Source organism: Kitasatospora sp. NPDC001159 (assembly GCF_053598235.1).
On the sequence record NZ_JBSFJV010000030.1, the window covers coordinates 1 to 55,235 of the forward strand.

The 55,235-nt window shown below is 72.4% G+C and carries 50 protein-coding genes, 1 tRNA gene and 4 pseudogenes; 33 read left to right on the forward strand and 22 right to left on the reverse strand.

Features of this window, described 5'->3' with window-relative positions:
* Positions 1–85: 85 nt before the first annotated feature.
* The 3 genes and pseudogenes from ACWC9T_RS17525 to ACWC9T_RS17535 all read left to right on the forward strand — a co-directional run.
* Positions 86–349 (forward strand): annotated as a pseudogene (locus ACWC9T_RS17525) (amine oxidase); the annotation flags it as partial.
* A 97-nt stretch (positions 350–446) separates the two neighbouring features.
* Positions 447–1,025, forward strand: coding sequence for a TerD family protein (locus ACWC9T_RS17530; RefSeq protein WP_380610697.1), 579 nt, complete (start codon positions 447–449; stop codon positions 1,023–1,025).
* 149 nt (positions 1,026–1,174) lie between these two features.
* Entirely contained in the window at positions 1,175–2,269 is a 1,095-nt protein-coding gene (locus ACWC9T_RS17535; RefSeq protein ID WP_449821933.1) for a DUF475 domain-containing protein, read from the forward strand.
* Positions 2,270–2,405: 136 nt separating this feature from the next.
* On the opposite strand, the gene ACWC9T_RS17540 is transcribed toward ACWC9T_RS17535, so the two are convergent.
* Positions 2,406–3,557, reverse strand: coding sequence for a DUF2637 domain-containing protein (locus tag ACWC9T_RS17540; protein ID WP_449821934.1), 1,152 nt, complete (start codon positions 3,555–3,557; stop codon positions 2,406–2,408).
* A 404-nt stretch (positions 3,558–3,961) separates the two neighbouring features.
* Here ACWC9T_RS17540 and ACWC9T_RS17545 point away from each other — a divergent pair, with 404 nt between their 5' ends.
* Positions 3,962–4,714, forward strand: coding sequence for a Tellurium resistance (locus tag ACWC9T_RS17545; RefSeq protein WP_449821935.1), 753 nt, complete (start codon positions 3,962–3,964; stop codon positions 4,712–4,714).
* 110 nt (positions 4,715–4,824) lie between these two features.
* Here the strand turns inward: ACWC9T_RS17545 and ACWC9T_RS17550 are convergent, their stop codons facing one another.
* Positions 4,825–5,976, reverse strand: coding sequence for a TerD family protein (locus ACWC9T_RS17550; RefSeq protein WP_449821936.1), 1,152 nt, complete (start codon positions 5,974–5,976; stop codon positions 4,825–4,827).
* Positions 5,977–6,325: 349 nt separating this feature from the next.
* On the opposite strand from ACWC9T_RS17550, the gene ACWC9T_RS17555 reads away from it, so the two are divergent.
* Genes ACWC9T_RS17555 through ACWC9T_RS17565 form a run of 3 tightly spaced genes read left to right on the forward strand, consistent with a single transcriptional unit; the run spans position 6,326 to position 10,899 of the window.
* Entirely contained in the window at positions 6,326–7,519 is a 1,194-nt protein-coding gene (locus ACWC9T_RS17555) for an HpcH/HpaI aldolase/citrate lyase family protein (protein ID WP_449821937.1), read from the forward strand.
* A gap of 36 nt (positions 7,520–7,555) precedes the next feature.
* Positions 7,556–10,069, forward strand: a complete 2,514-nt coding sequence (locus tag ACWC9T_RS17560; protein ID WP_449822005.1) for a phosphoribosyltransferase — start codon at positions 7,556–7,558, stop codon at positions 10,067–10,069.
* Complete coding sequence (locus ACWC9T_RS17565) at positions 10,069–10,899, forward strand: HAD family hydrolase (RefSeq protein ID WP_449821938.1); 831 nt, start codon at positions 10,069–10,071, stop codon at positions 10,897–10,899. Before ACWC9T_RS17560 ends, ACWC9T_RS17565 begins: the two co-directional genes overlap by 1 nt.
* On the opposite strand, the gene ACWC9T_RS17570 is transcribed toward ACWC9T_RS17565, so the two are convergent.
* Positions 10,896–11,114: an FmdB family zinc ribbon protein gene (locus ACWC9T_RS17570; protein ID WP_449821939.1), complete on the reverse strand. Its 219-nt coding sequence runs from the start codon at positions 11,112–11,114 to the stop codon at positions 10,896–10,898. The genes ACWC9T_RS17565 and ACWC9T_RS17570 overlap by 4 nt on opposite strands.
* Positions 11,115–11,164: 50 nt before the next feature.
* A complete protein-coding gene (locus tag ACWC9T_RS17575) occupies positions 11,165–12,490 on the reverse strand; it encodes a hypothetical protein (RefSeq protein ID WP_449821940.1) in 1,326 nt (441 codons plus the stop codon).
* A 309-nt stretch (positions 12,491–12,799) separates the two neighbouring features.
* Here ACWC9T_RS17575 and ACWC9T_RS17580 point away from each other — a divergent pair.
* From ACWC9T_RS17580 to ACWC9T_RS17595, 4 genes and pseudogenes are all read left to right on the forward strand, one after another.
* Positions 12,800–12,871: transfer RNA gene (locus tag ACWC9T_RS17580), tRNA-Val, on the forward strand.
* A 243-nt stretch (positions 12,872–13,114) separates the two neighbouring features.
* A pseudogene (locus ACWC9T_RS17585) lies at positions 13,115–13,730 on the forward strand (HAD family hydrolase).
* Positions 13,731–13,738: 8 nt separating this feature from the next.
* Positions 13,739–13,861 (forward strand): hypothetical protein, encoded by a 123-nt coding sequence (locus ACWC9T_RS17590; protein WP_449821941.1) that lies wholly within the window; start codon positions 13,739–13,741, stop codon positions 13,859–13,861.
* 71 nt (positions 13,862–13,932) lie between these two features.
* Complete coding sequence (locus tag ACWC9T_RS17595; protein WP_449821942.1) at positions 13,933–16,479, forward strand: ATP-dependent Clp protease ATP-binding subunit; 2,547 nt, start codon at positions 13,933–13,935, stop codon at positions 16,477–16,479.
* 359 nt (positions 16,480–16,838) lie between these two features.
* Here the strand turns inward: ACWC9T_RS17595 and ACWC9T_RS17600 are convergent, their stop codons facing one another.
* The 3 genes from ACWC9T_RS17600 to ACWC9T_RS17610 form a co-directional block, all read right to left on the reverse strand.
* Positions 16,839–17,723 (reverse strand): metallophosphoesterase family protein, encoded by an 885-nt coding sequence (locus tag ACWC9T_RS17600; RefSeq protein ID WP_449821943.1) that lies wholly within the window; start codon positions 17,721–17,723, stop codon positions 16,839–16,841.
* Positions 17,724–17,892: 169 nt separating this feature from the next.
* Positions 17,893–18,225, reverse strand: coding sequence for a DUF4190 domain-containing protein (locus ACWC9T_RS17605; protein ID WP_449821944.1), 333 nt, complete (start codon positions 18,223–18,225; stop codon positions 17,893–17,895).
* Positions 18,226–18,286: 61 nt separating this feature from the next.
* Positions 18,287–18,442: a hypothetical protein gene (locus ACWC9T_RS17610; protein WP_355673998.1), complete on the reverse strand. Its 156-nt coding sequence runs from the start codon at positions 18,440–18,442 to the stop codon at positions 18,287–18,289.
* A gap of 145 nt (positions 18,443–18,587) precedes the next feature.
* On the opposite strand from ACWC9T_RS17610, the gene ACWC9T_RS17615 reads away from it, so the two are divergent.
* The 6 genes from ACWC9T_RS17615 to ACWC9T_RS17640 all read left to right on the forward strand — a co-directional run bounded on the left by ACWC9T_RS17615 (position 18,588) and on the right by ACWC9T_RS17640 (position 25,306).
* Positions 18,588–19,217 carry a TetR family transcriptional regulator gene (locus tag ACWC9T_RS17615; RefSeq protein ID WP_449821945.1) on the forward strand — a complete coding sequence of 210 codons (630 nt, stop codon included), beginning with the start codon at positions 18,588–18,590 and terminating at the stop codon, positions 19,215–19,217.
* Between the two features lie 141 nt (positions 19,218–19,358).
* Entirely contained in the window at positions 19,359–20,213 is an 855-nt protein-coding gene (locus tag ACWC9T_RS17620) for a trypsin-like serine peptidase (protein ID WP_449821946.1), read from the forward strand.
* 258 nt (positions 20,214–20,471) lie between these two features.
* Positions 20,472–21,974 (forward strand): S28 family serine protease, encoded by a 1,503-nt coding sequence (locus ACWC9T_RS17625; RefSeq protein WP_449821947.1) that lies wholly within the window; start codon positions 20,472–20,474, stop codon positions 21,972–21,974.
* A gap of 182 nt (positions 21,975–22,156) precedes the next feature.
* Entirely contained in the window at positions 22,157–22,810 is a 654-nt protein-coding gene (locus ACWC9T_RS17630; protein ID WP_449821948.1) for a TetR/AcrR family transcriptional regulator, read from the forward strand.
* Positions 22,794–24,428, forward strand: coding sequence for an acyl-CoA dehydrogenase family protein (locus tag ACWC9T_RS17635; RefSeq protein WP_449821949.1), 1,635 nt, complete (start codon positions 22,794–22,796; stop codon positions 24,426–24,428). The genes ACWC9T_RS17630 and ACWC9T_RS17635 overlap by 17 nt, the downstream gene beginning before the upstream one ends.
* Positions 24,425–25,306, forward strand: coding sequence for an amidohydrolase family protein (locus tag ACWC9T_RS17640; protein ID WP_449821950.1), 882 nt, complete (start codon positions 24,425–24,427; stop codon positions 25,304–25,306). Before ACWC9T_RS17635 ends, ACWC9T_RS17640 begins: the two co-directional genes overlap by 4 nt.
* Here ACWC9T_RS17640 and ACWC9T_RS17645 read toward each other — a convergent pair.
* Positions 25,299–26,105: an inositol monophosphatase family protein gene (locus tag ACWC9T_RS17645; RefSeq protein ID WP_449821951.1), complete on the reverse strand. Its 807-nt coding sequence runs from the start codon at positions 26,103–26,105 to the stop codon at positions 25,299–25,301. The two genes, ACWC9T_RS17640 and ACWC9T_RS17645, sit on opposite strands and share 8 nt — an antisense overlap.
* Positions 26,106–26,217: 112 nt before the next feature.
* Between ACWC9T_RS17645 and ACWC9T_RS17650 the strand changes: the two genes are divergently transcribed.
* Both ACWC9T_RS17650 and ACWC9T_RS17655 read left to right on the forward strand, forming a co-directional pair.
* Positions 26,218–27,201 (forward strand): Lrp/AsnC family transcriptional regulator, encoded by a 984-nt coding sequence (locus tag ACWC9T_RS17650; RefSeq protein ID WP_449821952.1) that lies wholly within the window; start codon positions 26,218–26,220, stop codon positions 27,199–27,201.
* 182 nt (positions 27,202–27,383) lie between these two features.
* Positions 27,384–27,818 (forward strand): hypothetical protein, encoded by a 435-nt coding sequence (locus ACWC9T_RS17655; RefSeq protein ID WP_449821953.1) that lies wholly within the window; start codon positions 27,384–27,386, stop codon positions 27,816–27,818.
* Between the two features lie 4 nt (positions 27,819–27,822).
* Here ACWC9T_RS17655 and ACWC9T_RS17660 read toward each other — a convergent pair whose 3' ends face one another.
* From ACWC9T_RS17660 to ACWC9T_RS17680, 5 genes are all read right to left on the reverse strand, one after another.
* Complete coding sequence (locus ACWC9T_RS17660) at positions 27,823–28,647, reverse strand: helix-turn-helix domain-containing protein (protein WP_449821954.1); 825 nt, start codon at positions 28,645–28,647, stop codon at positions 27,823–27,825.
* A 71-nt stretch (positions 28,648–28,718) separates the two neighbouring features.
* Entirely contained in the window at positions 28,719–29,201 is a 483-nt protein-coding gene (locus tag ACWC9T_RS17665) for a DUF2269 family protein (RefSeq protein ID WP_396247997.1), read from the reverse strand.
* A 121-nt stretch (positions 29,202–29,322) separates the two neighbouring features.
* Complete coding sequence (locus ACWC9T_RS17670) at positions 29,323–30,030, reverse strand: 4'-phosphopantetheinyl transferase family protein (protein WP_449821955.1); 708 nt, start codon at positions 30,028–30,030, stop codon at positions 29,323–29,325.
* Entirely contained in the window at positions 30,027–30,236 is a 210-nt protein-coding gene (locus ACWC9T_RS17675; RefSeq protein WP_449821956.1) for a hypothetical protein, read from the reverse strand. Before ACWC9T_RS17675 ends, ACWC9T_RS17670 begins: the two co-directional genes overlap by 4 nt.
* A 46-nt stretch (positions 30,237–30,282) precedes the next feature.
* On the reverse strand, positions 30,283–30,972 hold the full coding sequence (locus tag ACWC9T_RS17680; RefSeq protein ID WP_449821957.1) for a TetR/AcrR family transcriptional regulator: 690 nt from the start codon (positions 30,970–30,972) through the stop codon (positions 30,283–30,285).
* A 76-nt stretch (positions 30,973–31,048) separates the two neighbouring features.
* Here ACWC9T_RS17680 and ACWC9T_RS17685 point away from each other — a divergent pair, with 76 nt between their 5' ends.
* Complete coding sequence (locus ACWC9T_RS17685) at positions 31,049–31,999, forward strand: hypothetical protein (RefSeq protein WP_449821958.1); 951 nt, start codon at positions 31,049–31,051, stop codon at positions 31,997–31,999.
* Between the two features lies 1 nt (position 32,000).
* Here the strand turns inward: ACWC9T_RS17685 and ACWC9T_RS17690 are convergent, their stop codons facing one another.
* The 3 genes from ACWC9T_RS17690 to ACWC9T_RS17700 form a co-directional block, all read right to left on the reverse strand.
* On the reverse strand, positions 32,001–32,498 hold the full coding sequence (locus ACWC9T_RS17690) for a F0F1 ATP synthase subunit B family protein (protein WP_449821959.1): 498 nt from the start codon (positions 32,496–32,498) through the stop codon (positions 32,001–32,003).
* Positions 32,499–32,636: 138 nt separating this feature from the next.
* Positions 32,637–33,863, reverse strand: a complete 1,227-nt coding sequence (gene kynU / locus ACWC9T_RS17695; RefSeq protein ID WP_449821960.1) for a kynureninase — start codon at positions 33,861–33,863, stop codon at positions 32,637–32,639.
* A gap of 56 nt (positions 33,864–33,919) precedes the next feature.
* Positions 33,920–34,750 (reverse strand): tryptophan 2,3-dioxygenase, encoded by an 831-nt coding sequence (locus ACWC9T_RS17700; RefSeq protein WP_449821961.1) that lies wholly within the window; start codon positions 34,748–34,750, stop codon positions 33,920–33,922.
* Positions 34,751–34,970: 220 nt separating this feature from the next.
* On the opposite strand from ACWC9T_RS17700, the gene ACWC9T_RS17705 reads away from it, so the two are divergent.
* The 5 genes from ACWC9T_RS17705 (at position 34,971) to ACWC9T_RS17725 (ending at position 39,824) form a co-directional block, all read left to right on the forward strand.
* On the forward strand, positions 34,971–35,405 hold the full coding sequence (locus tag ACWC9T_RS17705) for an Lrp/AsnC family transcriptional regulator (RefSeq protein WP_380610665.1): 435 nt from the start codon (positions 34,971–34,973) through the stop codon (positions 35,403–35,405).
* 112 nt (positions 35,406–35,517) lie between these two features.
* The gene (locus ACWC9T_RS17710; protein WP_449821962.1) at positions 35,518–36,057 is read left to right on the forward strand and encodes an NADPH-dependent FMN reductase; all 540 of its coding nucleotides are present in this window, start codon (positions 35,518–35,520) and stop codon (positions 36,055–36,057) included.
* A gap of 212 nt (positions 36,058–36,269) precedes the next feature.
* Complete coding sequence (locus ACWC9T_RS17715; RefSeq protein WP_449821963.1) at positions 36,270–36,830, forward strand: DoxX family protein; 561 nt, start codon at positions 36,270–36,272, stop codon at positions 36,828–36,830.
* Between the two features lie 285 nt (positions 36,831–37,115).
* Entirely contained in the window at positions 37,116–37,715 is a 600-nt protein-coding gene (locus ACWC9T_RS17720) for an FxLYD domain-containing protein (protein ID WP_449821964.1), read from the forward strand.
* Between the two features lie 291 nt (positions 37,716–38,006).
* On the forward strand, positions 38,007–39,824 hold the full coding sequence (locus ACWC9T_RS17725; RefSeq protein ID WP_449821965.1) for a glycosyl hydrolase family 18 protein: 1,818 nt from the start codon (positions 38,007–38,009) through the stop codon (positions 39,822–39,824).
* Positions 39,825–39,931: 107 nt separating this feature from the next.
* Here ACWC9T_RS17725 and ACWC9T_RS17730 read toward each other — a convergent pair whose 3' ends face one another.
* On the reverse strand, positions 39,932–40,513 hold the full coding sequence (locus tag ACWC9T_RS17730; protein WP_449821966.1) for a MarR family winged helix-turn-helix transcriptional regulator: 582 nt from the start codon (positions 40,511–40,513) through the stop codon (positions 39,932–39,934).
* A gap of 155 nt (positions 40,514–40,668) precedes the next feature.
* Between ACWC9T_RS17730 and ACWC9T_RS17735 the strand changes: the two genes are divergently transcribed.
* The 4 genes from ACWC9T_RS17735 to ACWC9T_RS17750 all read left to right on the forward strand — a co-directional run bounded on the left by ACWC9T_RS17735 (position 40,669) and on the right by ACWC9T_RS17750 (position 45,397).
* Complete coding sequence (locus ACWC9T_RS17735) at positions 40,669–41,976, forward strand: MFS transporter (RefSeq protein ID WP_449821967.1); 1,308 nt, start codon at positions 40,669–40,671, stop codon at positions 41,974–41,976.
* A gap of 201 nt (positions 41,977–42,177) precedes the next feature.
* The gene (locus ACWC9T_RS17740) at positions 42,178–43,788 is read left to right on the forward strand and encodes a dolichyl-phosphate-mannose--protein mannosyltransferase (RefSeq protein WP_449821968.1); all 1,611 of its coding nucleotides are present in this window, start codon (positions 42,178–42,180) and stop codon (positions 43,786–43,788) included.
* On the forward strand, positions 43,788–44,564 hold the full coding sequence (locus ACWC9T_RS17745; RefSeq protein ID WP_449821969.1) for an ABC transporter permease: 777 nt from the start codon (positions 43,788–43,790) through the stop codon (positions 44,562–44,564). The genes ACWC9T_RS17740 and ACWC9T_RS17745 overlap by 1 nt, the downstream gene beginning before the upstream one ends.
* Before the next feature lie 248 nt (positions 44,565–44,812).
* Positions 44,813–45,397, forward strand: coding sequence for a TMEM165/GDT1 family protein (locus tag ACWC9T_RS17750; protein WP_449821970.1), 585 nt, complete (start codon positions 44,813–44,815; stop codon positions 45,395–45,397).
* 55 nt (positions 45,398–45,452) lie between these two features.
* Here ACWC9T_RS17750 and ACWC9T_RS17755 read toward each other — a convergent pair whose 3' ends face one another.
* Complete coding sequence (locus ACWC9T_RS17755) at positions 45,453–46,520, reverse strand: peptidoglycan-binding protein (protein WP_449821971.1); 1,068 nt, start codon at positions 46,518–46,520, stop codon at positions 45,453–45,455.
* Between the two features lie 298 nt (positions 46,521–46,818).
* Between ACWC9T_RS17755 and ACWC9T_RS17760 the strand changes: the two genes are divergently transcribed.
* Positions 46,819–48,891 (forward strand): DHA2 family efflux MFS transporter permease subunit, encoded by a 2,073-nt coding sequence (locus tag ACWC9T_RS17760; RefSeq protein WP_449821972.1) that lies wholly within the window; start codon positions 46,819–46,821, stop codon positions 48,889–48,891.
* Between the two features lie 249 nt (positions 48,892–49,140).
* On the opposite strand, the pseudogene ACWC9T_RS17765 reads toward ACWC9T_RS17760, so the two are convergent.
* Positions 49,141–49,323 (reverse strand): annotated as a pseudogene (locus ACWC9T_RS17765) (MarR family transcriptional regulator); the annotation flags it as partial.
* Positions 49,324–49,438: 115 nt separating this feature from the next.
* Positions 49,439–49,930 (reverse strand): hypothetical protein, encoded by a 492-nt coding sequence (locus ACWC9T_RS17770; protein ID WP_449821973.1) that lies wholly within the window; start codon positions 49,928–49,930, stop codon positions 49,439–49,441.
* 546 nt (positions 49,931–50,476) lie between these two features.
* Here ACWC9T_RS17770 and ACWC9T_RS17775 point away from each other — a divergent pair.
* Both ACWC9T_RS17775 and ACWC9T_RS17780 read left to right on the forward strand, forming a co-directional pair.
* The gene (locus tag ACWC9T_RS17775; RefSeq protein ID WP_449821974.1) at positions 50,477–50,800 is read left to right on the forward strand and encodes an antibiotic biosynthesis monooxygenase family protein; all 324 of its coding nucleotides are present in this window, start codon (positions 50,477–50,479) and stop codon (positions 50,798–50,800) included.
* A gap of 283 nt (positions 50,801–51,083) precedes the next feature.
* Positions 51,084–51,374, forward strand: coding sequence for a hypothetical protein (locus ACWC9T_RS17780; RefSeq protein ID WP_449821975.1), 291 nt, complete (start codon positions 51,084–51,086; stop codon positions 51,372–51,374).
* 50 nt (positions 51,375–51,424) lie between these two features.
* On the opposite strand, the gene ACWC9T_RS17785 is transcribed toward ACWC9T_RS17780, so the two are convergent.
* On the reverse strand, positions 51,425–54,316 hold the full coding sequence (locus ACWC9T_RS17785) for a glycoside hydrolase family 3 C-terminal domain-containing protein (RefSeq protein ID WP_449821976.1): 2,892 nt from the start codon (positions 54,314–54,316) through the stop codon (positions 51,425–51,427).
* Between the two features lie 249 nt (positions 54,317–54,565).
* Positions 54,566–54,700, reverse strand: a pseudogene (locus ACWC9T_RS17790) (NUDIX hydrolase); the annotation flags it as partial.
* Positions 54,701–54,825: 125 nt separating this feature from the next.
* On the opposite strand from ACWC9T_RS17790, the gene ACWC9T_RS17795 reads away from it, so the two are divergent.
* Positions 54,826–55,161, forward strand: a complete 336-nt coding sequence (locus tag ACWC9T_RS17795) for a putative quinol monooxygenase (RefSeq protein WP_449821977.1) — start codon at positions 54,826–54,828, stop codon at positions 55,159–55,161.
* Positions 55,162–55,235 lie beyond the last annotated feature (74 nt).

Here is a 55,235-nt window from a genome sequence, read left to right on the forward strand (position 1 = left end):
GACCGGACAGGCCTGACGGACCCGGCCGCGGAGCTCCCTCCGACGGCCCACCCGGCGGGCGTCCGGTCGGCCCCGGACCGAGGCTGAGGACCGGATCATGGGGGCGTTCAAGGCCAACCTGCCCGGCCACTACCGGTACCAGCGACGCCTGTTCACCCACTTCATGCAGGATCGGCTGCCCGCGGACAAGCGGGGCATCTTCCTCGCCGGCGACGACATCTCCTGGACGGCCGGCTGGGCCGAGGGCGCCGTCCAGACCGCGCTGAACGCGGTCTGGGGCGTCATGCACCACCTCGGCGGAGCGACCGACCCGGCCAACCCCGGCCCGGGCTGCGCTGCGAGGATGTGAGTTCAGGAAGTTCAGCCGGCCAAAGCGGGCCGGCCGGGGCCGCGGGGGATTACACCTGTAGGGCGCGCCCCGGAAGAAGCAAGGGAGGAAGAACAGCATGGTGGTCACGCTCGCCAAGGGCGGGAACGTCTCGCTCACCAAGGCTGCGCCGAACCTGACGCAGGTCCAGATCGGCCTCGGCTGGTCCGCCCGTTCGACCACGGGCGCACCGTTCGACCTCGACGCGAGCGCCCTGATCTGCGGTGGCGGGCGAGTGCTCGGTGACGAGTACTTCGTCTTCTACAACAACCTGAAGAGCCCCGAGGGCTCCGTGGAGCACCAGGGCGACAACCTCGTGGGCGGCGACGACGCGGGTGACGACGAGCTGATCCTGGTCAACCTGGAGCTGGTCCCGGCGCAGGCCGACAAGGTGGTCTTCGCGGTGTCGATCTACGAGGCCGAGGCCCGGCTGCAGAACTTCGGCCAGGTCCGCAACGCCTACATCCGGGTCGTCAACTCCCTCGACGGCCAGGAGATCGCGCGCTACGACCTGTCCGAGGACGCGTCCAGCGAGACCGCGATGATCTTCGGCGAGCTGTACCGGTACGCGGGCGAGTGGAAGTTCCGCGCGGTGGGCCAGGGCTACGCCTCCGGCCTGCGCGGCATCGCGCTCGACTTCGGCGTCAACGTACAGTAAAGGTGCAAATCGGACTTATCGCACCCCATCAACGATCATGAGAACAGAGGGCAGTGCGGGGGTGGCCTGACCGGGTCCCGGCCCGGTCAGGCGTCTCGGGACGAGGTCGACCCCGGCACGGCCAGAATCCCGAAAGGTAGCCAACTCCCGTGTTCCTCCGCACATTCGGCTGGTCGTTCGCGATCACCGCCATCGGCCTGATCGCGGCCGGACTGCTCTGGGGAGCCCAAGGCTTCGGCATCGTGCTGATCCTCTCCATCCTGGAGATCTCCCTCTCCTTCGACAACGCGGTGGTCAACGCCACGGTGTTGAAGCGGATGAACCCGTACTGGCAGAAGATCTTCCTGACGGTCGGTGTCCTCATCGCCGTCTTCGGCATGCGGCTGGTTTTCCCGCTGCTGGTCGTCGGCCTCACCGCGAAGCTCAACCCGGCGACGGTGATCGACCTCGCGCTGCACTCCGACAAGGCCCACAACGGCCTCACCTACGGCCAGTACCTGGAGGCGGCCAACCCGGCCATCGCGGCCTTCGGCGGCGTCTTCCTGCTGATGATCTTCCTCGACTTCGTGTTCGAGGAGAAGGAGCACAACTGGCTGAGCTGGCTGGAGCGGCCGCTGGAGAAGGTCGGCAAGCTGGACGCCCTGTCCACTGTCGTCGCCCTGGTCGCGCTGGTGCTGGCCTCCCGCTTCTTCGCCGCGGAGCACGCCGAAACCGTTCTGCTGGCCGGTGTGCTCGGCCTGATCACCTACCTCGCGGTCGGCGGCCTCTCCTCGATCTTCGAATCGGGCCTGGAGGAGGAGGCCGAGCGCGAGGAGGAGGCCGAGAAGGCCGGCAAGTCGGTCGTCCAGGTGGCCGGCAAGGCCGCGTTCTTCCTGTTCCTCTACCTGGAGGTGCTGGACGCCTCGTTCTCCTTCGACGGCGTGGTCGGCGCGTTCGCCATCTCCAGCGACATTTTCCAGATCACCCTGGGCCTCGGCATCGGCGCGATGTACATCCGCTCGCTCACCGTCTTCCTGGTCCGCAAGGGCACCCTGGACGACTACGTCTACCTGGAGCACGGCGCGCACTACGCGATCGGCGCGCTGGCGGTGATCCTGCTGGTCGGGATCAAGTACCACATCCCGGAGATCGTCACCGGGCTGATCGGCGTCGCCTTCATCGGGCTGGCGCTGGGCTCGTCCGTCCTGCGCAACCGGCGCGAGGGCGCGGCGGAGGAGAAGGAACTGGTCGCCAGCGACCAGTAGTCGCCGGGCTGATCTCCTGCGGGCCGGGCGCCCGCCGGGCAAGCGCAACGGCCGCCTCCGGGGTTCCGGGGGCGGCCGTTCGCGTTGTCGTCCGGGCGTTGTCGCCGGGCCCTTCGTCGCTACCGGGGCGCCGGGGTCAGCCGAGCTGCTGCTCGATCGCGCGCAGCTTGCGCTCCAGCGAGTCCAGCTTCGGCATCGACAGGGTGTCGTCGTCGGCCGTCAGGTCGACGGTCGAGCCACGACGGGTCGAGGCGGAGTCGCTCGTCGACGAGGAGTACGTCGAGGAGGAGTAGGAGGAGTAGGAGGAGCTGACCGCGGCCCGCGGGCGGCGGCCGGCGTCCAGGGCGGTCGGCTCGAACGAGTCGAGGGCGAACCGGTCGGTGGAACTGTTCGTGGTGGAGGTGGCGCTGTCGTCCCTGGCGGCTAGGGCAGGCTCCGTAGCGCTCGGGCCGTCTCCGGCTGCCGTGAGTGCGGGAACCTGACGCCCGCCGCGGGCCCGGGCGAGCATGCCGCCCTGGCGGGAGATGGCCTTCAGCTCGGCCCGCTCACGGCGGTCGGCGGTACGGGCGCGGGCCTTGGCGTCCAGCTTCGCCTGGCGCTCCTCGCGCACCTCGTCGACCGCCTCGTCCAGGCTGCGGACGTTCTCCAGCAGCATCAGCGACCAGGCCGCGTAGGTCTCGCGCGGGGCGCGCAGCCAGCGGACGATGCGGATCTGCGGCAGCGGGCGCGGGACGAGGCCCTGCTCGCGCAGGGCGGCCTTGCGGGTCTGCTTCAGCGCGCGGTCGAACAGGATCGCCGCCGAGATCGACATGCCGGAGAAGAACTGCGGGGCGCCGGCGTGGCCGAAGCCGCGCGGGGCGTGCACCCAGTTGAACCAGGCCGAGGCGATCGCGAACACCCAGACCAGCAGCCGGGAGCCGAGCGCGGCGTCACCGTGGCTGGCCTCACGCACGGCGAGCACCGAGCAGAACATCGCGGCGCCGTCCAGGCCGAACGGGACGAGGTACTCCCAGCCGTTGGCCAGGCCCAGGTTCTCCTTGCCGAAGCCGACCAGGCCGTGGAAGGAGAGCGCGGCCGCGACACCGGCGCAGCAGAACAGCAGGGTGTACGAGGAGATTCCGTAGATCATCTCCTTGCGGCGGCGGCGCTCCTCGCTGCGCTCCCAGGAGTCACCCGCCTCGTCCTTCTTCGAGTTCTTGAAGCGCAGCGTCGCCATCAGGACGGCGACGAACAGCAGGGCTGCGCCGCCGACGACAGTCCAGACCAACTGTATGGAGGTCAGGTTCATTGCGGGTCGGGCCTCGGGTTTCCGCAGGGGACAGGTTCACAGTGCGACACAGGCGGTCAGGTCCGCCGCTCGGACACTGCCTGACGGTTCGTCCGTCTAAGCACGGCGTGCCCACCGCGCCCGCGCCGGGGCGGAGGGGACACCTGTGCGGCTAGACGATATCGCGTCCGAAGGGGCGGCATGTTACGGGAGAGCGGCTTCCTCGGGCCAATCGACCCACCGGTTGGCATCGAGGGTGGGCGCGAACGGCCCTGCGGGGTAGGGGAGTGGGGAGTTCGGGTATCGGCCGGCCGGGTCGATGCCCGATCATGGACCGGTCGATCGTCGATCGTCGATCGTCGACCGGCGGATCGTGGACGGGCGGATCGTCAGATCGCCGCACGGAGGCAGGGGGAGAGGACGGGATGGTCTCGATCTGGGAGTACCTGCGCGGGGACAAGAGCTACACCTTCGACAGCCCGGGCGCGCAGCACAAGGTCACACTCACCAAGTCGGCGCCGCAGCACGCGATCACCGGCTCGGCCGCCACCACCGGCTACCTCTACGTCAACCTGCACTGGACCATGCGCTCGGGCGCCGTCCGGCCGAGCACCCGGGAGACGGTCAAGCGCTTCTTCAGCCCCCGGATCCTGAGCCCGCTGGAGCCGGACTCGCCCGGGAGCAACGAGCAGCTGAACGTCGACCTAGACCTGGCCTGCATGTACGAGCTCACCGACGGCACCCGGGGCGTGGTGCAGCCGCTCGGCGGCTTCTTCGGCGACCTGCGGGAGCCGCCGTACATCAAGCTCAGCGGCGACGACCAGTACGGGGCGCCGTCCGGCGAGACGATGTACGTCAACCTGGAGAAGAAGGACAAGTTCAAGCGGCTGCTGATCTTCGTCTACATCTACGACGGCACCCCGGCCTTCGAGCAGACCCGCGCGGTGATAACGATCGTGCCGCAGACCGGGCCGCGGATCGAGATCAAGCTGGACGAGCGGGCCCGGGCGGCGCGCTCCTGCGCCGTGGTGCTGATCGAGAACGCGGGGGACAACCAGCTGACGGTGCGCCGCGAGGTGCGGTACGTCAACGGGTTCCAGGCGGACATCGACCGGTTGTACGGGTTCGGGATGCAGTGGCAGCGGGGGTACAAGGGCCAGCCGGGGGGCGGGGACTGAATCCTCTCCCCCTCGGCGGGGCCGTGCCGAGGGGGCCCCGCCGGCCAGCGGGCGGCCGGACGGCGGGGCGCTGCGGCTGGCGGGGTCCTGAGACTGGTGGTGTCCTGCGGCTAGCGGGGCTGGAACTGCGGGCCCTGCGGGGGGAGGGCGAACTCCTCGAGGCCCTGTGCCGGGGGCTGCGGCGGTACCGGCGGCTGCTGGCCGGTGCCGGGCTGGTAGTTGGCGCCGGGGTGCTGCTGCTGCGGCGGGGCGGGCGGCTGCTGTTGCTGGGGGTAGCCGTAACCGGTGCCCGGCCCCTGGGGCGGCGGCGCGTACGGCTGGGTGGGCTGCGGGTAGCCGTAGCCGGTCGCGGGCTGGTGCTGGGGGTAGCCGTACCCGGTGCCGGGCTGTGGCTGGGGGTAGCCGTACCCGGTGCCCGGCTGGGTCGGCGGCGCGGGCGGGGCCGGCGGGACGTTCGGGGGCACGGTCGGCGGGGCCGTGGGCGGCGGCGGGGTCGCGGGGCCGCTCGCGGCCGCTGCCGGGGCGGTCGTCGGGTGCTGCGGCTGCGCCGGGGGCTGGGGTGTCGGGACGGCCGGGGACAGCGTGAAGGTGCCCGGCTCGGGTCGGGGCGCCGGGCGCTGCTCCGGCAGCGGGGTGGCGCGCGGGTCGACCGCGCCCGTGGGGCTGGCGGTGGAGGCGGGGGCCGGGGCCGGCTGGGGCGCGGCGTTCTCCGCCTCGTCGTCCACGGTGATGCCGAAATCGGTGGCCAGGCCGATCAGCCCGGAGGTGTAGCCCTGGCCGATCGCCCGGAACTTCCAGGCCCCGTTGCGCCGGTAGAGCTCGGCCGCGACCAGCGCGGTGACGTTCTCGGCGTCGGCGATCGCGAACTCGGCGATCGGGGGCGCGCCTTCACCGGTCGCGGCGTCGAACAGCAGCAGCCGCAGTCCGGGGACGGCCCGGAACGGTCCGCCCTCGGAGGAGCCGGCCAGCACCACCCGGTCCACGTCGGCGGGCAGCTTGGCGAGTTCGACCTCGACCGTGTCGATGATCTCGGCGCCGCCGGAGGTGTGCTGCTTGGGCAGGTGGCGGACGAGTCCGGAGGGGTGGCGCGGCTGGTTGTAGAAGACGAAGTCGGCGTCCGAACGGACCTTGCCGTTGGCACCGAGCAGCAGCGCGGACGCGTCCACGTCCGGCGCACCGGGCGTGGCGCTCCAGCGCAGCACGGCGCGGACCGCCGCCGCCGGCAGTGCGATGTTGGCGCCCTTGGCCATCACGTGCGTCATAGCGGACCATCCTGCCTGTTCGCCACCCCTTCGGACAACGTGACCGGACCGCCCTGGCGGGGGCGGACTTTGCCAAGACTTGCGCCGATCGAAGTTTGCTGCCGCCTTCCACTCGCCCCTCACCGCGATCGAGAGTGATCATCCGGTGATCGTTCAAGCGGACCTCAGGGTTTCGGGATGTTCCGGGAGTTCAGTGCCCGGGAACCGGGAACGGCCGGAAACCGTCCGTACGATGGGCGTTCGAAAGGCCCCCGGGGGTCGGCGGAGGGGAGTCCGCCGGCGGTGCCTCCAGGTGAAACGCCCAGGTAGAACCGCTGGTCGGAGGCCGTCCACCCCCGAGGAGAGCACCTTGCACCATTTCGGCCACCTCGCCGACGACGTCCGCGCCCGGCTGTTTCTGGAGCAGCCGCGGACGTTCACCGCGGACAGCGAGCCCGCAGTGCTCGCCACCGCCCTCGGTGGCACCCTCTACAGCCCCGCCACCAGGCCCGTTCTGGCCGCCGACATCCGCAAACAGGCCGCTCGGGGTGTGGTTTCGATGGTGTTGTGCCTGGAGGACGCGATAGCCGACCACGAGGTGGACGCGGGGGAGCGGAACCTGGTCGAGCAGCTGACGGACCTGGTTCAGGATTTCACCGACTGCGCACAGGATCGCCCGCTGCTCTTCATCAGGGTTCGTGCCGCCTCCCAGATCCTCGACCTGGCCGAGCGGCTCGGCCCGGCCGTCTCGCTGCTCAGCGGCTTCGTGCTGCCCAAGTTCACCCCCGAGAGCGGCGGCGCCTACCTGGCCGCGCTCACCGCCGCCGAGGCTGCGACCGGGCGACGGCTGTTCGCCATGCCCGTCCTGGAATCGCCCGAACTCGCTCATCTGGAGAGCCGACGCGAGCAGCTCTTCGGCATCGCCGAGTTGCTTGCCGGGCACCGCGAGCGGGTGCTCGCCGTCCGGCTCGGCGTCACCGACCTCTGCTCCGCCTACGGGCTGCGCCGCTCGCCCGACCTCACCGCGTACGACGTGGCGCTGGTCGCCTCGGTGATCGGCGACGTGGTCAACGTGCTCGGCCGGGCGGACGGCACCGGCTACACCGTGACCGGGCCGGTCTGGGAGTACTTCCCGGTGCAGGAGCGGATGTTCAAGCCGCAGCTGCGCCGCACCCCGTTCGCCGCCTCCGGCGGTACGGCCCGGGCCTCCGGGGAGGAGGTCCGGCGCCGGATCATCGAGCACGACCTGGACGGGCTGATCCGCGAGCTCGAACTCGACCGGGCCAACGGTTTGCTGGGCAAGACCTGCATCCACCCCAGCCACGTACCCGCGGTGCACGCGCTCTCCGTGGTCACGCACGAGGAGTACTGCGACGCCCGCGACATCCTCCGCCAGGAGCAGGGCGGCGGCGGGGTACTGCGCTCGGCGTACACCAACAAGATGAACGAGGCCCGGCCGCACCGCGCCTGGGCGGAGCGGGTGCTGCTGCGGGCGGAGGTGTTCGGCGTGGCCCGGGAGGACGTGAGCTTCGCGGAGCTGCTGTCGGCCTGCCTGTGCGGCTGACCTCCACCGGAGCGCGTGATGAGACCTGAGCACGTGATGAGACGAGCACCCTCGAAGGCGGGACCGGCAGTGACGACAGCAGAGCAGACGTGGACCGGGCGCTGGGTCGCCGACCGGGCTGGGATAGCGCTGACCGGATCGGAGCGCCTTCCCGAACTCGTCGGCCTGGCCCTGCGGTCCGGCAACCCTCGGCGCGCGCACCTGCTGGTCTCCAGCGTGCTCGGCAAGCACGTCCCGCAGCGGCCCGAGGTGGTGCACGGCACCGGGCTGGAACTCGGCCGCCGGGTCCGGGAGCTGCTCGGCGCTGAGGCGGCAGCCCGGGCCGTCGTGCTCGGCTACGCGGAGACCGCCACCGGTCTCGGCCACAGCGTCGCCGACGGCCTGGACGCCCCGTACCTGCACTCCACCCGCCGGCCCGTCCCCGGGATCGCCCCGCTCGGCGGCTTCGAGGAGGAGCACTCGCACGCCACCGCCCACCTGCTGCTCCCCGCCGACCCCGCGCTCCTCGGCGGGGACGGTCCGCTGGTGCTGGTGGACGACGAACTCTCGACCGGTCGGACGGTCCTCAACACCATCCGCGAACTGCACGCCCGCCACCCGCGCGGCCACTACGTGGTCGTCGCCCTGGTCGACCTGCGCTCGGCCGAGGACCGGGCCCGGCTCGCCGGGGCCGCCGCCGAACTCGGTGTCCGGCTGGACGTGGTGGCCACCGCCAGCGGAGCCGTCGAGCTGCCCGGGGACATCGTCGAGCGGGCCGAGCGGCTGATCGCCGCGGCGCCCCCGGCAGTCGTACCGCCGACGGTCGCCCCCGCCCCGCTGGTCCGGGTCGCGCTGGACTGGCCCGCCGGGCTCCCCGACGGCGGCCGGCACGGTTTCAGCGTCGCCGACCGCGCCCGGCTCGACGCCGTACTGCCCTCGCTGGCCGGGCAGTTGGCGGAGGCGCTGCCCGAGGCGGCGGAGCGGGTGTTGGTGCTCGGCTGCGAGGAGCTGATGTACGCGCCGCTGCGGCTGGCCGACGCGCTCGCCGCGCGGCTCGGCGGCGACCGCGTCCGATACTCCACCACCACCCGCTCGCCCGTCCTCGCCGTGGACGACCCCGGCTACGCCATCCGCACCCGGCTGGCCTTCCCCGCCCACGACGACCCGCAGGACGACGCCTCCCGCGAGCGCTACGCCTACAACGTCGCCCCAGGCGCCGACCCGGCCCGTCGCTTCGACGCCGTGGTGCTGGTGGTGGACGACGTCGCCGACACCCCCGCGCTGCACCGGGGCGAGCGCGCGCTGCTGGGCCAACTGCGGCAGGTCGCCGACGGGGTGGTGCTCGCGGTGCTGCCCTCGCACCGGCCGGTGCCGTCATCCTCGTTGCTGCCGTCGCTTCCCGTGCCGTCACTTCCCCTGCCTTCGCCGCTGTACGGGCCGGAGTTCTCCTCGTACCGTCCCGAGGAGGTGGCCTGGCTGCTCAAGGACCTCTCCGACGTCCGGCTCGAAGCCCCCACCGAGGAACGCGAGGAGGCCGTCCAGAACGGCGGCGCGCACTACGCCGAGTCGCTGCCGGTCGAGTACCGGCCCAGCCCCGAGTACCAGGAGCTCTTCCACCAGGCGCTGCGCGGCTCCGCCGAGCGGATCGCGCTCGCCGTCGGCACCGTCGCCGAGACGCTGCTGCGCGAGCGCGGGCCCGGACTGGTGCTCGCCTCGCTGGCCCGGGCCGGGACGCCGGTCGGCATCCTGATCCGCCGCTGGTTGGCCTTCGCCCACGACCTCGACGTCCCGCACTACGCGGTGTCGATCGTCCGCGGCCGGGGCATCGACCCGGTCGCCCTGCGCTACCTGGCGGCCCACCACCGGGCGGCGAACGTGGTGTTCGTGGACGGCTGGACCGGGAAGGGGGCCATCACCCGCGAACTCGCCGACGCGCTGGCCGGCACCGGCTTCGACCCGGACCTCGCGGTGCTCGCCGACCCGGGTCGCTGCGTGCGGACCTACGGCACCCGGGACGACTTCCTGGTCCCGTCGGCCTGCCTCAACTCCACGGTGTCCGGGCTGGTCTCACGCACCGTGCTGCGGGCCGGGCTGATCGGCCCCCAGGACTTCCACGGGGCCAAGTACTACGCCGAGCTGGCCGGCGGCGATGTGTCGGCGGCCTTCCTGGACACGGTGGCCGCCTGTTTCGCTTCGGTCCGCAGCTCCGCCGTCGAGGGGGCCGAGCGACTGGCCGCCGAACCGGACCGGGCGCCCGACTGGGCCGGCTGGGCCGCCGTGGAGCGGATCAGCGCCGAGTACGGGATCGACAACGTCAACCTGGTGAAGCCAGGCGTCGGCGAGACCACCCGGGTGCTGCTGCGCCGCGTCCCCTGGCGGGTGCTGGCCCGGCGCGGCGCCGGCGCCGATCTCGACCACGTACGGCTGCTCGCGGCCCAACGCGGCGTCGTGGTCGAGGAGGTGGACGGACTGCCGTACACCTGCGTCGGCCTGATCCACCCCCGCTACAGCCGGGGCGCGACCGGGGCGAGTGGTCGGGCCGTGACGGGGAAGACGGGGAGGGAGTCCTGATGGGCGGCGTGGCTGACGTGCTGGTGGCCAGTGACCTGGACCGTACGCTCATCTACTCCGACCGGGCCCTGGCCCTGGACGTCCCCGACCGGCCGGCGCCGCGACTGCTCTGCGTCGAGGTGCTGGACGGGCGGCCGCTTTCCTTCCTGACCGAGCGGGCGGCATCGCTGCTGGCCGAGCTGGGCCGGGCGGCCGCCTTCGTGCCCGCCACCACGCGGACCGTCGAACAGTACCGGCGAGTCAACCTGCCCGGCCCGACGCCGACTTACGCGATCTGCGCGAACGGTGGCCAGCTGCTGGTGGACGGCGAGCCGGACCAGGACTGGCGCCGCGAGATCACTGCGCGGATCGCGGCCGGCTCGGCGCCGCTGGAAGAGGTGGTCCGCCACCTGGCGCTGTGTGCCGACCCCGAGTGGACGCGTAAACGGCGGGTGGCCGACGAGCTGTTCACCTACCTGGTGATCGAGCGCGACCGGCTGCCGGACGGCTGGCTGGCGGAGCTGGCCGGCTGGTGCGCCGAACGCGGCTGGCGGGTCTCGCTGCAGGGACGGAAGGTGTACGCCGTGCCGGAGCCGCTCGGCAAGAGCGCCGCGCTCGCCGAGGCCGTCCGGCGCAGCGGGGCCACCACCGTGCTGGCCGCCGGGGACTCGCTGCTGGACGCCGACCTGCTGCTCGCCGCGCACGCCGCCTGGCGGCCGGGGCACGGAGAGCTGGCCGACAGCGGGTGGACCGCCCCCGGCGTCACCGCCCTCGCTGAGGTGGGGGTGGCGGCGGGGGAGGAGATCGTCCGTCGGTTCCTGACCGCTGTCGTCCGACCGCCTACGGACTAACCGCAGCAGCCGCCGCCGCAGCAGCCGCCCCCCGCGGGCTGTTGCGGTGCGCCGCCGGCCGCACCGGCGGCACCGGTCACGGCGACAGTGGACAGCAGCTTCACCGTGTCCTGGTGGCCCTCAGGGCAGACGGCGGGGTCGTTGGCCTGCGCCATCGGGCGGCTGAGCTCGAAGGTGGCGCCGCAGGAGCGGCAGCGGAAGTCATAGCGTGGCATACCGGCAGGGTACCGATGGGCGCTGTGGTCGGTGGCCTGGTTGCCGGTGTTCACCGCTGGCCGAGGTCGCCGCGGATCATGCCGATCACCTGCGTCGCCGTCTCCCGGACCGCCTCCAGCTCGGTCAGGAAGTGCCAGTAGTCGGGGTGCCGGCCGGCCGCCTGCAGGGTCGCCACCGCCTGGTCCAGCCGGGTCACCGCCTGGTCCAGCGGGGCCGCGTGCCGCGGATCCGGCGCGCTGCGGCCCGCCATCGCCAGGCGCTGGGCGTCCCGGACGGCGAAGCGGGCGCGCTCGATCTCCCGGTTGGGGTCGTGCTGCACCTCGTTCAGCTGGCGCAGCCGCTCGTTCACGGCGAGCACCGAGCCGTCCGCGGTCTCCAGCAGCGCGCGGACCGTGCCGATCGCGGCCGTGGCGTCCGCCCAGCGCTGCTCGTCCCGGGCCCGGGCGGCCTCGGCGAGCTTGCGCTCGGCGGCCCGGCCGGTCTCCGCGACCTGCTCGGGCACCCGCTGGAGGTCCTGCCAGCAGGCCGTGCTGAACCGGCGGCGCAGCTCGCTCAGCGCGGGCTCCACCGTCGCCGCCTTGGTCTCCAGCGCCTGGAGCCGGGTCCGCAGGCTGGACACCCGCCGGTCGAGCTCACGGGCCCGCTCCGGCAGCTGCGCGGCGTCGGCGGTGACCGCCTCGGCGCGCTGCCTCACCTCGTCGGCCCGGCGCAGGGTGGCGGCCACACCGTGCCGGGCCGGGCCCTCGTTCAGCCGCCCCAGCTCCGGGGCCAGCTCGGCCAGCCGGGCCGCCAGGTCGTCCGCCCGCAGGCCGGCGCCGCGTACCTCGTCCAGTGTGGTGGTGGCCTGCAGCAGTGCGCGCTTGGCCTGCTCGACGGCCGGGGTGACCCGCATCAGCTGCTGCTCGGCGTGCTGGAGGGTCGGCTGCAGGCGGCGCAGGAAGTCGTTCAGCTCGGCGCGGGCGGAGCCCAGCTGGCCCTTCACGTCCTCCAGCAGGCGCCGGGCCTGGGCGGCGGAGCCCGCGTCCAGCGCCTCGTTGTCGAGGTCGTGGGAGTCCAGGGCGGCCAGGTAGTTCACGGTGACCTGCTCGACCCGGCCGGAGATCGCCGGCAGCTCGGCCAGCGCGCGCTGTGCCGTCGCGTCGTCCTCGGCGGCGCGCACGGTCTCCACCGCGAGCTTCACCTCGCGCTGCGTCTCGTCCAGCTCGTAGAACGCCTCCTGCGCCGCGGCCCGGGACTCCTTGGCCTCCGCCCGCACACCCTCCCCGCCACGCCGGCCCCACCAGCCGCCGCTGCCGGCCGAGGCCAGCACGACCGCCCCCAACGCGCCCGCCAGCACCACCGGCAACACCAGCGCATCCCCGACGGCCCCCGCCACCCGACGCCGCCCCCGCCGCCCGCTCCCGCCGGCCACCGCCACTGCGCGCTCCCTGCTCCGACTACCCGCTGATCCGCGCCCATTCTTCCCGATGCGGTCCTCGCGAGGGCACCCCGGGCCTGTGCCCTCCTCCGGCCCGCCCACCGCCTGCGCGGCGGGCCCCACCCCGGCGCCTCCCGACCGTCCCTACGGGTGCCGCCCGCGCTCTCCACGGACCCCACCCGGCCCCCGCCCGTCCGCCCGTGCCACGACCACCCCCGGGACCAGGTACCCTAGGCACTCGTCGTGCGCCCGTCGGGCCACGAACGGGGGCGCGTAGCTCAGTGGTAGAGCGCTGCTCTTACAAAGCAGATGTCGGCGGTTCGAAACCGTCCGCGCCCACCCCGTGAACAGCTGAAACGCAGGCTGCGGCCCAGGTCAGGAGCATGATCCCGACCTGGGCCGCAGTCGTTCTCGCATTCTCGGTACACCCCTGAGCAGTCTCGCTGCAGTCTCGCTACACGGGGCCGTCCCCCAAATGTCCCCCAAATGATCATGCAGGACCTGCCGGTCGACGCTGCGCGGGCGTGCGCTGGCCGTACCCCTGCCCGCCGGGCGTGGCGATCTTGGTGGTAGGGAGGTGGGGTGACTCCCAGGGCGTTTGATGCGGTGTTGTGCGATGTGGACGGTGTGATCCGGTTCTTCGACGGGGCCGGGGTGGCCGCGTTGGAACGGGCGGCGGGGGTGGGGGTGGGGAGTACGGCGGCGGTCGGGTTCGCGCCGGAGAACGACCGGCCGTTGTTGCTGGGGCGGATCAGCAAGGCGGAGTGGGTGGAGTCGATCGTCCGCGGGTTGACGGGGCGCGTGTCGGAGGGCGCGGCACGCGGGTTGGCGGAGGCGTTCGCGAACTCGCCGTTCTGGGCGGACGAGGTGGTGGTGGGAGCTGCTGCGGCGGGTGCGGGAGCACTGCCGGGTGGTGCTGGTGACCAATGCGACGGTGTGGCTGGACGAGGACCTGGCGCGGATGGGGCTGACGGATCTGGCGGACGAGGTGGTCAACAGCTCGCGAGTGGGCAGTGCCAAGCCGGAGCGGCGGATCTACGAGATCGCCGCGGAGCGGGCCGGCGCCGCGCCGGATCGGTGCCTGTTCGTGGATGACCGGCAGGAGAACGTGGACGCGGCGGTGGCCTTGGGGATGGCCGGGGTGCTGTACCGGGGGCCGGAGGATCTGCGGCGGGCCTTGGCGCCGGTATTGAACTAGCGGGTGGTGTGGGCGCCGCCGTTGAGGTGGAGGGTCTGGCCGGTGAGGTGGCGGGCGCCGGGGGAGGCGAGGAAGTGGGCGGTGCGGGCGACGTCGGCGGGGGCGTGCTGCTGGACCGCATCACCGGCTGATGCGCCCGACAGGCGGGTGGACGCGGCCTGTGTTTGTGTGGCTGCAAACCGCTTGGGAGAGGTGAAGCGCCGTGACCGTGCCCCCGTTCGGATCGAACGACCCGTTCTCCGACCTGCTCAGCCGGTTCTTCGGGATGAGTCCGCTGGCATCCCCGCCCGCTGTGCAGCGGGTGCCGATCGGGCGGTTGCTCAGCGAGTCCTCGCAGGAACTGCTGGCGTTCGCCGCGCAGCGCGCGGCCGAGGACGGGGGCAGCGATCTCGACACCGCGCACCTGGCCTGGGCGGCCACCCGGGTGGAGCCGTCGCGGCGGATGCTGGAGCGCGCGGGCATCGACCCGGACCAGCTGTCCCGGGACCTGGAGCAGGCGCTGCCGTCCGGGAACCGGGAGTCGCTGGGCGGGCAGCCCGGGCTCACCCCTTCGGCCAAGCGCGCGCTGCTCGCCGCGCACGCCCGTTCGCAGGCGGTCGGTGCCTCGTACATCGGGCCTGAGCACATCCTCGGCGCGCTGCTGGAGCAGGAGCGTTCGGGTGCGGGTACGGCGCTGCGCAACGCGGCGCCCTCGCAGGAGGCTCTGAAGTCGGCGCTGGAGGGGCGCGGCACCGGCGGGGAGCGCAGCAGCGCGGGCGCGCACCCGAGCGAGACGCCGACGCTGGACGAGTACGGGCGGGACCTCACCGAGGAGGCGCGCTCGGGCCGGCTGGACCCGGTGGTCGGGCGGGCCGAGGAGATCGAGCAGACCGTCGAGATCCTCTCCCGGCGGACCAAGAACAACCCGGTGCTGATCGGCGAGCCGGGCGTCGGCAAGACCGCGATCGTCGAGGGTCTGGCGCAGCGGATCGTCTCCGGGGACGTGCCGCGGAGCCTCGGGGAGAAGCGGGTGGTCACCCTCGACCTGACCGCGCTGGTGGCCGGCTCCAAGTACCGGGGCGAGTTCGAGGAGCGGCTGAAGAACGTGATCGACGAGGTCACGGCGGCCGAGAAGAGCGTGATCCTGTTCCTGGACGAGCTGCACACCGTGGTCGGCGCGGGCGGTGGCGGCGAGGGCTCGATGGACGCCGGCAACATCCTCAAACCGGCCCTGGCGCGCGGTGAGTTGAGCGTGGTCGGCGCGACCACGCTGGACGAGTACCGCAAGCACGTGGAGAAGGACGCGGCGCTGGAGCGCCGCTTCCAGCCGGTGCTGGTGCCCGAGCCGAGCGTCGAGGAGACGATCGAGATCCTTCAGGGGCTGCGCGACGCGTACGAGGCGCACCACCAGGTGCGGTTCAGCGACGAGGCGCTGGATGCGGCGGCGACGCTCTCCGACCGGTACGTCAGCGACCGCTTCCTGCCCGACAAGGCGATCGACCTGCTGGACCAGGCCGGCGCGCGGGTGCGGCTGCGCAGCCTCAGCGGCTCCACCGGGACGACCTCGGTGCAGGACCGGATCACCAAGCTGAAGCGGGAGTTGGACGAGGCCGTCGCGGACGAGGAGTTCGTGCGGGCCGCCAACCTGAAGACCGAGCTGCGGCAGACCGAGGACGAGCTGGCGGCGATCGCCGAGTCCCGCGAGGAGGTCGTCGACGTGACGGCCGACGACATCGCGCAGGTGCTGTCCTCCCGGACCGGGATCCCGGTCGCCGAGCTGAACGCGACCGAGAAGGAGCGGCTGCTCAAGCTGGAGAACCACCTGCACGAGAAGGTGATCGGCCAGGACGAGGCGGTCAGCGCCGTCGCTCAGGCGGTGCGCCGCGGTCGGGCCGAAATGGGCGACCCGGAGCGGCCGACCGGCTCCTTCCTCTTCCTCGGGCCTACCGGTGTCGGCAAGACCGAGCTGGCGAAGGCGCTGGCGGCGCTGCTGTTCGGCGACCCGGACCGGATGATCCGCTTCGACATGAGCGAGTTCCAGGAGAAGCACACCGTCTCCCGGCTGGTCGGCTCCCCGCCCGGGTACGTCGGCTACGAGGAGGCCGGGCAGCTGACCGAGGCGGTGCGCCGCAAGCCGTACAGCGTGCTGCTCTTCGACGAGGTGGAGAAGGCGCACCCGGACGTCTTCAACCTGCTGCTCCAGGTGTTGGACGACGGACGGCTCACCGACTCCCAGGGGCGTACGGTCGATTTCCGCAACACCGTGGTGATCATGACCAGCAACATCGGCTCACAGCGGATCCTGGACCACTCCGGGAACGTCGACCAGATCAGGGACGACCTGATGCGGGACCTGCGCCGGCAGTTCCGCCCGGAGTTCCTCAACCGGATTGACGAGGTGATCGTCTTCCACGCGCTCACCCGGAAGGACCTGGTGTCGGTGGTCGACCTGCTGCTGGAGCGCACCCGGCGCCGGCTCCGGGCGCAGGACGTGGAGCTGGAGGTCACCGAGGCGGCCAAGGAGTTCCTGGTCAACCGCGGCTACCAGCCGGAGTTCGGGGCCCGGCCACTGCGCCGGACGATCCAGTCGGAGCTGGACAACCGGATCTCCAACCTGCTGCTGGACGGCACCGCGCGGGAGGGGGACACCCTGATCGCGGACGTGGGCGACGGGGAGCTGGCGGTGACGCTGGCGCGGCCGGAGGCGTCGGCGACCTTCGCGGAGGCGGAGGAGAAGGCGCGGGCCGCGGCAGCTGCCGCCGGGAGCTGACCTTGCCCGTGCCGGAACCGGCGGGTTCGGGCGTACTCCAGCGGGAGGACGCCCGAACGCCACCGGTGGAGGACGCGCGGGGGCGGGGCGCGGAGCCGCGCAGGTCGCTGCGTTAATGCTCCTATGGGCTGTCAAGCGGCTTTGAGCCAGTCGCGGTAGGCATTGGCGACGTCGTCTCGGCGGGTTCCGCGTTCGAGGGCGGAGATGGTGGCCGGCTACGCCCGGCGGGCCGGGCGGCGCGGCTGGACGTGCTGCGGGCGGTCGCGGCGGAGCAGGAGGTGAGAGCGGAGTAGCAGGTGGAAGACGAAGGTAGGAGGTGACAGCGGAGTACCAGGGGGAGAGGAGTAGCGGCCCGGGGATCAGGACGCCGCGGCCTGCGGGAACACCTCTCGCAGGAGCGGGTCCGGCAGCCCGCGCTTGCGCCACTCGCGCGGGTAGCCGAGCGAGACCTCCTCGAAGGGGACTCCGTCGTAGTTGGTCTTGCGTGGGATGTGCAGATGGCCGTAGATCATTGCGGCGGTGTTGAAGTGGCGGTGCCAGTCGGCGGTCAGCTCGGTGCCGCACCACTGGGCGAACTCCGGGTACCAGAGGACCTCGGTGGGGTGGCGGACCGTCGGGTAGTGGTTGACCAGGACGAGCGGGACGTCCGGGTCGCAGGCCGCGAGCCGCTGCTCGGTCAGCCGGACGCGCTCGCGGCACCAGGAGTCCAGGTCCGGGAACGGGTCGGGGTGGAGCATCCGCTCGTCGGCGCAGACGATGCCGCTCTCGTAGGCGGCCGCCAGGGACTCCTCCTTGGTGGTCGTGCCCGGCGCACGGAAGGAGTAGTCGTACAGGAGGAAGAGCGGGGCGATGCGGACCGGGCCGCCGGCGCCCTGCCAGAGCGGGTAGGGGTCCTCGGGGGTGGTGACGCCGAGGCCGCGGCACAGTTCCACCAGGTGCTCGTAACGTGCTACGCCGCGGAGCTGGACCGGGTCCTCGGGGTGGGTCCACAGCTCGTGGTTACCGGGCGCCCACACCACATGGGCGAAGCGTTCGGCGAGCAGGCCGAGCGCCCACTCGATGCTGGTGGTGAGCTCGGCGATGTCCCCGGCGACGAGCAGCCAGTCGTCGGGGTGGGTGGGCTGGAGCTTCTCCACCAGGTCGCGGTTCTCCTGGTAGGAGATGTGCAGATCGCTCACCGCGAGCAGCCGTCCGCCCGTCCCGTTGGGCGTCGGCTGTGCGTCGCTGTGGATCTCGGTGGTCACTCCTGCCCCCTGTGTTCACCCGGCCGATGTGGCCACCCTACGTGGCGGGCCGGGGTCGTGGGCGGGCTTGGCGGGATCAGCTGTTCGAGGGATGAGACGGGGAGTTGAGGTCGGCTCAGGGGCGGACCTCAACTGCGGACCCCCCGGAAGGAGCCCTCAGCGGCCGACCTCAGGAGCTGATGTCGATGAGCACTCCGTGGGAGGTGGCGGTGGTGACGGCGAGGATCGCCAGCGAGGCGATGCCGAGCGCCAGGCCGAGGAAGGCGCGGCCGCGGCGGCTGGTGCCGCGGACCAGGGCCAGGGTGGCGAGGGTGATGGCGATCGGACCCAGGACGATGTTGAAGAGCAGCAGGCCCGGGAGGCCGAGGAGGAAGGAGGCGATGGCCAGGTTGTCGGCCTCGGTGGTGCTCTGACGGTCGGTGGCGGCCCGGTCGGCTGCGTTGCCGGCGGCGCGGTTGGTGATGGCGCGGTTGGTGATGGCGCGTTCGGTGACGGTGCTCATGACGTGGCGGGTCCTCTCAGCGGGAGCGGCCGGGTCGGCTGGGGTGGCTGGAGCGCCCGGGTCAGCGGTGCCGCAGGCGGGCGATGCCCTCGCGGGCGCCGAAGGCGAGCAGCCAGGCGGCGATCGCGGCGGCGGCGGTGAGGAAGGCCGGAAGGGGCAGGTGGGCGGCGGTGCCGATCAGGACGCCCATGGCGACCAGGGCGGAGAACAGGATCACGGCTGACTCCTTCAGCTGCGGGTGTGCGGCTGCGCCGGTTTCGGCTGCACTTCGGCTGTGTTTCGGTTGACAAGTGTTCACTGAGTTCGGGTCTCACTGTACGCCCGGCTGGCCAAGTTCGGCAAACAACTGTTTACTGAATGGCGTGAATCACACCGTGGGGGCCAGGCAGGCCCAGAAGCAGCAGAGTCGGCGGGCCTTGCTGGATGCGGGGCTGCATCTGCTGACCGATCAGAACCTGGCGAGCCTGGGCGTCCGCGAGGTCACCCGCGAGGCCGGACTGTCCCCGGCCGCCTTCTACCGGCACTTCCCGGACCTCGCCGCCCTCGGCGTCGCGCTGGTCGAGGAGTCGCTGGCCAGCCTGCACGTCATGATCCGCTCGGTGCTCGCCGAGGCCGGCGGTGCCGAGGAGCTGATCGACCGGGCGGTGGACGTGATCCAGCGGCACGTTCGTGAACACCGGTCGCATGTGCGCTTCCTGGCGCGCGAGCGGCACGGCGGGGTCCGGCGGGTGCGCGAGGCGATCGACGCCGAACTCGGGCGCTTCGCTGCCGAGGTGGGGTCCGCCCTGGCGCTCCAGCCGGTCTCGCGGGGGTGGAGCGAGCAGGACCTGCGGATGCTCGCCGAGTTGTACGTGGACCACATGGTGTCGACGGCCTCCGCATTCCTGGAGGCCCAGGAGGGCGACCCCGCCCGGGAGCGGCGGATCGCCGCCACCGCCCGGCTGCAGCTGCGCCTGATCAGCCTCGGTCGGCGCCATTGGCAAGGGAGTTGACCGTGCGGGTGGGTCGGAACCTCTGACGGCGCCCGACCGCTTGCCCTAATGTGCCGAATGGCCACTCCGTGATGGCGGACCCCTTGACATGTAGCCATGTCCACGACAATTTTGGGGGACCCCCACACCGAGAGGTCTCTCATGAAGAAGCCACTCATAGGCATGCTCGCCGCGGTCCTGGTCGCCGGAGCCGCCGCACTGACCGGAGCCGTCCCGGCCCAGGCCGTCGGAGCCGTGACCACCAGGGCCGCCCGGCCCCTCGACGCGGTCGACTTCAGCGGCACGGTGGCGCTCAGCAACTGCTCGGGCTCGCTGGTCCGGATGCCCGGCTCGACCGGCAGCGACCCGGGACTCGTGCTCACCAACGGTCACTGCCTGGAGACCGGCATGCCGGGCCCCGGCCAGGTGATCGTCGATCAGCCGTCCAGTCGTACCTTCACCCTGCTCGACGGCTCCGCCGGTGAGGTCGCCACGCTGACCGCCACCAAGGTGGTCTACAGCGCGATGACCGACACCGACGTGACGATCTACCAGCTCGACTCCAGCTACGACTCGATCCAGGCCCAGACCGGGATCGCCCCGCTGACCGTCTCCGCCGACCACCCCGTCCAGGGCGCCGACATCCGGGTGGTCTCCGGCTACTGGAAGCAGATCTACTCGTGCTCGATCGACGGCTTCGCCTACCGGCTCAAGGAAGCCGACTGGACGATGAAGGACTCGGTCCGCTACACCTCGGACTGCAACGTGATCGGCGGCACCTCCGGCTCGCCGGTCGTCGACGCGAACACCGGCCAGGTCGTCGCCGTCAACAACACGATCAACGAGAACGGCGAGTCCTGCACGCTCGACAACCCGTGTGAGGTCGACCAGTCCGGCGCGGTGACGGTCCACCAGGGAATCGGCTACGCCCAGGAGACCTACATCATCCCGAGCTGCTTCGCCGCCGGGAACCGCCTGGACCTCACCCTCCCGGGCTGCACCCTGGCCCGCCCGTAGGTCCACCCGGAGCCCCGCTTCGCAGGTCCAGCCCCGATCGCAGTCCCGGCCCGCCCGCACCGCACCCCATCAGCGGGCGACCGCCCGAGCAGTCGACGGAACCGAGGCGACCCCACTGACCAGCACCTTCCCCCGATGGGCCACCCGCGACCAGCGGGTGGCCCATTCGGCCGTCCACGAGGCGGCCGCCGCACCACCCGCACCGCAGAGTTGTGCCGACGAGGCAGCTGTCATGTCCGTTGATCCGATGGAGAGTTGATGACCGCCAAGCTGAGAAGACTGCTGGTTTCCGTCCTGCTGATACCGATGTTCGCGATCGGCGGCCTGGCCACCCCGGCCTCCGCCGCCGGCGGCCAGGGCGCAGAGGCCTCCGAGGCGGCCGGGGCCGCCCACGGCCGCGGCCCGGCCGACGACCCGAACGCCGACATCAAGGACCGCCTGGCGGCGATCCCCGGGGTGACCATCACCGAGGAGAAGCCGACCACCACCGGCCACCGCTACTTCCTGGCCACCTACACCCAGCCGATCGACCACTTCCGCCCCTGGCTGGGCACCTTCCAGCAGCGCTTCAGCGTGCTGCACCGCGGATACGACCGTCCGACCGTCTTCTACACCAACGGGTACACGCTGGGCACCAACCCGTCCCGCACCGAGCCGACCCGGCTGGTGGACGGCAACCAGGTCTCCATCGAGTACCGCTTCTTCACCCCCTCCCGCCCCGAGCCGGCCGACTGGTCCAAGGCCGGCATCCGTCAGCAGGCCGCCGATTCGCACAGGCTGGTGACCGCGCTGAAGCGGATCTACCAGCAGGAGTGGCTCTCCACCGGCGCCAGCAAGGGCGGCATGTCCTCCACCTTCTACCGCCGGTTCTATCCGGACGACGTGGCGGGCACGATCGCCTACGTCGCGCCGAACAACACCGACATCAACGACTACTCGGCCTACACCGAGTTCTTCCGCACCGTCGGCACCCCGGAGTGCCGCGCCAAGCTGAACGCCGCCCAGCGTGAGCTGCTGGTGCGCCGCGACCGCCTGGAGCCCCGCTACATCGCCGACAACAAGGCGGCGGGTTCCACCTTCAACACCCTCGGCACCCCGGACCGTGCCTATGAGGCCGGCGTGCTGGACGTGGTCTGGGCGTTCTGGCAGTACAGCCTGGAGTCGGACTGCGCCAAGGTCCCGGTGGCCGCCACCGCGACCGACGACGAGCTGTACACCTGGTACGACTCGCAGTCGGGCATCACCGGCAACAGCGACCAGTCGCTGGCGAAGTACACCGCGTACTACTACCAGGCCGCCACCGAGCTCGGCGCGCCGTTCTTCGACGTCTCGTACCTGCAGGACCAGCTGCACTACGACTACAAGGAGCTCTACTCGGCCCGCTCCTACGTGCCGAAGGAGATCCCGACCGTCTTCAACCCGTACGCGATGCCGGACATCGACCGCTGGGTGAAGCGCGAGGGCGAGCGGATCATGTTCGTCTACGGCGGCAACGACCCGTGGGGCGCCAAGCCGTTCCACCTCGGTCGGGGCAGTGACGACAGCTACGTCTACACCGTGCCCGGCGGCAACCACGGTTCCAACATCAGCAAGCTGCCGGCCGAGCAGTCGGCGGAGGCCACCGCCAAGGTGCTGGAGTGGGCCGGCCTGGGCGACCGGGACGCCGCCCGCTCGCTGGCCAAGTCGCCGCAGTCGGCCCCGGCCTTCGGCCCGCTCGACATCGAGGGCCAGCGACTGGAGCAGGAGCGCCGCCCGCTGTAACTCCCAGTAGCGGACCAGCGGAACCAGCAGAGCCAGCAGGACCAGGAACACCAGGAGGCCGTCCCGCCCGGGGCGGCCTCCTGTCGCATCCCCTATCCCCTATCCCGTATCCACGGTGTCCCCGGCCCCGGACCCCGCGCCGCCCCCTCCCCGAAGCAGTGAATCAGTGCTTCAATACTTTCATGGCCTACCGACGCACCCCCGCCGTGCAAGCCCGCCTGGACGCCCAGCGCGAGGCGGTGCTGCAGTCGGCGGTCGGCCTGCTCGCCGAGCGCGGCTACGGCGGCTGCACCATGGCCGCCGTGGCGGACCGCGCCGGGATCGCCACCGGCAGCCTCTACCAGCACTTCGCCAACAAGGCAGAGCTGTCGGTGCAGCTGTTCCGCCGGGTGGTCACCCGCGAGATGGAGGCGGTGAACGCCGCCGTCGGCCGCCGGAACACCCCGCAGCAGCGGATCGCCGCCGTGGTCGAGACCTTCGCCGCCCGCGCCCTGCGCGCGCCCCGGCTGGCGTACGCGCTGCTGGTCGAGCCGGCCGACGCGGTCGTGGACGGCGAGCGCCTGGTCTTCCGGCGGGCGTTCCGGGACGTGATCGCCACCGAGATCGCCGCCGCCGTGGCGAGCGGCGAACTCCCCGAACAAGACCCGGTGCTGACCGCCGCCGCCCTGGTCGGCGCGGTCGGCGAGGCGTTGGCCGGCCCGCTCGCCGCCGCGCCGATCGAATGCGCCGGGCCCCGACCCGGCGACAACCAGTACAGCGACAGGACCACGGTGGTCCCCGCCCTGGTCTCCTTCACCCTGCGTGCCCTGGGAGGACGCGATGACAGCGACGCATGAGGTCACCAACCAGGTGCCCCTGCCGTACGGACACGACAGCGCCGCCGACCCGACCCTGCTCGCCGCCCTGGACCGGGCAGGCGCCGGCTGGGCCGAGCCCGAGCTGCGCGAGCTCGGCCGTCTGGCGGGCTCCGAGCAGGCCGCCGAGTGGGGGCGGCTGGCCAACGAGAACCCGCCCGTGCTGCGCACCCACGACCGCTTCGGCCACCGGATCGACGAGGTCGAGTTCCACCCGTACTGGCACGAGCTGATGCGCACCGCCGTCTCGTACGGTCTGCACGCCGCGCCCTGGCGGGAGGAGCGGCCCGGCGCCCACTCCGCCCGCGCCGCCAAGTTCTACGTGTGGGGCCAGGTCGAGGCCGGCCACACCTGCCCGATCTCGATGACCTACGCCGCCATCCCGGCCCTGCGTCAGAACGCCTCCCTGGCCGCCGAGCTGGAGCCGCTGCTGGCCGCCACCGAGTACGACTACGGGCTGCGCGAGCCGCGCACCAAGCGCGGGCTGATCGCCGGCATGTCGATGACCGAGAAGCAGGGCGGCTCGGACGTCCGCACCAACACCACCAGCGCCATCCCGCACGCCGACGGCACCTACCGGCTCACCGGCCACAAGTGGTTCACCTCGGCGCCGATGTCCGACCTCTTCCTGACGCTCGCCCAGGCGCCCGGCGGGCTCAGCTGCTTCATGCTGCCGCGCGTCCTCCCGGACGGCAGCCGCAACCGGCTGCACCTGATGCGGCTCAAGGACAAGCTCGGCAACAAGTCCAACGCCTCCGCCGAGCTGGAGTACGACGGCGCGGTCGGCTGGCTGGTCGGCGAGGAGGGCCGGGGCGTGCCGACCATCATCGAGATGGTCAACATGACCCGCCTGGACTGCACCGTCGGAGCCGCCTCCGGCATGCGCTACGGCACCACCCGGGCCGTTCACCACGCCCTGCACCGGCGGGCGTTCGGCAAGGCGCTGGTCGACCAGCCGCTGATGCGCAATGTGCTGGCCGACCTGGTGGTGGAGTCCGAGGCCGCCACCACGGTCGCGATGCGGCTCGCCCAGGCCACCGACCTCGCCCTGGCCGGGGACGAAACCGAGTCGCTGGTGCGGCGGCTGGGTCTGGCGGTGGCCAAGTACTGGGTGTGCAAGCGCGGTCCGGTGCACTCCGCCGAGGCGCTGGAGTGCCTGGGCGGCAACGGCTACGTCGAGGAGTCCGGGATGCCCCGGCTCTACCGCGAGGCGCCGCTGGTGTCGATCTGGGAGGGCTCCGGCAACGTCGCCGCCCTGGACGCGCTGCGTGCCATGGCCAAGCGCCCGGAGACGGTCGAGGCCTTTCTCGGCGAACTCGACGCCGCCGCCGGCGCTGACCGTCGACTGGACGCTGCCGTCGCCGAACTGCGCAAGCAGCTCAGCGACGTGACCGACCTGGAGTTCCGCACCCGGCGACTGGTCGAGTCGATGGCGCTGGCCTTCCAGGGCTCGCTGCTGGTCCGGTACGGCAGCCCGGCGGTGGCCGACGCCTTCTGCGCCACCCGCCTGGGCGGCGACCACGGTGCCGCCTTCGGCACCCTGCCGCCCGGCGTCGACGCCGCCGGGATCATCGACCGGGCCCGCCCGGTGCCCGCGTGACCAATCAAGAAGCCGCAGCGGTAAGGGAGTTCTGGCAGACGCTGGGCCTGCCCGGGCTGATCGACGTGCACACCCACTTCATGCCGAAGAACGTCCTCGACAAGGTGTGGGCGTACTTCGACGCGGCCGGCCCGCTGGTGAACCGCCCCTGGCCGATCACCTACCGCGAGGCCGAGGAACAACGGGTCCAGCGGCTGAGGGAGTTCGGTGTCCGGGCGTTCACCTCGATGCTCTACCCGCACAAGCCGGGCATGGCCGCCTGGCTGAACGCCTGGGCCGCCGACTTCGCCGCCCGCACCCCGGACTGCCTGCACACCGCGACCTTCTTCCCCGAGCCCGGGGCGGCCGGGTACGTGGCGCGGGCGGTCGAGGACGGCGCCCGGGTGTTCAAGGCGCACCTCCAGGTCGGCGGCTACCACCCGGCGGACCGGCAACTGGACGAGGTCTGGGGGCTGCTCGCCGACACCGGCACCCCGGTGGTCACCCACTGCGGATCCGGGCCGGTGCCGGGCAGGTTCACCGGCCCCGGCCCGATCGGCGAGGTGCTGGAGCGGCACCCCGGACTGGTCCTGGTGGTCGCGCACCTCGGCATGTCCGAGTACCGCGACTTCCTCGACCTGGCCGAGCGTCACCCGGCCGTCCGGCTGGACACCACCATGGCGTTCACGGACTTCGCCGAGGCCGACGTCCCGTTCCCGCGTGACGAGCTGCCGCGCCTGCGCGGGCTGCGGGAGCGCGTCCTGCTCGGCAGTGACTTCCCCAACATCCCGTACCGGTACGTCCACCAGCTGGAGGCACTGGCCGGGCTGGGCCTGGGGGAGGAGTGGCTGCGGGCGGTCTGCCACGACAACGCCGCCGCCCTGTTCAAGCTCAGCTGACCGAACGCAGCACCCCCAGCGCGTCCGCGTGCAGCCCGGGCGCGGCGGCGAGGAAGCTGTCGGAGCCGGCCGTCCAGGCCGCCCCGGCGGCGTCCGTCACCGCCGCGCCCGCCTCGCTCGCGATCAGCGCGCCGGGCAGCAGGTTGCCCGCGTCCGCGCCGTACTCCCAGAACAGCGCCAGATGCCCGGAGCCGACCTGGGCCACCTGGAGCGCGGTCGGGCCGAGGTTGCGCACCGCCATCGCCGCGCCCGCCATCGCGGACAGCGACTCGCCCGCCCGGCGCAGCGCCACCGGATCGTCGGCCACCCGGGGCGGCTGGCTGGTGGCGGCGACGGTGACCGCCAACTCCCGCTCCAGCGGCGCGATCGGCCGTCCGTCCAGCTGCGCCCCGCCACCCAGCACCGCCCGGTAGGTCCGGCCGCCGGCCTGCTCGGGCGCGTGCACCACGGCCAGCACCGCAGCTCCGTCCCGCACCAGCGCCGCCGTCACCGCCCAGTGCGGCTGGCCCAGCAGGTACTGCACCGCACCGTCGGTCGCGTCGCACATCCACCACTCGCCCTCGCAGGGCACCGAGCCGTCCAGCTCCTCCGGCGCCCAGCCGGCCCGCGGACGCAGCGCGGCCAGCCGCTCGCGCAGCTCGGTGGCGGCCGGGCCGTCCAGCTCCGCGAAGGCGGCCATCGCCTCCGCCACCGTCCGTCCCGGGGTCGGCTGGTCCGGCCGACGCGCCGCCAGTTTCCCGCCGACCTCGCGCACCGCGGCCTCCGCACCCTCCGCCAGCGTCCACAGCTCGTCCGTCACGGCGACTCCTCCGTTCCCGGGCCGGTTCGCTCCGGCCGCCCGGGACAAGGAGTACCGTCAAGTCTGCTGAACAGGACGCTCAAATGACTGTGAATGACGGAGATCGGACATCATGGACCTCGCCACGACCGATCCGGACACCGTGCTGGACACCCTCGACCGCCGCCTGGTCTGCGCGCTCCAGCTGGACGGACGGGCCGAGCCCGGCCGGATCGCCGAGGTGCTGGGCGTCTCCGCCCGGACGGTCACCCGCCGGCTCGGCCGGATGCGGCAGGCCGGGGTGCTGCGGGTGGTCCGGATGCCCGACGTGGAGGACGCCGCCGTGGGCGCGCTGCTGCTGCGGGTCCGGGTGCTGCGCGGCCGGGTGGACGCGATCGCCCGGGCGCTGGCCGACCGCTCCGACGTGCCCTTCGTCGACGTGATGCTCGGCGGCCACGAGATCGGCGCGGTCATGCTGGGGGACGCTGGCTCCCGGGACCGCCTGCTGTACGGGCAGCTGCCCGCGACCGGCGCCGTCACCGAGACCACCACCCACGCCGTGCTGCACGCCTTCGCCGACGCCGGGCAGTGGCAGGCCGGCTACCTGACCGAGCCGGAGGCGGCCGCCCTCGCCAGGCCCGTCCCGCCGCGCCCCACCGCACCCCCACCGCTGGACGAGCTCGACCGCGCGCTGCTGGACCGGCTGGGCGAGGACGCCCGGCAGTCCCACGCCGTGCTGGCCGGGGCGGTCGGCGCGCCCGAGTCGACCGTCCGGCGCAGGCTGCACCGGTTGGACGAGGTCGGGCTGCTGCGCACCCACGCCACCGTGGACCCGCGGCTGCTCGGCATGGCCGTGGACGCCAACCTCTGGCTGGACGTCCCGCCCGGCCGGCTCGCCGAGGTCGGCACCGAGCTGGCCGGCCACCCGCAGGTGCACGGCGTCTTCGCCACCAGCGGCCCGACCAACCTGCTGGCCGTGATCTTCTGCCCGGACCACGGCGGCCTCTACCGCTTCCTCACCGACATCCTCGGCCCGCTCGGTGTCACCCGCGCCGAGACCACCATCACCGCCCGCGCGGTGAAGCGGGCGGGCGTGCTGCTCAGGCAACGGCCGTGAGCCGAAGGGGCCTCACGTAGGAGGCCGAGGCCGTTACCCGCGAGGTCGAGGCCCTTACCCGCGAGGTCGAGGCCCTTACCCGCGAGGTAATCGACGTCCGCCGACCGGCCCGGCAGGGTGGAGGCATCCGGTCGGCGCCACGGCCGCCGGGATCCCCGTCCCCGTCAGGAGGCCGATCCGCCATGTCCGCCAGCACGCGTCACGCCAGCGCCCTCACGCCCGCCGCCTCCGCCCTCTCGCCGTGGACCGTGCGCGGCGCCCTGGGACTCGACGCCCTGGTGACGGGCGGCAACGGCCTGGCCTATCTGGCCTTCCCCGGCCCGCTCGGCGAGCTGCTCGGCGTCGGCCGCACCACCCTGCTGGACCTCGGGCTCCTCCTCACCGGCTACGCCCTGGCGGTCGGCGCGCTGGCCGCCCGCCGGCGCCCGCACCGGTTGGCCGTCCTGACGGTGGTCGACCTCAACATCGCCTGGACGGTGCTCAGCCTGGTCGCGCTCACCGCCTGGCTGGAGCCGACCGCCGCGGGCACCGTCTGGATCCCGGCCCAGGCCGCCGTGGTGACCCTGTTCGCCGTGCTCCAGCTCACCGCCCTGCGGCGGAGCGGCAGCCGTACCTGAGGCATCAACGTTCCGGTCCCACCACGGACTGCAGGAAGCGGACCGTCTCCGCGTCGGCCGGCAGGAAGGTCTCCAGGGCCAGCTCGGAGACGGTCACGTCCAGCGGGGTGTTGAAGGTCGCGATGGTGGACAGGAAGGAGAGCACCCGCCCGTCGTGCCGGATCCGCAGCGGCAGCGCGAACGGGCAGCCGTCCTCGACGGCGTCCTCGGCCGGCCCGCCGGCCGGCTCGGGGTAGCCGCTGACCTCCTCGTACAGCTGCCGCAGCGGCTCGGCGTGGACCAGTTCCAGCTGCTGTTCCATCCGCTTCAGCAGATGCCGCCGCCACTGCCGGAGGTTGACGATGCGCGGCGCCACCCCGTCCGGGTGCAGGGCGACCCGGATCGCGTTGAACGGGGGTCGGAGCAGCTGCGGGGCGACGCCGTCCAGCAGCAGGGCGAGCGAGCGGTTGGCCGCCAGCACCCGGAAGGTCCCGTCGACCACCACCGCCGGGTACGGGTCGTGGGCGGCGAGCAGCCGCTCGATGCTGCCGCGCAGCGCGTCCATCGACGGGTCGTCCAGCGGCGTTTCGGGGTAGTGCGGGGCGTAACCGGCCGCCAGCAGCAGGGTGTTGCGCTCGCGCACCGGGACGTCCAGCTGTGCGGCCAGCCGCAGCACCAGCTCGCGGCTCGGGCGGGAGCGGCCGTTCTCGACGAAGCTGAGGTGCCGGGCCGAGGAGTCCGCCCGCAGCGCCAGCTGCAGTTGGCTCAGCTGTCGTCGCTCCCGCCAACCGCGCAGCAGCGGGCCGACTCCGGTCCCCGTCGGGCTGCCCATGCCCGCCATGATCGTCATGGCCAAGGACGGTACTCGAACCGACCCGGTCGGCGGGAGGGGGCAGGGCGGATCGGACCGCGCGGGGCCGGTCAGGCCCCGGTGGTCGACCCCGGGCGGATGATCATCAGCACCACGACCACGGCCCACAGCAGGTTGAACACCCCGGCCGTCATCGGCAGCATCCGCAGGCCGCTGACGGCCTTGGTGTGCTGCTCGTCCTTCGGGTCGAGGCCGAGCGCGTCCACGGCGGCCTGCTGGCCGGGCAGCACGAAGAGCAGCAGCGAGAGCGCGGCGATCGCGGTGAGCACCATCGAGGCGATCATCCAGGACTGCCCGAGCACGTCCATCACCTGCGCCAGGCCGATGCCCAGCACCGGCACCGCGACGCCGAGCAGCGCGTAGACCTGGGTGATCCGGTGCAGGACGCGCAGCACGCCCGCGTCCGAGGCCTGGTCCGGCCCGCCGGCGAGGGCGGCCTTCGCGCGGCGCGGGAACATGCTGACGGCCACCGCGACCGGGCCTATGAACAGGACCGACGCGAGGACGTGCAGGCTCAGCAGGAACTTGGCCATGGCGGGGCACCCTTTGATCCGGTGGGCAGCTGGGTCGGCGGGCGTGCGCCGTCGGCGCGCCCACGACCAGGCACGCTAACACCGCTTATCCACCGGCCCCGCGCGCGGGTGCCCCCGGCGGCTACCCGGCCGCGGCCAGGTCCACGACGGTCGGCGGGGCGGTGCTGACCGCCGCGACGGCGGCGCCGTGCTCCCGGTCGGTCCAGTCGAGCAGGTACAGGTCCTGGTACCGGCTGCGCAGCGGGGCGCCGGGCGGGACGTCCAGCGGCAGGGCGGAGAGGTCGATCTGCCCGAGGGTGTCCAGGGTGGCCCGCCCGATCTTGATCAGTGACTCCTTGCGCACCCACTGCCGCAGGAAGGCCGGGTTCGGCTCCTGCGCCGCCTCGACCTGCGCCAGCTCGGCCGGGGCGAGCACCCGCCGGGCGACCGCGCGCAGCGAGCCGCCCCGGGCGGCCAGCTCGACGTCCACCCCGATCGGCTGGTGGGCGGCGCCGGCCGCGACCACTCCCCGGGTGTGGGACAGGCTCACGTGCACCCCGGGGTGGTCCGGCAGGTACGGCCTGCCGTGGTCGGCGAGGCCGCAGTCCGGGCACTCCTGGGCGAGCACCAGCTCGGCCACCGGGACGCCGAGCAGCCGGGCGGCGCAGAGCCGGACCAGGACGTGTCCGGCGGTGAAGTCGATCCGCCCGGACGCGTGCCGGAACCGTTCGGCGCGCGCTCGCTCGATGTCGGTGAGCAGGTGCTCGCCCGCCTCTGGGTGCCGCAGTACGGCGTCGGCGGACGCGACGGCGACGAGCGGCGTGCTCTGGTCCTGGGCCTCGGTGGTCATGCCGTCCAACCTAGTCGGGCCGGCGGCCGGACGTGGTGCGCGGGCCGGGCGGGCCCGCCCGGACGGGCCGGCGCGACCGGCACCGTCGACGTCTCCTCCAACCAGGCCACCTTCACCGGTGACGGCATCAGCACGAAGCAGGTCTTCGACGTCAGCAGGAACCTCGCCTCGCCGAGCGGCGGGCAGATCGGCCTGGTCTTCAGCATCCCGGCTGCACGTCGCCGATGGCGAGGGCCTGAGCGCCCGCCCGGGTCAGCGCTTCGGCGGGTAGTCCGCGAGCCCCGAGGCGAGCAGGCCGAAGGCCCGGTCCACCGCCGCCTCGACCCGGGCGCGCACCGCCTCGATCGGCTCTCCGGCGACCATCGCCCGGCGGATCTCGGCGAGCACCGCGCGATGGGCTCCGACCACGGCGCCGGCCACCACCCGGGGGAGCGGGTCGTCCTCCCCGGCCCCTGACTCCCCGGCCCCTGACTCCTCGGCCCCTGACTCCCCGGCCCCTGACTCCCCGGCCCCTGACTCCTCGGCCAGGACGGCTGCCAGCGCTTCCTCGGCGCGCTCGCCGAGTTCCAGCAGCCGGGCCCGCAGTGCCGGGCTGTCGTCGATGATCCGCCAGAACGCCGCCATCTGCGGGTTCAGCCCGACCGTCGGCTCCCCGTCGGCGACGGCCGTCAGCAGGTCGGCCCGTACGGCGTCCACGGCGGAGCTGCCGGTGGGTCGCTGTCGGACGACCTCGGCCAGGTGGGCGACCACCTCGTCCTGCCGGTCGAAGAACAGGTCCTCCTTGGTCGGGAAGTAGTTGAACACCGTGTTGGGCGAGACCCCGGCAGCCCGGGCCACTTCGACCACCGTGACCTGCTCGAAGCCGCGCTCGGCGAACAGGCCCATGGCGGTGTCGGCCAGGAGCTCCCGGGTCTGCTGCTTCTTGCGTTCGCGAAGTCCCATGGCGGAATCCTACGGCGGAACCATGGTGCCGCACCAAATTTGAAGTGGCACCAAAAATGTCGGCTACGGTGTCGGCATGACCTTCACCTTCGGCATCTATCCCGGCGGGCTGCTCGGCGACGACACCGGCCTGATCGAACCCGTCCGCCCCGACGATCCCGTGCGGATCACCGCCGCCCTGCGCGAACTCCAGGGCGACGCACCTGAACTGATCGTCCGCGCCTACCGGCTGTACCCGGACGGCGCGCACACCCCGGAGCGGCCCGAGCAGTACGCCGTCGAGGGCCGGAAGCTCGACCTCGTGCTCCAGTTCCGGGAGCGCAGCAGGGAGTTGGCTGGCTGGCTGGACTTCGTCCGGCGGACGGTCCGGGCCGAGGGCGGCCGCCTGGCCTGTGTGCAGATCTGCGAGGAGCCCAACCTCGACGCCCCGCCCGTGGACGGCAGCATCCCGAACGTCCGCCGGGCGTTGGTCGAGGGCGTCATCGCGGCCAAGGAGGAGGCGCTGGCCTGCGGTTACGACCGGCTGGCGGTCGGTTTCAATGCGGTGCCGTCCTTCGGCGCCGCCGCCGACACCTTCTGGGACGAGATCGGCAAGCTCGCCGACGACCGCTTCCACCGCGCCCTGGACTACGTCGGCGTGGACTTCTTCCCGGACGTCTTCGGGGCCGTCCCCTCCGGCCAACTCGCCGATGCCGTAAGGGCAGTGCTCACCGGCTTCCGCGCCGACGCGTTGCCCCGGGCCGGGATCGGGCCGGCCGTCCCGCTGCGGATCTGCGAGAACGGCTGGCCCACCGGCCTCGGGCGGAGCGAGGCGCGGCAGGCCGAGGTGGTCGAGGAGGTGGTTCGGACGGCAGCCGGGGTGGCCGCCGAACTCGCCGTCGTCGGCTACACCTTCTTCGCCCTGCGGGACGCCGACAGCACGGGCCCCGGGCTGTTCCACCACTTCGGCCTGTTGCGCGACGACTACACGCGCAAGCCGGCCTTCGACGTCTACCGCAAGCTCGTCGCGGAGTTGGCGGTCGGGTAGCTCAGTGGGTCTCGAAGAACCGGTCCACCGTGCGCCGTTCGGCGGCGATCGCGTGGAGCGGTTCGCCGACCACCCGGCCGGCCAGGGTGACGGCCAGCCCGCCGACGTCCTGTCGGAGCCGGGTGGCCGCCTCGGCCTGGTCGGCGGCGATCCGGGCGTGCCCGGTGGCGAGCAGCAGGTCGCGGTCGCGGAGGCCCTCGGCGCGGGCCGCCGCGATCGCCGCCGTGCCCTGTTCGGCGTACTCCTGTCGGATCCGGGCCGCCTCGTGCCGGGCCGCGGTGATTTTCTGCAGAGCGGCGTCCCGGGTGGCCTCGGCCTCGGCGCGGACGGCCTCCGCGCGTTCGGTGCGGCCCTCGGTCGCGTCCCACCGCTGGGCCCGGACCCGCTCGACGCGCGGGAGCAGGTGGAAGCCGAGTGCCCACATCAACAGGAAGAATTGGGCCAGGCCGAGGGCCAGCATGGAGGGATCGGGCTTGAGCGGGCCGAGTTCGATGTCCACGCACAACCTCCCCTTGTTCTGACGGGCGGTCAAAACCTAGGTTTCCCTGATGCGATGACGGTCGAACGTTCACTCGGCCATGACCTGCGTCACTTCACACGCCCTGCGGTGTCACGGCCCCATGACCCCGGCTTCCGGCTACGTCACCTCGCCCCGGCGGGAGAAGCGCTCCTCCCGCCATTCGCCGCTCGCCAGCACCTCGGCCAGCTGCCGGGCCGCGTCCCAGACCTCGGCGTACGAGAGGTAGAGCGGCGTGAAGCCGAAGCGCATCAGGTCCGGCGCGCGGAAGTCCCCGATCACCCCGCGCGCGATCAGCGCCTGCACCACCGGGTACCCGTCGGCGTGCCGCAGCGCTACTTGGCTGCCGCGCCGGGCGTGCTCGCGCGGGGTCGCCACCTCGACCCCGTCCAGGCTCTCGACCAGCGAGATGAACAGGTCGGTCAGCGCCAGGCTCTTGGCCCGGACCGCCGCCAGGTCCGCCCGCTCCCAGACGTCCAGCGAGGCGCCCAGTGCGGCCTGGCCGAGCAGCGAGGGCGAGCTGGTCAGGAACCGGCCGATGCCCGGCCTGGGGTCGTAGCCGGGCTCGAAGGCGAACGGGCGGGCGTGCCCGAACCAGCCGCTCAGCGGCTGCCGCGGAGCGGCCGCCAGGTGCCGCTCGGCGACGTACAGGAAGGCCGGCGAGCCGGGGCCGCCGTTCAGGTACTTGTAGGTGCAGCCGATCGCGAAGTCCGCGTTCGCGGCGGCGAGTTCGACCGGCAGCGCGCCCACCGAGTGGCACACGTCCCAGATCATCAGGGCGCCCGCGGCCTGGACCCGGGCAGTGATCCCGGGCATGTCCAGCAGCTCGCCGGTTCGGTAGTCCACGTGCGAGAGGACCACCGCGGCGACGTCCCCGTCCAGGTGCCCGTCCAGCTGCTCCGGGCGGATCAGCAGGCTGCGCCCGCCCTCGACCAGGCCGGTCACGCCCTCGGCGATGTACAGGTCGGTCGGGAAGGCCTCGGCGTCGCCGAGCACCGTGCGCCGCCCGGGGCGCAGCGTGAGCGCCGCCGAGAGCACCTTGAACAGGTTCACCGAGGTGGTGTCGCAGACGACCACTTCCGCCGGATCGGCTCCGATCAGCGGCGCGATCCGCCGCCCCAGCCGGTACGGCTGCTCGAACCAGCCGGCGTCGTTCCAGCTGCGGATCAGCTCCCGGCCCCACTCCTCCTCGACGACCTGCCGGACCCGCTCCGGCGTGCGCACCGGCAGCGCACCCAGCGAGTTGCCGTCCAGGTAGATCACCCCGTCCGGCAGGGCGAACTCCTTGCGGAACGCCGCCAGCGGGTCGACGGCGTCCAGCGCCGCGCACTCCTCGCGCGTGATCATGCCCATTCCCTCGGTCCCCTCGCTCGCAACCGGTTCCGTCGCCGCTCCGTCGCCCGTCACAGCTCGTCCCGGATCGTCCACAGCTCCGGGAAGACGTCCTGCTCGGCAGACTTGCGCAGCCACGTCAGCCCACTGGAGCCGCCCGAGCCGGGCTTGCCGCCCATCGTCCGCTTGACCGCGGTCAGGTGGCGCTGGCGCCATCGGGTGACCCGCTCCGCCACGTCCAGCAGTGCCTCGCCGAGCGGCTGCAGGGCGGCGCACTCCGGGTCGGTGTAGACCCGGCGCCAGGCGGCCGCGACCTCCTCGGACGGCTGGTAGCGCTGCTCGGAGGGCTCCGGGTGCACCACCAGGCCGCGCCGGGCCAGCAGCGCCAGCGCCTCGTCGTACAGGCTGGGGGAGCGCAGCGCCTCGACCAGCTCGGCCCGGGTCTGCGGCATCTCGCCGTACATGTTCAGCAGCGCGGCGTTCTTGTTGCCGAGCATGAACTCCAGGTGCAGGAAGGCCGCGGACTGGAAGCCGGAGGCCTCGCCGAACAGCGCGCGGAAGGAGTTGAACTCCTGCGGGGTCATGGTGGCCAGCAGGTCCCAGGACTCCACCAGCACGTCCTGCGCGTGGGTGCCGCGGCGCAGCGCGGCCAGCGCGGCGGTCAGGTCGTCCTCGCGCAGCGCCTGCCCGGCCTGCGTCCACTCGTGCCGCAGCAGGTCGAAGAGCAGCTCCATCACCTGCGTGGTGACGATGAACGACAGCTCGGCCGGCTCCTTGCTGCGCGGCTGCTGCAGGCTGTGCAGCTCCTCCAGACGCACGTACTGCGCGTACGGGGTGCCCCGACCCGGCTCGCCGTCCCGACCGAATGACAGGTTGGGTGTCTCCACCGTGTCGTGCCCCATCCCGATCCCTCCTGATCCGTCCGGGCCTCGTCGCCCGGGGCCGGCGGAGCGGACGGGCGTCCTGGTTCCGCCGGGGAGCCCATTGTGCGGCGCCATGGCCCCCCGCTTGAATGGCCGATGGGCACCGCAACCACGTTTCGGGCTGTCGTTCGCAAGGCGTTAGGCCCATCCGCTTTATGAATGAAAAACCGCTGATCACAACCGCTTTTCAGGAGTCGCCATGGACGCCGTCGACCGCCGCCTGCTGGCCGAGCTGCAGGCGGACGCCAGGCTCTCGTACAACGAACTCTCCCGCCGGGTGAGCCTGTCCGCACCCGCGGTGGCCGAACGGGTCCGCCGCCTGGAGGCTGACGGGGTGATCAGCGGCTACCACGCCCATGTCGACCTCACCCGGGCCGGGCTGCCGATCACCGCGCTGGTCCAGATCCAGTGCTACGGCCCGCGGTGCGTGCTGCGCGACCCCGAGGTGGAGACCTGGCCGGAGGTGCTCCAACTGCACCGGGTGACCGGCGGTGCCTGCTGCGTGCTGCTGGTCGCGGTGTCGACGATGGCCGAGTTCGAGGCGCTCTGCGACCGGCTCGGCGGCTACGGCCAGCCGTCCAGCTCGATGATCCTCTCCAGCCCGGTGCCCTGGCGGCCGGTGGAGCTGCGGTAGGGCGTGCCCGGGCGTCGCGGACCCGGCGGAGGTCCGCAGGACCCGCCCTGTCCCGGCGCCGGGGCGGTGGCGGCTGGCCTTGACGTGAACGTCAAGGAGTAGGTTCCTCGGCATGCCGAACGAGCGCCACATCCTGCTGCTGCCCGGGAGCCTACGGGCCGGCTCCTCCAACGAGAGCGTGCTGCGCACCGCCGCCGTCGTGGCCGCCGCCCTGCCGGGCGTCCGGACCACGTACTACGCCGGGCTGGCCGGGCTGCCGCACTTCAACCCGGACCATGACACCGACCCGCTGCCGGAGCCGGTGAGCGCGCTGCGGGCCGCGATCGGGGCCGCCGACGCGCTGCTGGTCTGCACCCCGGAGTACGCCGGGACGCTGCCGGGCTCGTTCAAGAACCTGCTGGACTGGACGGTCGGCGGGGTCGAGATCTCCGACAAGCCGACCGGCTGGATCAACTGCGCCGCCCCGGGCCGCGGCCAGGGCGCCGAGGCCACCCTCCGTACCGTGCTCGGCTACACCGGCGCGGCCGTGGTGGACGAGGCCTGCGCGCGGATCCCGCTGGAGCGTTCGGCGGTCGGCCCGGACGGGCTGGTCGCCGACCCGTCGGCGCGCGAGCGGATCGGGGCGGTGCTGACCCGGCTGGCGGCGGGCTGACCCGCACGGGCGGCCGGGGGTCGGAAGCCCGGTCCGGCCGGAAGCCCGGAGGGGATTCCTTTGCGCCCGCGTCGGGGAGGAAGCCTCCCCGACGGTCGGTCCATTCCTCACCGCCGTTGAATTCGCCCGGATGGCGGTCCCGACTCGAACGGGTGCGCGCTCTCGGGTGCCATGGAGGTACGACCACTCCTTGGCGGAAACGAGGATGCGACATGTGCCTGAACCGTAAGGACCTGGGCCTGCTGGCCCTGCGCAGTGCGGTCGGCGGGGTGCTGATCGCGCACGGCACCCAGAAGCTGTTCGGCTGGTTCGGCGGTGGCGGCCTGGAGGGCACCACCAAGGCCATGGACCACATGGGCTTCCATCCGGCCCGGGGGAGCGCGGTCGCGGCGGGCTTCGGCGAGGCGGGCGGCGGCGCGCTGCTGGTGGCCGGGCTGGCCACCCCGGCGGCCGGTGCGGTGGTGGCCGGGACGATGGCCGGGGCGGTGGCGGTGCACGTCCCGGCGGGCTTCTTCGCGATGTCCGGCGGCTACGAGTATCCGGCCTTCCTCGGCGCGACCGGGCTGGCGATCGGTCTGGCCGGGCCCGGGCGGTACTCGCTGGACCACCTGACCGGGCACGTCTTCGACCGGCCGTGGACAGGCCTGCTGGCCTTCGCGGCGAGTGCGGTCGGCGCGTACGGGGTGGTCGCGCGGCGCCGGCACGTGGTGCGGCTGCGCGAGGAGCGGGCGGCGGTGGAGGCGGACGAGCAGGAGGGCTCCGGGCTGTCGTGATTCCGCCGGGTTGAGGGTCCGTCGATCGCAGGAGCCCTCACCCGGACGCACCACCTCTGCTGGCGGCCCCGGCTGGGGCTGCAGAAGGTGGACGGGGACACGCCGGTAGCCCGGTGTCCCAGTCCTCGGCAGAAACGAGGACCCGCGTGACCCGCCTCCCACGAACGGGGAGGCTTCTCACTTGGCTCCGTGGAGCCTCATGACGGTCAAGCCCTGACCGCTGCCCGAGGGCAGGACGCAGAGTCCGCTACGGCAACACGGACCGTAATTGAGAATGGATCGGATATGGATCGCCAGCCACTCACCCGGGCCACCGAGCAGAACCTGGACGCGCCGCCGGTGCGTCCGCGTCACCGGGCCGTGGCAGGGGTGTTGGCCGCAGCCGTGGTCGGCGGGGTGGCGCTGGCGGGTTGCTCCTCCGGCACGAGCGCGAGCGGTACGGCCTCCCAGGCGGCGAGCGCGGTGCAGAAGGCCGCGAGCGCCGCCGCTTCCGCCGCCTCGGCGCTGGCGTCGGCGGCGGGCGGGGCGGGGGCCGCGATCGCCTCGGCGGAGGCCCAGGCCTCGGCGGCGGTCTCGGCCGCCTCCTCGGCGGTCGCCGGGATCAAGGGCGGGCTGGACGGCAAGGGGGACGTGACGGTCGGGGCGGTGACCGCCGGGACGGACGGCAAGACGCTGGCGCAGCTGACCGTCACCAACCACGGCCAGCAGTCGTACCGGTACGTGATTCAGGTGAACTTCACCGACGAGAACGGCAAGCTGCTGGACGCGACCGCGGTGACCGTCCCGGACGTCGCGGTCGGTCAGAGCGTCCAGGCCACCGCGCGCAGCAACCTGAACCTCTCCGGCACGGTCAAGGCCGCGGTGGCGAACGCGGTCCGCTTCTGAAGTCCCTGCTCGGCGCGGGGGTTGAACCTTAAGCGCGGCTCAAGGGCCAACGGCACCCCTTGACGGGCGAGTTGGTCTAGTCCATTTTTATTGCCCAGGTGCAGGAAGCCCTGAACCGGCGTCACCGGCCTCGTGTCGGGGGCGCCGGTTCGGCGCATCCCGGTGCCCGTCACGGCCTGATCCCGCTCGATTCCCCACCCTGACCTGTCATGTCCCGGTCGTCTGACCCCACCCCGGACGTGCGACCCCACCGGGACGACGGCATCCCCCACGACCAGGAGTCACGCACCCATGCTGCGCTCACGCATTGAAAGGGCCGGGACCCCGGCTCCGGGCGGCGCCCGCCGGCGCCGCCCGAAGAGCCTGGCCGCCGTCGCGGCCGGCACCGCCGCATCCCTGCTGCTCGGCGCGGGCCTCGCGCTGTCCGGCGGCGGCGCGGCCAACGCCGCGACCACCAACACCACCGGTGCGCCCGCCACCAGCGGCGGCATCAAGGTCGCTTACTTCGACCAGTGGTCGATCTACGCGAACGCGTACTACCCCAAGACGGTCCAGGACACCGGCGCGGCCGGGAAGCTGGACTACCTGATCTACGACTTCGCCAACATCCATCCGACCGACCTGGGTTGTTTCGAGGCCACCAAGGCCGCCGACACGAACGACAACAACCCCAACGCGGGTGACGGCGCGGGCGACGCGTTCGCCGACTACCAGAAGAGCTTTGGCGCGGACATCTCGGTCGACGGCGTCGGAGACGTCTGGAACCAGCCGATCGCGGGCAACTTCAACCAGCTGAAGAAGCTGAAGGCGAAGAACCCCAACCTCAAGGTCCTGATCTCGCTGGGCGGTTGGACCTATTCCAAGTACTTCTCGCAGGCCGCCGCGACCGACGCCTCGCGCAAGCACCTGGTGTCGTCCTGCCTCGACATGTTCATCAGGGGCAACCTCCCGACCGACGCCGGCTACGGCGGCCCGGGCTCGGCGGCCGGCATCTTCGACGGCGTCGACATCGACTGGGAGTACCCGGGCGGCGGCGGCCACACCGGCAACATCTCCAGCCCGGCCGACAAGCAGAACTTCACCCTGCTGCTGCAGGAGTTCCGCAACCAGCTGGACGCCCAGGGCAAGGCCGACAACAGGACCTACGCCCTGTCGGCGGCGGTCGGCGCCGGCCAGGACAAGATCATGAACGTCGAGACCGACAAGATCGGTCAGTACCTGACCTTCCTCGACGTCATGACCTACGACATGCACGGCGGCTGGGACGCCCAGGGCCCGACCAACCACCAGGCCCCGCTCTACTCCGGTCCGAACGACCCGATGACCCCGGCCAAGCCGGGCCACGGCAAGTACTCGATCGACAACGCCGTCAAGGCGTGGACGGTCGGCGACCCGGACTACGGCATCCCCGGCGGCTTCCCCGCCAACAAGATCAACATGGGTGTGCCCTTCTACTACCGCGGCTGGACCGGCGTCCAGAACAACGGCAGGAACGGCCTCTTCCAGCCCGCCGCCAGCCCGGCCGCCGGTGCGGCGATGTCCGGCAACGTCCCCGGCATCCAGATGTACAAGGAGCTGGGCGGTTTCGTCGACAACCCGTCCAAGACCTTCTGGGACGACGACGCCAAGGCCACCTACTTCTACGACGGCAACACCTTCTGGAGCGGTGAGGACGCCCGGTCCATCCAGGCCAAGCTGGACTACGCGCACTGCAACGGCCTCGGCGGCTCCTTCGCCTTCTCGATGTACGACCTGGGCACCAGCACCGCCCTGTTCGACAAGATGGTGAACGCCACCAACGGCTCCGCCGCCGCCTGCCCGGCCCCGCCGACCGGCACGCCGTCGCCGACCCGGACCCCGACCGGCACCCCCACCGGCACGCCGACGGGCACCCCGACCGGTACGCCCACCGGGACCCCGACCGGCACCCCAACGTCGCCTGCCTCCTGCCCGGCCGCCCCGAGCTGGGACCCCGGCACCACCTACGCGGCCGGTGGCGCCAAGGTCTCGTGGAAGGGCCGCTACTACACCAACAAGTGGTGGACCAAGGGCGAGGACCCGACCCTGAGCGGCCAGTGGGGCGTCTGGAGCGACAACGGTCCCTGCTGAGCGGCTGGCCGCGCGAGGGCCCGACGGACCTCGCCGCACCCGAACGAAACGCCATGAGTCCGGCCCGCCGGGGGAGCGCCCCCCGGCGGGCCGGACTCCGTCCGCTCTCAGGCCAGGTCGGCGGTGCGCCCGAGCGCGTCCGGCTGGCTCTGCTCGATCCGCCGCAGCATCCGGGCCAGCAGGGTGGAGAGTGCGGCGCGCTCCTCGCTCGCGACGTCCTGCAGCAGCTCCTCCTCGAACACCGCCGCCATCCGCATCGACTCCAGCCACTTGTCGCGGCCGTTCTCGGTCAGCTCGATGATCACCCGCACCCGGTTGGACTCGTCCCGCTCCCGGGTGACCAGGTCCTCGGCGACCATCCGGTCGATCCGGTGGGTCATCGCGGCCGGGGTGAGCCCCAGCCGCTTGGCCAGCTCGCCGGGCCCCAGTCGGTACGGGCTGCCCGCCACCACCAGCGCCTTCAGCACCTCCCACTCCGCGGAGGTGATTCCGAGCACGGTCAGCTGCCGGTCGTACGCCACGCCCATCCGCCGGGCGACCCGGGACAGGGTCTGCACGATCGTCTCCACCTGAGGGTCCACGGTGGGGAATTCCCGCTGGTAGAGGGCCACCTGCTCGGCGATGCCGAGCTCCAGGGGGGTGGCCGGCAGGGGCTTGTCGGCAGCCGGCGCCGGCTTGTCCGTAGTCATGCCGCCAGTGTCGCACGCGGACGTGCATCTCTTAAGCCTTTGACTCCACAGTCTTCCGGTGCTAAGACTTTATCTCGTCAAACTTTAGCTCTGAAATCTTCTGGCCTTAAGAGTTCAACTCGAGAGTCCAGTCGAACCAGGAAGGGATGTGCACGGTGACCGGCACGGTGAAGCAGCAGAGGCAGCAGCGACACGGGGCGGGCGGCCCGCTGCGCCGCGTCCAGATCGGCAACGCGCTCAGTGCGTTCGGCAGCGGGTTCACGATGCCGTACATGTTCGTGTACGTGGACCAGGTGCGCGGGCTGGGCTCGCTGGCGGCCGGGATGGTGTTCACCGTCTTCGCGCTGGCAGCGCTCGCCGTCCTCCCGTTCACCGGGCGCGGCATCGACAGGTACGGTCCCCGTCCGGTCCTGCTGGCGGGTGCCGCGCTCGCCGCCACCGGCGCGTTCGCCTTCGGTCACGCCGCCGACACCCCGGCCCTGCTGGTGTCGTCCTTCCTGTTCGGCGCGGGTGTCACCACCTGCCAGCCGGCGCTCGCCACGATGATCGTTCGCTGCTCGACGGCGGCGACCCGCTCGCACGCCTTCGCGCTGCAGTTCACCCTGGCCAACCTGGGCATGGGCATCGGCGCGCTGGTCGGCGGGCAGATCGTCGACGTCGCCGACCCGGCCAGCCTCACCCGGCTGTTCACCATCGAGGCGGCGACCTTCATCGGCCTGGCCCTGGTCGCCGGCACCGCCCGGGTGCCCAAGGTCCAGCTGAGTGTCGTCCAGCAGAAGGCCGACGGCCCGACCGGCCTGCGCGCCCTGTTCGCCGACAAGGCGATGGTGCGGCTCTGCGTCCTCGCCGGGCTGATCTTCTTCACCTGCTACGGCCAGTTCGAGTCCGGTGTCGCGGCGTTCGCCACCGACACCGTCGGCACCGCGCCCTCCACCCTGGGCTTCGCGATCGGCGCCAACGCGCTGACCATCGTGGTCCTGCAGATGTTCATGGTGCGGATCACGGCGCGCCGCCGCCGCACCACCGCGATGGCCGCGGCCGGCCTGGTCTGGCTCGGCGCCTGGGCGATGGCCCTGGTGGCCGGTCTGATACGGACCGAAACCATGGCCGCCACGGTCGCGATCGTCTCGATCTACGCCCTGTTCGGCATCGGCGAGTCGCTGCTCGCGCCCACCATGGGCCCGATTGTCGCGGACCTCGCCCCGGCCCGGCTGCTCGGCACCTACAACGCCGGGTACGCCCTGGTGAAGCAGATCGCCGTCGCGGTCGGCCCGGCCGTCGGTGTGCTGCTGGTCGGCTCCGGCACCTGGCCGCTCTATCTGGCGGCCATGGCGGGCTCGACGCTGCTGATCGTCCTGCTGGCGCTGCGGCTGCGCCCGTACCTCACGGCGGAGCAGGACAACGCGGCCCCGGCCGTGGTCCGCACCCCGGCCCCGGTCCGGGAGCTGCAGACCGCCGCGTGACAGAGCGCGCGACAGCGGGCGCGCAACGGTGTTCGCGACGGGCGCCGACCAGGTCACCTGGTCGGCGCCCGTCGCACTTGGCTTCCCGGGCACCGCCACATAGTGTCAGTGGCTGTTGACCGCCCGGCCCCGGCCTGGGCAGCAGACCCGGGCCCGGAGCAGCACCCGGCGGGCCCCGCAGACAGGCGATCGGCGAAGGCAATGACGCAAGCGGCGCTCACGCACCCTCCGGCGGCCCCGGCCCCCGCCGACCCCGCACCGGCCCCGGCCGGGCTGCTCCGCTGGGCGGCCGACCGCTCCGGCTGGCTCGGCCCGATCGCCGTCGCGCTCTTCGCCGGCCTGCTGCGGTTCTGGGACCTCGGCTACCCCAACGCCTTCGTCTTCGACGAGACGTACTACCCCAAGGACGCCTGGTCGCTGCTCCAGCAGGGCTACGAGGGCACCTGGCCCGACCACGCCAACACCGACATCCTGGCCGTCCCGCAGTCCATCCCGCTCGGCTCCGCGCCCGAGTTCATCGCCCACCCGCCACTCGGCAAATGGGTGATGGCGATCGGCGAGCAACTGTTCGGCCTGCACCCCTTCGGCTGGCGGTTCATGACCGCCCTGCTGGGCACCGTCACCGTGCTGATGCTGGCCCGGATCGGCCGCCGGCTCTTCGGGTCCACCCTGATCGGCTGCACCGCCGCCCTGCTGATGTCCGTGGACGGCCTGCAGCTGGTGATGAGCCGGGTCGGCCTGCTCGACGGCATCCAGATGTTCTTCGTGCTGGCCTCCTTCGGCGCCCTGCTGGTCGACCGCGACCACGCCCGCGCCGAACTGGCCGCCGTGACGGACGCCGACCGGGCCGGGCTCGGTTTGCGCCCCTGGCGGATCGCCGCCGGGGTGTTCATCGGCGCCGCCTGCGCGGTCAAGTGGAACGGCGCCCCGATCCTCGCCGCCTTCGGCATCCTGACCGTGCTGTGGGACCAGAGCGGCCGCCGTGGCGCCGGCGCCCGCCACCCGTGGCGCTCCATGCTGCGCCGGGACGCCGTACCCGCCCTCCTCGCCATGGTCGGCTCCGCCCTGGTGGTGTACGTCGGCGCCTGGAGCGGCTGGCTGGCCAGCGGCGCGGTCGGCGACGGCGGCTACGACCGGCACTGGGCGGACGGCCGCGCCGGGCTCTCCCCGGACCACTTCCTCGGCATCCCGCTGCCGCAGATCCCGATGAGCTGGGTGCCCGCGCCGCTGCGCAGCCTGTGGCACTACCACTCGCAGATGTACGACTTCAACACCGGGCTGAGCACCCCGCACAAGTATCAGTCCAACCCCTTCGCCTGGCTGGTCGACGGCCGCCCGGTCTCCATGTACTGGGAGCAGATCCCGAACGGCACCGGCGGTTGCACCTCCTCCGGCGGCTGCGGGGCGCAGATCCTGGGCCTGGGCACCCCGTTCCTGTGGTGGGCGGCCTGCTTCGCTCTGGTCTACCTGCTGTGGCGCTGGTTCTTCCGCCGGGACTGGCGCTCGGGTGCCGTGCTGTGCGCGGTGGCCGGGATCTACCTGCCCTGGTTCCAGTACCAGGAGCGGACGATCTTCTCCTTCTACATGGTCGTGCTGGTGCCGTTCCTGTGCCTGGCCGTCGCCCAGATGCTGGGCGCGATCCTCGGTCCGGTCGGCAGCAGCCCCGAGCGCCGCCGGTACGGGGCGATCGGCGCCGGACTGATCGTGCTCGCGATCGTCGGCTGCTTCGCCTTCTTCTACCCGCTGTACACGGCGGAGGTGATCCCGATGTCGTCCTGGCAGGACCGGATGTGGTTCACCAGCTGGATCTGATGGCGCTTTCCGCCTCCGGTGGGCAGTTGCTCCCGGTCACCCCGGTGCTCGGGGTGGTCACCACGGTGCTGCTGCTGGCCGCGGTGGCGGTGGCCGGGCGGGGCATGCTCGGCCACGGGCGCGCGGTGGCGCGGGCCGGGCTGCGGGCGGCCGTCCAGCTGGCCGCCGTCGCCGCGGTGATCACCTGGGTGGTCGGCTCGCTCTGGTGGTCGGCACTGTTCGTGCTGCTGATGTTCGCGGTCGCGGTGCGCACCGCCGGACGGCGGATGACCCCGGGCCCCGGCTGGCTCTGGGCGGCCGCCCCGATCGGCGCCGGGGTGCTGCCGGTGCTCGCCCTGCTGCTGGCCGTCGGACTGCTGCCGCCCAAGGGCCTGTCGGTGATCCCGGTCGCGGGCATCCTGATCGGCGGCGGGCTCACCGCCACCTCGCTGGCCGGGCGGCGGGCCCTGGACGAGCTGCGGCAGCGGCGCGGTGAGGTGGAGGCGGCGCTGGCGCTCGGTTTCGAGGAGCGGGACGCCCGGTTGGAGATCTGCCGTACTGCCGCCGCGACCTCGCTGGTCCCGGCGCTGGACCAGACCCGTACGGTCGGGCTGGTCACCCTGCCGGGAGCCTTCGTCGGCATGCTGATCGGCGGCGCCTCGCCCGTCCAGGCGGGGGCGGTGCAGCTGTTCGTGCTGATCGCGCTGCTGGCGGTGGAGTCGACGGCGATCGTGGTGGTGCTGGAACTGGTCGGGCGGGGGCTGGTGACGGCGGCCGACGGCGTCGGACAGGCCTGATGACGGCGTCGGGTAGGCTTGAGCACGTTGAAGGGGAGTAGCCCTCCACCGGACCGTCGACATACTGGCCCCCACGGGCCCGGCGCCCGGGGCACCTGAACCATCTGATCCGGTCGGTCCGCTGATCCGGACGGGCGGTGCCGGCGAGACCTTCGGCCGCAGTGCTGTGACCATTCCAGTGCTGTCGGGCCGAAGCGACCCCTGACGGAGCTGCGGAGGCCGGACAGCCCGACCGAGGGATTCCTCCGATGAGTTTGACCGTTGCCGCGTTGACGTTCGGCATCATCTTCCTGGCCGAGCTGCCGGACAAGACCGCGCTGGCCAGCCTGGTGCTCGGCACCAAGTACCGCGCGAGCTACGTCTTCGCGGGCATCGCCGCCGCCTTCGCCCTCCACGTGGGCCTGGCCCTGGCCGCCGGGCACCTGCTCTCGCTGCTGCCGCACCGCTGGGTGGAGGGTGTCACTGGCCTGCTGTTCCTGGTCGGCGCCGCGATGCTGCTGTTCCACGGCGGTGAGGACGACGACGAGCACTCGGCCAAGGAGCCGTCCTCGAACAGCTTCTGGAAGGTGGCCGGGGCCAGCTTCGCGGTCGTCGCGGTCGCCGAGTTCGGCGACCTGACCCAGATCATGACCGCCAACCTGGCCGCCAAGTACGTCGATCCGCTGGCCGTCGGCATCGGCTCCTGGCTGGCGCTCTGCGCGGTCGGCGGGATCGCCATCGTGGGCGGGCAGAAGCTGCTCAAGTACGTGCCGATGAAGCTGATCATCCGGGTAGCGGCGACGATCATGGTGGTGCTGGCGGGTGTCAGCATCTTCGGGGCCGTCACGGGCTGACGTCCTTGGCCGGCCGTCGGGCGGGATGCCCGTCGGCCGGGGGAGGCAGCAGGCGTCAGCAGCCGGGGTCGGCCATCAGGACGGCCTGGGTCTTGGGGCCGTAGACGCCGTTCTCGCCCTTGATGTGGTTCGAGCGCTGGTAGTCGGACAGCACCGACTGGGTCCAGGCGTCGAAGGTGCCGGTGACGATCGACTTGTCGACGAATCCGCACTCGGCGACGTAGAGCTGCTGCTGCATCGCCCTGACGTCGGGTCCGCTCATCCCGAGCTGGAGCAGCCGAGGCGTGGGCGTCGCGGTGGGCGTGGGGGTCGGCGTCGGCGTGGGCGTGGGTGTCGGGGTGGGGGTCGGCGTCGGCGTGCGGGTCGGTGTCGGGGTGGGGGCGGACGTCCTGGTCGGGCTGGGTCTGGCCGTCCGGGTCGAGGTCGGGGTCGGCGTGTCGCTGGTGGGGGCCGGGGAGGCCGGGGGCGGGGCGGCCTGGGTGGGCGGGTCCGACGGCGCGGGGGCGAGCGTGCTGGTGGGCAGCGGGTCCGCCCGGTGGGACGGCTCGGGCGAGGGTGTCACGGCGTACGCGAGGCCCACGGTCAGCGCCAGCAGGCCCGCGCCGACGCCCGCGATCAGCAGCTTGCGCCGGGCGAACGGGCTCTGCCCGGCCTGATCGGCCGCCCGCCGCGCGGCCCGGCCGCCGACGGGACCGGCCCCGGACTCGGACGCCGGGTGGTCGAACGGGAAGTAGCCGATGTCCTCCCCGGCGCCGGGCGGGACCGGGGGCAGGGCGGTGGTGGCGTACGCGTCCGGCGCGGGGCCCGGCACGGGCGGCAGCACGGTCGTCGCGTAGGCGTCCGCGTCCGGCCCCAGCGGAGGTGTGACGGGCGGCTGGGCCGACTGCATCGCCTGCGCGGACTGCATCGGCCGGACCGGCGGCAGGACAGTGGTCGCGAACGGGTCCCCGGGCGGCGGGGGCTCCTCCGCCACCTGGCCGGCCGACTGCGGCACGTACGGGCGCACCAGCGGCGGGCCCTCGACGTGCGGGAGGACGGTGGTCTCCGCGAGGCTCGGATCCGGGAGGCAGCCGCACCCGGTTGAGCGTGCGGCGCCGCACGTCGGGCAGTGCTGGTCCGGCACGGCCGGTCCTCCTCGGGTCTCGGGTCTCGCGGTCGCGCCTGATTATGCAGGACGTCCCGGAGGGTGGACAGGGGCGTCCGGCCTCCGGTGGGGGTGTTGTGCCGGTTGGTGGTGGTTGGCTCCCGGGGAAACCGCCGGAACGCGTGGGACGGGCCCGGCGCTTACGTTCGGCTCAATCGAACGGAACAAACCGGGACACATCTGCCAGCATGGGGAACTGGGAGTGATCATCCGCACGGGCGCCCGGTCGTCCGGCCCCGCGACCCTACGGAGAGGCCATGCCGCCTGTGGAGAGGCCATGACGGACCCGCTCGCCGCGTCCGACCGGAGCCCGGCGAACGAGCCCGGTCCGCCGGAGGGCACCGTCCCCAACCTGTGGGTGCCGATCGGCGCACTGCTGCTGGCGATGCTGCTCGCCGCCCTCGACCAGACCATCGTCTCCACCGCGCTGCCCACCATCGTCAGCGACCTCGGCGGCCTGGAGCACCTGTCCTGGGTGGTCACCGCCTACTTGCTGGCCGCCACCGCGGCCACCCCGCTCTGGGGCAAGCTCGGCGACATGTACGGCCGGAAGCGCTTCTTCCAGGCCTCCATCGTGATCTTCCTGATCGGCTCGATACTGTGTGGAATCGCCCAGAACATGGGCGAGTTGATCGCCTTCCGGGCTCTCCAGGGCCTGGGTGGCGGCGGGCTGATGGTGCTCTCCCAGGCGATCGTCGGCGACCTCGTCCCGCCCCGGGACCGCGGCAAGTACCAGGGGCTGTTCGGCGCCGTCTTCGGCGTCACCAGCGTGCTCGGGCCGCTGCTCGGCGGGCTGTTCGTCGACCACCTCAGCTGGCGCTGGGTCTTCTACATCAACCTGCCGATCGGCGTGGTCGCCCTGGTGGTGATCGCCGCGGTGCTGCACGGGCTGGAGGTCCGGCGCGAGCACCGGATCGACTACCTCGGCACCGGGCTGATCGCGGCCGTCGCCACCTGCCTGGTGCTGATGACCTCGCTCGGCGGCACCACCTGGGCCTGGAGCTCCTGGCAGATCGTCGGCCTGGGAGTGCTCGGGCTGGTGCTGCTGATCGCCTTCATCGAGGTCGAGCGCACGGCCGCGGAGCCGGTCCTGCCGCTGCGGCTGTTCCGCTCGCAGACCTTCAGCCTGGTCGCGGTGATCTCCTTCGTGGTCGGCTTCGCGATGTTCGGCGCGCTCACCTACCTGCCGACCTTCCTCCAGGTGGTCCGGCAGGTGTCGCCCACCATGTCCGGCATCCACATGCTGCCGATGGTGCTCGGGATGCTGGTCACCTCGATCGGCTCCGGCCAGATCGTCGCCCGCACCGGCCACTACCGGACCTTCCCGATCGCCGGCACGGCCGTCACCACGGTCGGCCTGCTGCTGCTCTCCCGGCTGGACGAACACAGCAGCACCGCCGAGATGAGCTCCTACTTCCTGGTCTTCGGCCTCGGGCTGGGCCTGGTGATGCAGGTGCTGGTGCTGATCGTGCAGAACTCGGTCGGCTACCAGGACCTCGGCGTGGCCACCGCGGGCGCCACGTTCTTCCGCTCCATCGGCGCCTCCTTCGGCGTCTCCGTCTTCGGGACGCTCTTCGCCGGCGGCCTGCGCTCACGGCTCGCCGACGCCCTGGCCGGCCAGCCGCTCCCGCCGGGCTTCCACGTGGAGGCGATCACCTCCGACCCCCGGCTGGTCACCCAGCTGCCGGCCGCCGCCCAGGCCGGGGTCCACCACGCGTACGCCGAGTCGATCACCCGGGTGTTCCTGTACGCCGCGCCCGTCGCGGCGGTCGCCTTCGTCCTGTCGCTCTTCCTGCGCGAGCAGAAGCTGCGCTCCACCGTGACCGCGCCGGACCTCAGCGAGTCCATCGGCATCAACCCGGTCGAACGCAGCTCGCTGGACGAAATCGCCCGCTCCCTCTCGGTGTTGAGCACCCGGGAGGCCCGGCGGGACCTGTTCCGGCGGATCACCACCACCGCTGGACTCGACCTGCTGCCCGCCTCCAGCTGGCTGCTGCTCCAGATACACCACCACGGCTCGGTGGAGCCCGCCGAACTGGCCGAGCACCGGATCGTCCCGATCGCGGTCGTCGAGGAGGCGGTCCGCGAGGTGGAGGGCCGGGGCCTCGCCGCCCGCACCGGCAGCCGGTCGCTGCGCCTCACCGAAGCGGGGGAGGAAACGGCGCTGCGCCTCGTCGAGGCCCGGCGCACCCAACTCTCGGAGCTGCTGGGCGACTGGGACGAGAAGCAGTACGCGGACCTCGCCGAACTGCTCAGCCGGCTCAGCACCACCCTCTGCGCCGACCTCCGGGACCGGCCGGACCCGGTCGGACCGGAGCCGCCCTACCGGGGCGAGGGCCGGTCGTTCTGACGTCCGCCCCGTCTTTCGGCGCGCTCTACGGCGCGCCGAACCAGCGGGGGGTGTCGAGCCGGAACGGGCCCCCGGGGGCGAGTAGCCGCAGCCGTCCTCGACCTGGAGGAGCTGCTCCTCACCGAGGGTCTGTGACCACTCCGCGCGCAGCTCGTCTAAGATCCGCGCCGAGCGGACCAGGCAGTCCACCCCCCGGTCGGTGAGGCGGACCACCTTGCGCCGGGCGTCGGCGGGGTCGCTGCCGCGCTCGACGTAGCCGAGCTGTTCCAGGTTCTCGACGGTCTTGCCCGCCGCCTGCTTGGAGACGCCGAGGCGCCGTCCGAGTTCGACTGCGGTGGTGCCGTCGGGGCCGATCGCCTGGAAGACGAAGCCGTTTCGGGTTGGCCTGGGATCTGTACTCGGTTGGCATGGCAGGAGCCTACGGTCACCCACAATCGATCGGGGCTGCTGGCGACCTACCGCTACAGAGCGATCGCTTTGTAGCTCAGGGCCGCATCGGCGATCTGCTCGGCGGAGGCGTTCTGCAGCTCTCGCGGCGGGTGGTAGATCAAGCCTGCGACGCGCGGGTGGAGAACGTCCGTGCGAAGGTCACGTCCTCGTGCAGGTGGGCCTCGACAGCGCCCAGATGCTGGTCGTGGGCGATGAGGAGGTCGTCCACGAGACCGAGCAGGCGGATGCTGCCGCTGGGGAACTGGAGCGTGAGGCCGGCTGTGAAGCCGACCTCGCCGTCGTTGTAGTCGATCTGGCGAACCGAGCGGATCGTCTGTCCGACAAACCGGGTCACCGGAACATCCGGCGAATCGTCGGTCACGGTGACGCTGCCGTGCTCCTCCATCGAGTACGGTCCGTGCGGCTGGTCGGCACGCAGCGACAAGCCTGTCGAGGGCGTGTGGAACAGAACTGGTCCCAGCCCCTCCAGGTGAAGCCACAGGTGCACCAGCGATGGTTCGTCGTCAGCGTAGTGATGCCAGGCCGTGGTGACCTTCAGCAGTCGCCTCCCGATCAGGTCGGCGGCAAACAGCTCCTCATCGTCGATCACGCGCCGATGCTCGCACGGCCTCACCCATAGGACACGAGAATTCCTGACCGGCTGCCGTCGCCAGGACCCGTCCCGCCGATGTTGCTGGCGACCACGGACGAGTGAAGCCGGCCGATACGCCTTGCGCCACACATGTCGTGATTACTACGGTGCCGACTCATAGCCACTGAGCTGCGAAGACTCCGTCGTGAGTCCGCCTCAGAATCGGCGGCCTCCAAAGAAGTCGAGGTGCGGCTGTACCGCACCCGCACCGCCAAGTAGAGACGGCCGGCGCGGAGGCGCGACGGACCGGTCGGCGGGGATCGCCGATCGGGTGGGGCATCACCCGAACTTCCGTACGCCTCCGGTCGGCGGGGAAGGGAGCACACCCCCGGCTTCCTCTCCCCGGACCCTGGGTCGCCATGCACGGCGACCCGGGGTTCCATCTTGCGTCCTTCCGCCGTGGATCTCCTGACCTGCCCGCGTGAGGTGTAGGAGACTGCTGACCGTAGGCAGCAACCGAGCCGGAGCCCGCACCCGGGACCCCGGCGGAGCAGAAGGAGCGGCATGTCCGTCGTCAAGATCAACGTACTGACTGTCCCCGCCGAGCAGCGCGAGACTCTGGAGCAGCGCTTCGCCCACCGTGCGCACGCCGTCGAAAGCTCCGACGGTTTCGAATGGTTCGAACTGCTCCGCCCGGTCGAGGGAACCGACCAGTACCTCGTCTACACCCGCTGGCGCGACGAGGAGTCGTTCCAGGCCTGGATGGAGGGCCCGATGAAGGCGGCACACCAGGGCGGCGCCGAGGGTGAGGCCCCGAAGCGCCCGGCCGCCTCGGGCTCCACGCTGTGGTCCTTCGAGGTCGTCCAGTCCGCGGGCCCGAAGGCCTGACGCCTGCACGGTAGTTGCGCGCCCCGGGGCTCACGGAGCTCCGGGGCGTGCAGCGTTTCAGGCCGCGGCGGCGTAGACCGCAACTGACGGAGTTCCACTGGATTCCTCGGGTCCCCGAACGGCCGGCCGTGGTGTGGTCGTGGTCATGTCGGTGCTGGTGTTGCGGGACAGCGTACGGGGGCGTTCGGGAATTCCGAACGGTGTGTGAGGGATCGGCGGTGGAGCGGGGCGGGGCGGCGCACCAGAGTGGGTGGCCGATCCCCCGCTGACTTGGAGAAATCCGATGACTGCTGCCCCCGTACTTGCCGCTGGTCCAGCCGGCTCGGCCGATCCATCGCCGGCGACCCGCCTGCGCGCCCTGTCGAGCATCTCGCTCGGCTACTTCATGGTGCTGCTCGACACCACCGTCCTCGTGGTCGCCGAGCCCGACTTGGCGGCCTCGCTGGGCAGTTCGACCGCCGGACTGCAGTGGGCCGTCACCGGCTACAGCGTCGCCCTCGGTGCGCTGCTGCTTCCGGCGGCGATGTGTGCGCCGTCCGCCGTGCTGGTGCGGCGGAGCCGGGCAACCGCCTGACGGGTTCGGGGCGGCGGAGTCGAGGTGGGCGCGGTTCGGAAGCGATCGGCTCAGGAGGGCAGCGTCCAGCGCTGGTCGGGGCCCGCGTGGCAGTCCCAGATCTGCAGCCGGGTCCAGTCGGCGCTGCTGCCGTCCTGGGCGTCCAGGCAGCGGTTGGAGGCGGGGTTGAGGAGCGTGCCGTCGCCGCGGGGTTGCCAGCGTTGGGCGCCGGTGCCGTTGCAGTCGTAGAGCTGGGCAGGGGTGCCGGCGGCGGTCCAGCCGTTGGTGACGTCCAGGCACTTGCCGAACGCCCTCAGTGAGCCGTCCTGTTGGACGGACCAGTCCTGGGCGCCGGTGGAGTTGCAGTGGTAGAGCTGGACGGCGGCGCCGTTGGCCGTCGACGCGCGGTTGATGTCCACGCACTGCCCGGCGATGCCGGTCAGCGGGCCGCTCGCGCGGGGGGTGGCCCAACGTTGCTCGGCGGCGCCCGAGCAGTCCCGCAGCAGAAGTCGGCCGTCGGCGGCGGCGAGGCAGCGGCCGGAGGCCGGGTGGAGGAGCGAGGCGTCCGCGCGTAGACGCCACACCTGGTCGGTGCCCTGGGCGCAGTCCCGCAGCCGGACGGCGGCGCCGTCGGCGGAGCCGCCCGGGGTCAGGCAGCCGTCGAGCACGCCGATGCTGCCGTCCGAGCCGACCGTGGCGTCCTGGGCCGCGGTGCCGGTGCAACCGGCCGTCCGTACCGACTCGTTGGTGTCCGTGGCAGCGGCCTCGGCGTCCAGGCAGGAGCCGTCGGCGCCGGTGATCCGCCCGGACCAGGCGGAGACGGCGGGGGAGTCCGGGACGAGCGCGGTGCCCTGCAGCCTCGGCGTGCGGGAGGAGGAGCCGACCGTCAGACCGTACTGGCCGCCGGGGACCCGCCAGCCGTGGGCGTCGGTGTCCCAGGTGGCGAAGGAGGAACGGTCCAGCCGGAGCTGCACGTGCGTCGAACGGCCCGGCTCCAGCGTGACCTTGTCGAAGGCCTTGAGCTGCTGCGGCGGTTCCCCGGCGGCGGACGGGAAGGAGACGTACAGCTGGGGCACCTCGGTGCCGGTGCGGTTGCCCCGGTTGGTGAGGTCGAAGCCGACGCCGACCCGCCCGGCGGGGTCCGGGCCGGTCACGGTGAGGTTGGCGTAGTCGAAGGTGGTGTACGAGAGGCCGTGGCCGAAGGGGAAGAGCGGGGCGGTGCCGCTCGCGTCGTACCAGCGGTAGCCGACCTTGAGGCCCTCGGTGTAGTGGTAGGCGCCGTCCGTGCCGGGGTACTGGGAGGCGTCCTGGACCGGGGTGGCGTTCGCCGAGGTCGGGAAGGTGACGGGCAGCCGCCCGGCCGGATCGGTGTCGCCGAACAGCACGTCGGCGAGCGCGGCGCCGCTCTGCTCGCCCGGGTACCAGGCCTCGACCACGGCCGGCACCGCGTCCAGCCACGGCATGGTGACCGGCCCGCCGGTGTTCAGCACCACCACCGTGCGCGGATTGGCCTTGGCGACGGCCCGGATCAGCGCGTCGTCCGCTGCGGCGAGGTCGAGGGAGCCGCGGTCCGCGCCCTCGGTCTCCTCGTCGCCGACCACCACCACGGCGGCGTCCGCCCCGGCGGCCACCGAGGCCGCCGCGTTCGCGTCGTCGCCCGGGTGGTAGCGCACGGAGACCCCCGCTCCCGCTCTTGCCGCGATTCCCTGGCGGGGTGTCACCGTGTGCTCGGCGTACGGGGTGACGTGCGAGGATCCGCCGCCGCCGGTGTACGCCCGGTCCGCCCACGGGCCGATCACCGCGACGGACCTGAGCCGGGTGGAGTCCAGCGGAAGTGTCGCCCCCTGATTGCCGGCCGCCTGGTTGCGCAGCAGCACCGTCCCGGCGGCGGCCGCGGTCCGGGCGTCGTGTGCGCCGGCGGCCGGGTCGGAGGCGGGCGGCTGCCCGCCGTCGAGCGCCCCGGTGCGCGCCATCAGCCGCAGTACCCGGCGGACCTGGTCGTTCAGTACGGCCGGGGCGAGCCGCCCGTCGGCCACCGCGGCGGGCAGGTCGGCGAAGTACGTCGAACCGCCGAACTCCTGGTCCAGGCCGCCGGTCGCCGCGTTGACGGCGGAGTGGGTGGCCGGGTAGTCGGAGCCGACCACCCCGTCGAAGCCCCAGCGGCCCTTCAGCACGTCGCGCAGGAACGGGAAGTGCTCGCACGCCCAGATGCCGTTGACCGGGTTGTAGCCGCACATCGCCGACCAGGCCCGGCCGCTCCGGACGGCCGCCCGGAATGCGGGCAGCTCGATCTCGGTCAGAGTGCGTTCGTCGACCTCCGAGCTGTACGACTGGCGGTTGTCCTCCTGGTTGTTGGCGGCGTAGTGCTTGACCTGCGCGGCGATGTTCCGCGCCTGGATGCCGCGCACCTCGGCGGCGGCGAGTTGCCCGGCGAGGAACGGGTCCTCGCCCAGTGTCTCGAAGTTCCGCCCGCCCTGCGGGATTCGTACGGTGTTCACCATCGGCCCGTACAGCACCTGGTAGCCGCGCGCCCTCGCCTCACGGCCCAGGACGTCGCCGTACGTCGTGGCCAGCGCGGGGTCGAAGGCGGCGGCCAGCGCCACGGGCGCGGGCAGGGCGGTCGCGGGCCGGCCGTCCCGGACACCGGCCGGGCCGTCGGACAGCAGCAGCGGCGGGATGCCGAGGCGGGGGACGCCCTGGACGTAGCCGACGGAGTGCACGCCGTTCGGGGCGTCGCGGCCGCGGAGGAGGGTGACCTTCTCGTCGGTGGTGAGTTGGGAGAGCAGCGACTCGATCCGCTGCTCCTGCGGGGGGCCGGCCTTGGGGTGCTGCGGGGCGGAGGGGACGGCAGGGGCTGCGGGGGTGACAGGGGCGGCTGCGGCACTACCGGTGGTGGCGGCCGCCAGGAGGCAGCCGCCGAGCCCGAACCGGAGAAGTCGCGCCCGCAGGGGGATACGTCGCATGCCAACCACCGATCGACGGAAAGGGGCCTAGCCGGGCGGGCCTGGTGAAATGATGACGTTCCGTCAAATTTACGGTGGACCTACACTGGAGGGCAGGTGGCGTGCCAGGGCGTGTCGGGTGCATTCGGGGCGCGCCGGGCCGACTCCGGGCTTCCGATGGGATGTTTAGCTGAACGTTCGGCCGGACGTTCAATCGGGCGCTCGGCCGGCGAGTGTGGCGTCCAGGTGCGCCTGCACCGGCCCGGACATCGGCTCGATCTGCCCGGCCGGGAACTGCCAGGAGAGTTGCCCCTCGGCGACCCGTCGCCGCACCACCAGTACCCGGCCCTGTACGACGATCGCAACGGCGATGTCGGGGAACTCCTGGGCGCTGCGCGCGGTCATGCCCGCTCCTCCGGGGCCCTGGACGTTGAACGCCATCGCGGCGGCGATCCGTCGGCTGGCAGAACTCCATCGGCTTCGTGTCGTTCCGGCCGAACCGTTCGGCTACCGACTGTCAGGCCCTTAGCATGATCGTCTCAACGTACTTGGAGATCCTCATGCCCGTTGTCATCGCCACGATCAAGACCAAGCCCGGCCGACGCGACGAAGTCTTGGCCGTCTTCGAGAAGCACACCCCGGCCATCCACGCCGAGAACGGCTGCGAGCTCTACGCCGTCCACGCCGGCACCGACCGCGTCACCGTGGTCGAGAAGTGGGCCGACCAGGCCGCCCTGGACGCCCACGGCGCGGGCGCCCCCCTGGCCGCCATCGCCGCCGTCCTCGGCGACGCGCTCGCCGAGCCCCTCGACATCGCGGTCATGGAGCCCGTCCCCGCCGGCGACGAGGCCAAGGGCCTGATCTGACCTGGCAGACCGCTGAGGCATCACTCTCCGGGACAGAGGGGTGGAAGCCCACCCGCGCTACGGTGAAGGCATCG

What these genes read in the sequence shown, in the direction of transcription:
- ACWC9T_RS17795 (WP_449821977.1), top strand. Translation starts at nt 54,826, where the DNA reads ATGATCGTCTCAACGTACTTGGAGATCCTCATGCCCGTTGTCATCGCC.
- ACWC9T_RS17720 (WP_449821964.1), top strand. Translation starts at nt 37,116, where the DNA reads ATGGATCGCCAGCCACTCACCCGGGCCACCGAGCAGAACCTGGACGCG.
- ACWC9T_RS17705 (WP_380610665.1), top strand. Translation starts at nt 34,971, where the DNA reads ATGGACGCCGTCGACCGCCGCCTGCTGGCCGAGCTGCAGGCGGACGCC.
- ACWC9T_RS17670 (WP_449821955.1), bottom strand. Translation starts at nt 30,030, where the DNA reads ATGACCACCGAGGCCCAGGACCAGAGCACGCCGCTCGTCGCCGTCGCG.
- ACWC9T_RS17775 (WP_449821974.1), top strand. Translation starts at nt 50,477, where the DNA reads ATGTCCGTCGTCAAGATCAACGTACTGACTGTCCCCGCCGAGCAGCGC.
- ACWC9T_RS17560 (WP_449822005.1), top strand. Translation starts at nt 7,556, where the DNA reads ATGAGACGAGCACCCTCGAAGGCGGGACCGGCAGTGACGACAGCAGAG.
- ACWC9T_RS17700 (WP_449821961.1), bottom strand. Translation starts at nt 34,750, where the DNA reads ATGGGGCACGACACGGTGGAGACACCCAACCTGTCATTCGGTCGGGAC.
- ACWC9T_RS17635 (WP_449821949.1), top strand. Translation starts at nt 22,794, where the DNA reads ATGACAGCGACGCATGAGGTCACCAACCAGGTGCCCCTGCCGTACGGA.
- ACWC9T_RS17655 (WP_449821953.1), top strand. Translation starts at nt 27,384, where the DNA reads ATGTCCGCCAGCACGCGTCACGCCAGCGCCCTCACGCCCGCCGCCTCC.
- ACWC9T_RS17660 (WP_449821954.1), bottom strand. Translation starts at nt 28,647, where the DNA reads ATGACGATCATGGCGGGCATGGGCAGCCCGACGGGGACCGGAGTCGGC.
- ACWC9T_RS17665 (WP_396247997.1), bottom strand. Translation starts at nt 29,201, where the DNA reads ATGGCCAAGTTCCTGCTGAGCCTGCACGTCCTCGCGTCGGTCCTGTTC.
- ACWC9T_RS17630 (WP_449821948.1), top strand. Translation starts at nt 22,157, where the DNA reads ATGGCCTACCGACGCACCCCCGCCGTGCAAGCCCGCCTGGACGCCCAG.
- kynU (WP_449821960.1), bottom strand. Translation starts at nt 33,863, where the DNA reads ATGATCACGCGCGAGGAGTGCGCGGCGCTGGACGCCGTCGACCCGCTG.
- ACWC9T_RS17715 (WP_449821963.1), top strand. Translation starts at nt 36,270, where the DNA reads ATGTGCCTGAACCGTAAGGACCTGGGCCTGCTGGCCCTGCGCAGTGCG.
- ACWC9T_RS17725 (WP_449821965.1), top strand. Translation starts at nt 38,007, where the DNA reads ATGCTGCGCTCACGCATTGAAAGGGCCGGGACCCCGGCTCCGGGCGGC.
- ACWC9T_RS17565 (WP_449821938.1), top strand. Translation starts at nt 10,069, where the DNA reads ATGGGCGGCGTGGCTGACGTGCTGGTGGCCAGTGACCTGGACCGTACG.
- ACWC9T_RS17710 (WP_449821962.1), top strand. Translation starts at nt 35,518, where the DNA reads ATGCCGAACGAGCGCCACATCCTGCTGCTGCCCGGGAGCCTACGGGCC.
- ACWC9T_RS17750 (WP_449821970.1), top strand. Translation starts at nt 44,813, where the DNA reads ATGAGTTTGACCGTTGCCGCGTTGACGTTCGGCATCATCTTCCTGGCC.
- ACWC9T_RS17550 (WP_449821936.1), bottom strand. Translation starts at nt 5,976, where the DNA reads ATGACGCACGTGATGGCCAAGGGCGCCAACATCGCACTGCCGGCGGCG.
- ACWC9T_RS17745 (WP_449821969.1), top strand. Translation starts at nt 43,788, where the DNA reads ATGGCGCTTTCCGCCTCCGGTGGGCAGTTGCTCCCGGTCACCCCGGTG.
- ACWC9T_RS17650 (WP_449821952.1), top strand. Translation starts at nt 26,218, where the DNA reads ATGGACCTCGCCACGACCGATCCGGACACCGTGCTGGACACCCTCGAC.
- ACWC9T_RS17730 (WP_449821966.1), bottom strand. Translation starts at nt 40,513, where the DNA reads ATGACTACGGACAAGCCGGCGCCGGCTGCCGACAAGCCCCTGCCGGCC.
- ACWC9T_RS17685 (WP_449821958.1), top strand. Translation starts at nt 31,049, where the DNA reads ATGACCTTCACCTTCGGCATCTATCCCGGCGGGCTGCTCGGCGACGAC.
- ACWC9T_RS17780 (WP_449821975.1), top strand. Translation starts at nt 51,084, where the DNA reads ATGACTGCTGCCCCCGTACTTGCCGCTGGTCCAGCCGGCTCGGCCGAT.
- ACWC9T_RS17540 (WP_449821934.1), bottom strand. Translation starts at nt 3,557, where the DNA reads ATGAACCTGACCTCCATACAGTTGGTCTGGACTGTCGTCGGCGGCGCA.
- ACWC9T_RS17545 (WP_449821935.1), top strand. Translation starts at nt 3,962, where the DNA reads ATGGTCTCGATCTGGGAGTACCTGCGCGGGGACAAGAGCTACACCTTC.
- ACWC9T_RS17785 (WP_449821976.1), bottom strand. Translation starts at nt 54,316, where the DNA reads ATGCGACGTATCCCCCTGCGGGCGCGACTTCTCCGGTTCGGGCTCGGC.
- ACWC9T_RS17740 (WP_449821968.1), top strand. Translation starts at nt 42,178, where the DNA reads ATGACGCAAGCGGCGCTCACGCACCCTCCGGCGGCCCCGGCCCCCGCC.
- ACWC9T_RS17570 (WP_449821939.1), bottom strand. Translation starts at nt 11,114, where the DNA reads ATGCCACGCTATGACTTCCGCTGCCGCTCCTGCGGCGCCACCTTCGAG.
- ACWC9T_RS17620 (WP_449821946.1), top strand. Translation starts at nt 19,359, where the DNA reads ATGAAGAAGCCACTCATAGGCATGCTCGCCGCGGTCCTGGTCGCCGGA.
- ACWC9T_RS17675 (WP_449821956.1), bottom strand. Translation starts at nt 30,236, where the DNA reads ATGCTGAAGACCAGGCCGATCTGCCCGCCGCTCGGCGAGGCGAGGTTC.
- ACWC9T_RS17760 (WP_449821972.1), top strand. Translation starts at nt 46,819, where the DNA reads ATGACGGACCCGCTCGCCGCGTCCGACCGGAGCCCGGCGAACGAGCCC.
- ACWC9T_RS17605 (WP_449821944.1), bottom strand. Translation starts at nt 18,225, where the DNA reads ATGAGCACCGTCACCGAACGCGCCATCACCAACCGCGCCATCACCAAC.
- ACWC9T_RS17625 (WP_449821947.1), top strand. Translation starts at nt 20,472, where the DNA reads ATGACCGCCAAGCTGAGAAGACTGCTGGTTTCCGTCCTGCTGATACCG.
- ACWC9T_RS17530 (WP_380610697.1), top strand. Translation starts at nt 447, where the DNA reads ATGGTGGTCACGCTCGCCAAGGGCGGGAACGTCTCGCTCACCAAGGCT.
- ACWC9T_RS17680 (WP_449821957.1), bottom strand. Translation starts at nt 30,972, where the DNA reads ATGGGACTTCGCGAACGCAAGAAGCAGCAGACCCGGGAGCTCCTGGCC.